This window comes from Aeromonas sp. R5-3 (assembly GCF_040908225.1).
Taxonomy (GTDB): Bacteria; Pseudomonadota; Gammaproteobacteria; order Enterobacterales; family Aeromonadaceae; genus Aeromonas; species Aeromonas dhakensis.
Genome location: NZ_JBFODH010000013.1, coordinates 1 through 57,671, shown reverse-complemented (window position 1 = coordinate 57,671; position 57,671 = coordinate 1). Strand labels below are relative to the sequence as shown.

At 61.3% G+C, this 57,671-nt stretch carries 46 protein-coding genes and 3 pseudogenes (1 of these 49 running past the window's edge); 24 read left to right on the top strand and 25 right to left on the bottom strand.

Annotated elements, in window-relative coordinates:
* The 4 genes from AB5Y95_RS06035 to fabA form a co-directional block, all read left to right on the top strand.
* Positions 1-300 carry the 3' portion of a hypothetical protein gene (locus AB5Y95_RS06035; protein ID WP_257725800.1) on the top strand. It extends 135 nt beyond the left edge of the window, so only the last 300 of its 435 coding nucleotides appear in the window; its start codon lies off the left edge, out of view; it ends in the stop codon at positions 298-300.
* A gap of 30 nt (positions 301-330) precedes the next feature.
* A complete protein-coding gene (locus AB5Y95_RS06030) occupies positions 331-723 on the top strand; it encodes a DUF2158 domain-containing protein (RefSeq protein ID WP_368160005.1) in 393 nt (130 codons plus the stop codon).
* Positions 724-899: 176 nt separating this feature from the next.
* Entirely contained in the window at positions 900-2,879 is a 1,980-nt protein-coding gene (locus AB5Y95_RS06025; protein WP_025201740.1) for a Lon protease family protein, read from the top strand.
* 78 nt (positions 2,880-2,957) lie between these two features.
* Complete coding sequence (gene fabA, locus AB5Y95_RS06020; protein WP_010634008.1) at positions 2,958-3,518, top strand: 3-hydroxyacyl-[acyl-carrier-protein] dehydratase FabA; 561 nt, start codon at positions 2,958-2,960, stop codon at positions 3,516-3,518.
* 88 nt (positions 3,519-3,606) lie between these two features.
* Here the strand turns inward: fabA and rmf are convergent, their stop codons facing one another.
* The 14 genes from rmf to AB5Y95_RS05950 all read right to left on the bottom strand — a co-directional run bounded on the left by rmf (position 3,607) and on the right by AB5Y95_RS05950 (position 24,308).
* Positions 3,607-3,783 (bottom strand): ribosome modulation factor, encoded by a 177-nt coding sequence (gene rmf, locus AB5Y95_RS06015; RefSeq protein ID WP_010674759.1) that lies wholly within the window; start codon positions 3,781-3,783, stop codon positions 3,607-3,609.
* Positions 3,784-3,946: 163 nt separating this feature from the next.
* Positions 3,947-5,584: a DUF3466 family protein gene (locus tag AB5Y95_RS06010; RefSeq protein WP_017780101.1), complete on the bottom strand. Its 1,638-nt coding sequence runs from the start codon at positions 5,582-5,584 to the stop codon at positions 3,947-3,949.
* Positions 5,585-5,592: 8 nt separating this feature from the next.
* On the bottom strand, positions 5,593-7,515 hold the full coding sequence (locus AB5Y95_RS06005) for an ABC transporter ATP-binding protein (protein ID WP_139725523.1): 1,923 nt from the start codon (positions 7,513-7,515) through the stop codon (positions 5,593-5,595).
* A gap of 73 nt (positions 7,516-7,588) precedes the next feature.
* A complete protein-coding gene (locus AB5Y95_RS06000; RefSeq protein ID WP_010634011.1) occupies positions 7,589-7,819 on the bottom strand; it encodes a glutaredoxin family protein in 231 nt (76 codons plus the stop codon).
* Complete coding sequence (gene rlmKL, locus AB5Y95_RS05995; protein WP_162513009.1) at positions 7,819-9,987, bottom strand: bifunctional 23S rRNA (guanine(2069)-N(7))-methyltransferase RlmK/23S rRNA (guanine(2445)-N(2))-methyltransferase RlmL; 2,169 nt, start codon at positions 9,985-9,987, stop codon at positions 7,819-7,821. Before rlmKL ends, AB5Y95_RS06000 begins: the two co-directional genes overlap by 1 nt.
* Before the next feature lie 677 nt (positions 9,988-10,664).
* Positions 10,665-11,201, bottom strand: a complete 537-nt coding sequence (locus tag AB5Y95_RS05990) for a cell division protein ZapC (RefSeq protein WP_368159999.1) — start codon at positions 11,199-11,201, stop codon at positions 10,665-10,667.
* A gap of 87 nt (positions 11,202-11,288) precedes the next feature.
* Positions 11,289-12,299: a quinone-dependent dihydroorotate dehydrogenase gene (gene pyrD, locus AB5Y95_RS05985; RefSeq protein WP_024941803.1), complete on the bottom strand. Its 1,011-nt coding sequence runs from the start codon at positions 12,297-12,299 to the stop codon at positions 11,289-11,291.
* 47 nt (positions 12,300-12,346) lie between these two features.
* Positions 12,347-17,188: an NAD-glutamate dehydrogenase gene (locus AB5Y95_RS05980; protein ID WP_368159997.1), complete on the bottom strand. Its 4,842-nt coding sequence runs from the start codon at positions 17,186-17,188 to the stop codon at positions 12,347-12,349.
* 278 nt (positions 17,189-17,466) lie between these two features.
* On the bottom strand, positions 17,467-17,688 hold the full coding sequence (locus AB5Y95_RS05975) for a DUF2835 domain-containing protein (RefSeq protein WP_005300804.1): 222 nt from the start codon (positions 17,686-17,688) through the stop codon (positions 17,467-17,469).
* Positions 17,689-17,759: 71 nt separating this feature from the next.
* Positions 17,760-20,384 carry an aminopeptidase N gene (pepN, locus tag AB5Y95_RS05970; RefSeq protein WP_368159995.1) on the bottom strand — a complete coding sequence of 875 codons (2,625 nt, stop codon included), beginning with the start codon at positions 20,382-20,384 and terminating at the stop codon, positions 17,760-17,762.
* A 133-nt stretch (positions 20,385-20,517) separates the two neighbouring features.
* Positions 20,518-22,533 (bottom strand): carboxy terminal-processing peptidase, encoded by a 2,016-nt coding sequence (gene prc / locus AB5Y95_RS05965; RefSeq protein WP_017780109.1) that lies wholly within the window; start codon positions 22,531-22,533, stop codon positions 20,518-20,520.
* A gap of 8 nt (positions 22,534-22,541) precedes the next feature.
* Positions 22,542-23,180: an RNA chaperone ProQ gene (gene proQ / locus AB5Y95_RS05960; protein ID WP_368159992.1), complete on the bottom strand. Its 639-nt coding sequence runs from the start codon at positions 23,178-23,180 to the stop codon at positions 22,542-22,544.
* Positions 23,181-23,281: 101 nt separating this feature from the next.
* Entirely contained in the window at positions 23,282-23,740 is a 459-nt protein-coding gene (locus tag AB5Y95_RS05955) for a GAF domain-containing protein (RefSeq protein WP_005300791.1), read from the bottom strand.
* 109 nt (positions 23,741-23,849) lie between these two features.
* Positions 23,850-24,308: a hypothetical protein gene (locus tag AB5Y95_RS05950; RefSeq protein ID WP_019838735.1), complete on the bottom strand. Its 459-nt coding sequence runs from the start codon at positions 24,306-24,308 to the stop codon at positions 23,850-23,852.
* 283 nt (positions 24,309-24,591) lie between these two features.
* Between AB5Y95_RS05950 and ccoN the strand changes: the two genes are divergently transcribed.
* The 11 genes from ccoN to ttcA all read left to right on the top strand — a co-directional run bounded on the left by ccoN (position 24,592) and on the right by ttcA (position 34,789).
* Positions 24,592-26,016, top strand: a complete 1,425-nt coding sequence (gene ccoN / locus AB5Y95_RS05945) for a cytochrome-c oxidase, cbb3-type subunit I (RefSeq protein ID WP_005300785.1) — start codon at positions 24,592-24,594, stop codon at positions 26,014-26,016.
* A 16-nt stretch (positions 26,017-26,032) separates the two neighbouring features.
* The gene (gene ccoO, locus AB5Y95_RS05940; protein WP_005300783.1) at positions 26,033-26,647 is read left to right on the top strand and encodes a cytochrome-c oxidase, cbb3-type subunit II; all 615 of its coding nucleotides are present in this window, start codon (positions 26,033-26,035) and stop codon (positions 26,645-26,647) included.
* A 12-nt stretch (positions 26,648-26,659) separates the two neighbouring features.
* Positions 26,660-26,839 carry a CcoQ/FixQ family Cbb3-type cytochrome c oxidase assembly chaperone gene (locus AB5Y95_RS05935; RefSeq protein ID WP_005300779.1) on the top strand — a complete coding sequence of 60 codons (180 nt, stop codon included), beginning with the start codon at positions 26,660-26,662 and terminating at the stop codon, positions 26,837-26,839.
* Complete coding sequence (gene ccoP, locus AB5Y95_RS05930) at positions 26,839-27,828, top strand: cytochrome-c oxidase, cbb3-type subunit III (protein WP_005300777.1); 990 nt, start codon at positions 26,839-26,841, stop codon at positions 27,826-27,828. The genes AB5Y95_RS05935 and ccoP overlap by 1 nt, the downstream gene beginning before the upstream one ends.
* 118 nt (positions 27,829-27,946) lie before the next feature.
* Positions 27,947-28,435 carry a FixH family protein gene (locus AB5Y95_RS05925; RefSeq protein WP_010634020.1) on the top strand — a complete coding sequence of 163 codons (489 nt, stop codon included), beginning with the start codon at positions 27,947-27,949 and terminating at the stop codon, positions 28,433-28,435.
* A 92-nt stretch (positions 28,436-28,527) separates the two neighbouring features.
* The gene (locus AB5Y95_RS05920) at positions 28,528-30,927 is read left to right on the top strand and encodes a heavy metal translocating P-type ATPase (protein WP_368159988.1); all 2,400 of its coding nucleotides are present in this window, start codon (positions 28,528-28,530) and stop codon (positions 30,925-30,927) included.
* 121 nt (positions 30,928-31,048) lie between these two features.
* Positions 31,049-31,240, top strand: coding sequence for a cbb3-type cytochrome oxidase assembly protein CcoS (gene ccoS / locus AB5Y95_RS05915; RefSeq protein ID WP_095592792.1), 192 nt, complete (start codon positions 31,049-31,051; stop codon positions 31,238-31,240).
* On the top strand, positions 31,224-31,910 hold the full coding sequence (locus AB5Y95_RS05910; RefSeq protein ID WP_010634023.1) for a sulfite exporter TauE/SafE family protein: 687 nt from the start codon (positions 31,224-31,226) through the stop codon (positions 31,908-31,910). The genes ccoS and AB5Y95_RS05910 overlap by 17 nt, the downstream gene beginning before the upstream one ends.
* A 68-nt stretch (positions 31,911-31,978) precedes the next feature.
* Positions 31,979-32,734 carry an FNR family transcription factor gene (locus AB5Y95_RS05905; RefSeq protein ID WP_005300768.1) on the top strand — a complete coding sequence of 252 codons (756 nt, stop codon included), beginning with the start codon at positions 31,979-31,981 and terminating at the stop codon, positions 32,732-32,734.
* Between the two features lie 134 nt (positions 32,735-32,868).
* A complete protein-coding gene (gene uspE, locus AB5Y95_RS05900) occupies positions 32,869-33,813 on the top strand; it encodes a universal stress protein UspE (protein WP_017764530.1) in 945 nt (314 codons plus the stop codon).
* Positions 33,814-33,880: 67 nt separating this feature from the next.
* The gene (gene ttcA, locus AB5Y95_RS05895; RefSeq protein ID WP_005300763.1) at positions 33,881-34,789 is read left to right on the top strand and encodes a tRNA 2-thiocytidine(32) synthetase TtcA; all 909 of its coding nucleotides are present in this window, start codon (positions 33,881-33,883) and stop codon (positions 34,787-34,789) included.
* A gap of 83 nt (positions 34,790-34,872) precedes the next feature.
* On the opposite strand, the gene AB5Y95_RS05890 is transcribed toward ttcA, so the two are convergent.
* Both AB5Y95_RS05890 and AB5Y95_RS05885 read right to left on the bottom strand, forming a co-directional pair.
* A complete protein-coding gene (locus AB5Y95_RS05890) occupies positions 34,873-35,547 on the bottom strand; it encodes a DUF2987 domain-containing protein (RefSeq protein ID WP_368159984.1) in 675 nt (224 codons plus the stop codon).
* 72 nt (positions 35,548-35,619) lie between these two features.
* Positions 35,620-36,357 carry a hypothetical protein gene (locus AB5Y95_RS05885; protein WP_026141063.1) on the bottom strand — a complete coding sequence of 246 codons (738 nt, stop codon included), beginning with the start codon at positions 36,355-36,357 and terminating at the stop codon, positions 35,620-35,622.
* A 268-nt stretch (positions 36,358-36,625) separates the two neighbouring features.
* Between AB5Y95_RS05885 and AB5Y95_RS05880 the strand changes: the two genes are divergently transcribed.
* The 7 genes from AB5Y95_RS05880 to AB5Y95_RS05850 all read left to right on the top strand — a co-directional run bounded on the left by AB5Y95_RS05880 (position 36,626) and on the right by AB5Y95_RS05850 (position 43,315).
* The gene (locus AB5Y95_RS05880) at positions 36,626-37,243 is read left to right on the top strand and encodes a glutathione S-transferase family protein (protein WP_368159982.1); all 618 of its coding nucleotides are present in this window, start codon (positions 36,626-36,628) and stop codon (positions 37,241-37,243) included.
* Positions 37,244-37,448: 205 nt separating this feature from the next.
* Entirely contained in the window at positions 37,449-37,868 is a 420-nt protein-coding gene (gene rbsD / locus AB5Y95_RS05875; protein ID WP_368159979.1) for a D-ribose pyranase, read from the top strand.
* Between the two features lie 20 nt (positions 37,869-37,888).
* Complete coding sequence (gene rbsA / locus AB5Y95_RS05870; protein WP_368159977.1) at positions 37,889-39,412, top strand: ribose ABC transporter ATP-binding protein RbsA; 1,524 nt, start codon at positions 37,889-37,891, stop codon at positions 39,410-39,412.
* Positions 39,409-40,374, top strand: coding sequence for a ribose ABC transporter permease (gene rbsC, locus AB5Y95_RS05865; RefSeq protein ID WP_368159974.1), 966 nt, complete (start codon positions 39,409-39,411; stop codon positions 40,372-40,374). Before rbsA ends, rbsC begins: the two co-directional genes overlap by 4 nt.
* A gap of 21 nt (positions 40,375-40,395) precedes the next feature.
* Positions 40,396-41,271, top strand: coding sequence for a ribose ABC transporter substrate-binding protein RbsB (gene rbsB, locus AB5Y95_RS05860; protein ID WP_010634030.1), 876 nt, complete (start codon positions 40,396-40,398; stop codon positions 41,269-41,271).
* Between the two features lie 107 nt (positions 41,272-41,378).
* A complete protein-coding gene (gene rbsK / locus AB5Y95_RS05855) occupies positions 41,379-42,311 on the top strand; it encodes a ribokinase (protein WP_368159970.1) in 933 nt (310 codons plus the stop codon).
* Positions 42,311-43,315: a substrate-binding domain-containing protein gene (locus AB5Y95_RS05850; protein ID WP_368159967.1), complete on the top strand. Its 1,005-nt coding sequence runs from the start codon at positions 42,311-42,313 to the stop codon at positions 43,313-43,315. The genes rbsK and AB5Y95_RS05850 overlap by 1 nt, the downstream gene beginning before the upstream one ends.
* Positions 43,316-43,399: 84 nt before the next feature.
* Here AB5Y95_RS05850 and AB5Y95_RS05845 read toward each other — a convergent pair whose 3' ends face one another.
* The 9 genes and pseudogenes from AB5Y95_RS05845 to pheS all read right to left on the bottom strand — a co-directional run bounded on the left by AB5Y95_RS05845 (position 43,400) and on the right by pheS (position 56,003).
* Positions 43,400-45,049, bottom strand: a complete 1,650-nt coding sequence (locus AB5Y95_RS05845; RefSeq protein ID WP_368159964.1) for a diguanylate cyclase — start codon at positions 45,047-45,049, stop codon at positions 43,400-43,402.
* Positions 45,049-45,525 (bottom strand): hypothetical protein, encoded by a 477-nt coding sequence (locus tag AB5Y95_RS05840; protein ID WP_368159961.1) that lies wholly within the window; start codon positions 45,523-45,525, stop codon positions 45,049-45,051. Before AB5Y95_RS05840 ends, AB5Y95_RS05845 begins: the two co-directional genes overlap by 1 nt.
* Positions 45,526-45,610: 85 nt before the next feature.
* A pseudogene (cobB, locus tag AB5Y95_RS05835) lies at positions 45,611-46,402 on the bottom strand (Sir2 family NAD+-dependent deacetylase); the annotation flags it as partial.
* Positions 46,403-46,468: 66 nt separating this feature from the next.
* Complete coding sequence (locus AB5Y95_RS05830; RefSeq protein WP_042006696.1) at positions 46,469-47,068, bottom strand: GNAT family N-acetyltransferase; 600 nt, start codon at positions 47,066-47,068, stop codon at positions 46,469-46,471.
* Between the two features lie 3 nt (positions 47,069-47,071).
* Entirely contained in the window at positions 47,072-48,319 is a 1,248-nt protein-coding gene (locus AB5Y95_RS05825; RefSeq protein ID WP_368159958.1) for a response regulator, read from the bottom strand.
* 1 nt (position 48,320) lies between these two features.
* The gene (locus tag AB5Y95_RS05820; RefSeq protein ID WP_368160068.1) at positions 48,321-52,265 is read right to left on the bottom strand and encodes a transporter substrate-binding domain-containing protein; all 3,945 of its coding nucleotides are present in this window, start codon (positions 52,263-52,265) and stop codon (positions 48,321-48,323) included.
* 54 nt (positions 52,266-52,319) lie between these two features.
* Positions 52,320-52,616: an integration host factor subunit alpha gene (gene ihfA / locus AB5Y95_RS05815; protein WP_005300715.1), complete on the bottom strand. Its 297-nt coding sequence runs from the start codon at positions 52,614-52,616 to the stop codon at positions 52,320-52,322.
* 3 nt (positions 52,617-52,619) lie between these two features.
* Positions 52,620-55,007: a phenylalanine--tRNA ligase subunit beta gene (pheT, locus tag AB5Y95_RS05810; RefSeq protein ID WP_368159955.1), complete on the bottom strand. Its 2,388-nt coding sequence runs from the start codon at positions 55,005-55,007 to the stop codon at positions 52,620-52,622.
* Positions 55,008-55,019: 12 nt separating this feature from the next.
* A complete protein-coding gene (pheS, locus tag AB5Y95_RS05805) occupies positions 55,020-56,003 on the bottom strand; it encodes a phenylalanine--tRNA ligase subunit alpha (RefSeq protein ID WP_005300689.1) in 984 nt (327 codons plus the stop codon).
* Between the two features lie 451 nt (positions 56,004-56,454).
* Between pheS and AB5Y95_RS05800 the strand changes: the two are divergent.
* A pseudogene (locus tag AB5Y95_RS05800) lies at positions 56,455-57,194 on the top strand (replication endonuclease); the annotation flags it as partial.
* A 64-nt stretch (positions 57,195-57,258) separates the two neighbouring features.
* A pseudogene (locus AB5Y95_RS05795) lies at positions 57,259-57,475 on the top strand (hypothetical protein); the annotation flags it as partial.
* Between the last annotated feature and the right edge of the window lie 196 nt (positions 57,476-57,671).

The following is a 57,671-nucleotide window of genomic DNA, read 5'->3' as shown; positions in this document are numbered from 1 at the left end:
GAATACCTTTATAAACAAGGAATCAATGACATCGATTACGTCAGCGGCTCAGCTGATAACCAGCAATCCCATGCTTGGTTAGAGGTCAGTGGATACATTATCGATATCACTGCAGACCAGTTTCCTGATTGTAGTGATCCGGTCATCGTGACTGATGACCACTCATGGCATCAACGCTTTGAAGAATCGGCAAGAAGACCGGCTGGTTTTCTAGATGGATTTAAATCAACCGACAATATGACCCTGAATATTACTCGAGATCTGAATATCGTCTATAAAGCAGCTCTCGCTTACCTATAAACATAGTTTTTGGCATAACATGGAATGATGATGCAAAAATACCAATACTTCTATCCTGGGCAAGTCGTTACACTGTCGGGCGGTAGTTACCCCATGACCGTTAAACCTGCCGAAGATGAAGATGACAAAGGGATTGACGCTTGCTGTGTCTGGTTCAACACCGACATGGGCGGCGAACCTATAGAATGGACTTTCCCAAGCCGCATTCTGAAGTTGCAAGAAAATCAGGAGCAATATGGCTATTTGCATACTCGTTTTGAGCCTGGTGCAGCAGTAAGGCTTCGTAGTGGCGGGCCGTCGATGACAGTGCAGAATAGCCAAAGCCTTACCGGTGTGACCTTGGTGTTTTGCATCTGGCACGATAAGAAAAGCCGAGAACCTTTGATGGCTTCATTCCCATCGGAAATGCTCGTGGCGGTATAGATCATCAAGATCTGCTGTGACTTCGTATCTAGGGGCCTCCGGCCCCTTTGTTCTATCCCCAAGCCTGACCGCGCATAATGTATATTATGTTAAATATGGTATCTTGTTTCCTGTTACCACTTATTGAACTGTGTATAATGGCAACAATTGATCCTATCTCCGACCGGATGTCTTAAGTGGCTGAATTAACATCAGAACAATTAAAACCTGCTTTTGCGATTGAACAGTTTCCTGCCCTCAGCGAGCTCGAACCCATTCCGTTTGCCGCGCTGCAACCCAGGGCCATCTCCGGCATCAAGCGTCTCGCCAGTTTTGATGGCGACTGCCCGGTCATGCTGCTCAACGGTTTCCCCGGGGTCGACTATGAAGATGTCTGCCAGACGCTGATCGCCGCCTCCAATGGCAAGGATGGCGACCTGTTCGATCTCTGCTACACCGAAAACCTGAACAATCCGTTCAAACCCATCTGGCTGCGCCTGCAACCCGGTACCGGCATCGAGTTTTGTGAAATGGTCGGTGAACTGCTCAAGCTGATGAGCCACCATCTGGATGCCGAGCGTCTGGTCACCCGCATCATGCGCAAGCAGAACAACGATCCCAAGATCGATGACTTCCTCTCAGATCTGGCCGCACATGTGGCACAAGGGCTCGAATTTCAGCACCCGGTCCTCATCAACCTGCTGATCCACCATGAAGAGCAGGAAGCCCCCGTGGTGTATGGCCGCGATCTCAACTGGGACACCCTGTTCGGCTCCATCAACTACCAGACCGAGCAAGGTTCCGTCTATGCCAACCAGCACCTGCTGGAACCTGGCCTGCTGCGTCAGGCCAACGGTGGCTATCTGATCCTGCAGCTGGATGAGCTGCTGGATCAGCCCCACCTCTGGTTCAAGCTCAAGAACGCGATGCAAAAAGGCGAGCTGGACTGGAACGCCTATCAGGAAGGCAAGACCCTCACCCCCTTCTTCACACCGGAAGCCACCCCCATCAAGCTCAAGCTGATCCTGGTCGGTGACCGGCTGGATGTGGCCGAGTTCCAGATGCTGGACAGAGACATGTCGGAACGCATCTTCCTGCGCGCGGACTTGGTCTCCGAGGTGAATATCGAAGAGGATCTGCCTGACTATCTGCAATATCTGGCCTGGCTGCGCGAGCGCTGGAACCTGCTGGACTTCACGCCGGCGGCCCTCGCCGCCCTCTGCCGCCATGCCAGCCGGCTCTGTGATCATCAGGAGTGGCTCTCCCTCTCCGAGGTGCAGCTCTCAGCCATCATGCGCATGGCCGACAGCCTGGCACGTGAGCTGGAAGCGGATGTCGTCACCGACGAGCACATCCGCGGAGCGCTGGAAGAGCAGGATTACCGGCTCAACTACCTGGTCGAGCAATCCGATCAGGGGGTCATCGACGGCCAGATCCTGCTGCAGACCGATGGTGAGGAAGTGGGTCAGATCAACGGTCTCTCCGTCATTCAGGTCTCAGGGCACCCCTATGATTTCGGCGAGCCGGTGCGCCTCACCGCCACCGTGCATCTGGGGGACGGTGACGTGGCGGACATCGAGCGCAAGGCGGAGCTGGCAGGTCATATCCACGCCAAGGCGATGATGATCATTCACGGTTATCTCTCCAACAAATTTGGTGCCGAGAACCCCTCCCCTCTCTCGGCCAACCTGGTGTTCGAGCAGTCCTACCATGAGATCGATGGTGACAGCGCGTCTCTGACCGGTCTGTGTGCCCTGCTCTCCGCCCTCGCCCGCCAGCCTATCTACCAGCACTTTGCGGTTACCGGCGCGGTCGACCAGTTCGGCAACGTGCAGGCCGTCGGCGGCGTCAACGAGAAGATCGAGGGCTTCTTCCGGGTGTGCAAGATCCACGGCCTCACCGGCAAACAGGGGATCCTGCTGCCCGGTACCAACGCCCAACAGCTCAACCTCTCTGATGAAGTGATCGCGGCAGTAGAGGCCGGCCAGTTCCATATCCACCCGGTGGATCATGTGGAAGAGGCCATCGAGCTGCTGACGGGCTGTGTTGCAGGTGAGCCGGACATGCCGGATACCCTGTTCGGCCGCATCCAGCAGCGGCTGGATGAGCTCAACGGCACCGAGGCCGTCAAGGGGGGCGTGCTGCGCCGCCTGTTTGGCAGGCTGTTCGGGGTATAAACGAAGTGATCGGAGTTGTTTAGCGAACATCTGTACGCTAAATTGGCCCGGCTTTGACCCATTTTAAGGATAACCAGCGTGACCGTAGACAATTCCATCATTGATGCCCGCCTTTCCCTGTGTGAACAAGGCAAAGACTCGTTTACCCGTGAAGAGCTGCTCGCCTGCAGCCGTGGCGAGCTATTTGGTGAGGGCAACAGCCAGCTGCCCGCCCCCAACATGTTGATGATGGATCGTATCGTCAAGATCAATGACCATGGTGGTGAGCACGGCAAAGGCGAGATCCTGGCAGAACTCGACATCACACCGGATCTCTGGTTCTTCGATTGCCACTTCCCGGGTGACCCCGTCATGCCTGGCTGTCTCGGTCTGGATGCCATGTGGCAGCTGGTTGGTTTCTTCCTTGGCTGGAAAGGCGGCCCCGGCAAGGGGCGTGCGCTGGGGGTTGGCGAGGTGAAATTCACCGGTCAGATCCTGCCGACCGCCAAGAAAGTGACCTACAAGATCACCTTCAAGCGCGTCATCAATCGCAAGTTGGTGATGGGAATTGCCGATGGCGTAGTGGAAGTGGATGGTCGCCCCATCTACAGCGCCACCGACCTGAAAGTGGGCCTGTTCAAGGACACGACCGCATTCTGATGAGCTGATTGACCACCCGGTCAAACCGCACAACGTAAAGGGGCCGCCATGGCCCCTTTCCTTTTTGCAATGTGTGATGAAGTACCGACTACTTCATGAAGAGGCCTGAGCCCCGCCCTTCCATGGCATCACGCCAACCACCAAGCCAGTGCCCACGTGCATCCAGGCATTGATACGGACACGCTTCTTTCTGTTTGCCGACCACGCCAGCCTGATAACCACGAGCACGAGCTCTTTCCAGACGGTCCCGTTTTTGTCTCTTCATCATCTACGACCCTCTTCCGTGGAACAAAAAAAGCGACCAATTTTTCATCGGTCGCTTTCATCTTTACCCCAGGGGGTTGGCAGGGTCAAACAAAAAATTTCATGCTATCCGGTCATTGTGACACAAGACACTGAACCGCATTAATTTTTAGTGACACAACTTTTTAGCGCTGGAAACGGCGCAGCCAGGCGAATGGCAGGGCCAGCAGAGTCAACCAGAACAGGCTGCCACCACCGCTGCCGCCATCCTGACCGGTTTGGTTGTTGACCGGTGCGTTGGCGACCACATAACCGGCCGGATCGTTGTTCTTGTAGTCGGTCACGACCGGTGCCAGCTTGACGCTGACCACGGTAGCGTTGGTGCGGTTGTTCAGATCGCTTTCGCTGTTGTAGCGATAGGCGGTCGCGGCCACAGTCCCATTCTCGCTGATGCCGCTGGCATAGGCGATGTGGTAGTAGTAACCGTTTTGGGCACACTGTTTGGCACCCGCATCATCCAGACCGCAGATGAGATCGTTCAGGTACCAGTTGTTGCCGGTCGCCGCGTTGAGCAGGAAGCCTTCCTGCATGCGGTTGGTGCCGTTGACCACGGGTTGGGTCTGATGACGGGAGTCACGCCAGCCAACCACCATGTTGTGGTTGTTGATGGCGGCCGCTTCCGAGCCGGAGCCGCTGAGCGGCTTGTCCTGCAGGGAGACCACGGCGTTGGTGGTCGGCGTGTTCAGGTTGAACACGAACATCTCCACCGGGCGGTTCTGGCCCTTGTTGATACGATAGAGCTGGTTGCCGACCACATAACCGTTGTCGTTGACCCCCACGGCCCAGCTGTGTTGCAGCTTGGCGTCATCTTTACCGGGCTCGCCTTCTGCCAGCGGGATGATCTGGGTGGTGCCCACCTTGCTGCCATCCAGATCCAGTGTCCAGTAGGCGGCCAGGTTGCGGCCATCCAGGTAGTTGGTGCCGATCTCGCCGGTGGAGGAGTACCCTACCCCATACAGCGTGCCGTTGAATTTGCCCACGCCGAGCGCGGAAGCGGTCTGCACCACTTCGTTGCGGCCCCGGGCATACTCGTTGGCCTGCAGCAGCTTGTTGAAGGTACCGGTACTGTTGACCAGCCAGAAGCTCGCCTGGGTGTTGAGGCCCGGGCAGTAGCGGTAGTCACCGTACTGGCCGTCGTTGCCAGCAAAGCACCAGTTGTAGGTTTCGGAGTTGACGGCGATGTTCTTGCCGGTGGCAGCGGTACCGGTCACCAGATACTGGCCATTGTCCAGCTTCTTGATGCTGGTCGGCACGCTCAGGCTGTGAGTGCCGGCGCCATCCTTCAGCTCGACGGGGTTGCCCTCCTCGACCACGGCAAAGGCGGTACGCACCTTGCCATTCATCTTGTAGCCCGCCCGGGTGCCGGGTACGTCACCCAGCGCGGTCACCAGACCGTCGGTCTCGCCCAGCTGCACGTAACCTACGTTGTTGCGCTGGTCGACACCATCGAGGAAGTCACGACGCCACTGGTAGGCGAAGTTGCTGTTGTCGTTCCAGAAGGAGTTGCAGACCGAGTTGGAGAGCATGCAGCCCTGCTCGAAGCGGAAGCGGTCAACCAGGAAGTCGGCGAAGCGCACGGTCGAGAAGTGCTCGGCCATGTTGTTCTTGGTGTTGATCCCGATGAGCCCGTTGCCGTCGCCGCTGATCCCGCTGGCGTAACCCTTGTCGGACGCATCGACAATGGTGAAAAAGGGACTTTGTGCCGCCTGGGCATTCAGGCTGGCGCTGACCAGAATGGCCAGCATGGATAATTGCTTTTTCATCTACTTCCTTAGTCCTGATGTTTCAACGCTTCCAACTCCTCCCAGCGGGAGAAGGCTTGTTCCAATGCCGCCTCTGCGGCATTCAGGGCATCCAGTTTGGTCTGGGTTTGCTCCGCAGGCAGGGAGAAGAAACCGGGGTGGTTGATCTCCGTCTGCAGGGCATCCAGCTCCGCCTCCAGCTGTTCCAGCCGGGCTGGCAGATTATCCAGCTCCAGCTGCAACTTGTAAGAGAGTTTCTTCTGTTTTGCCGCGACCGGCACCTGCGTCACGACAGGCTCTGGCGCCTTGCTCTGGGGCTGCTTCGCCGCCTGCTGTGCGGCCAGCTGAGACTGCTGCTGGGCACGGGTGGCCATCATGTCGGCATAGCCCCCCACATAATCACTGATCCGCCCATCCCCTTCAAACAACCAGCAACCGGTCACGGTATTGTCGATGAAACGACGATCGTGGCTCACCAGCAGCAGGGTACCGGGATAATCCGCCAGCAGCTCTTCCAGCAGTTCCAGCGTTTCGACATCCAGGTCGTTGGTTGGTTCATCGAGGATCAGTAAATTACTGGGCTTCAAGAACAATTTGGCCAACAGTAAACGGTTTTTTTCGCCCCCTGACAAGGCTTTCACCGGGGTGCGTGCCCGTTTTGGCTCAAACAGGAAGTCCTGCAGGTAGCCGAGGATGTGACGGGAGCGGCCGCGCACCATCACCTCCTGCTTGCCCTCGCCGACGTTGTCCACCACCGTCTTCTCGGGGTCGAGCTGTTCGCGGTACTGATCGAAGTAGGCCACTTCCAGGTTGGTGCCCTGCCGCACCGAGCCGCGGGTTGCCTCGAGCTGGCCGAGCAGCAGCTTGATCAGGGTCGACTTGCCACAGCCGTTGGGGCCGACCAGCGCAATCTTGTCGCCACGCAACACCTGCAGATCCAGCCCCTGAAACAGGGTGCGATCGCCAAAGTCGAGACCCAAGCCTTCACTTTCAAATACCAGCTTGCCGGAGCGGCCCGCTTCGTCCAGTTGCAGCTTGGCCTTGCCCTGCAGCTCACGGCGCTGGGTCCGCTCCATGCGCATCGCCTTGAGGGCACGCACTCGTCCCTCGTTGCGGGTACGGCGGGCTTTGATTCCCTGGCGCACCCACACCTCTTCCTGGGCCAGCTTGCGATCGAACTCGGCATTTTTCAGCTCCTCGACCCGCAGCCACTCCTCCTTGCCCTGCAGGTACTCGTCGTAATTGCCGGGCCAGGAGGTGATCACGCCGCGGTCCAGATCGATGATCCGGGTCGCCAGCTTGTGGATGAACTCCCGGTCGTGGGAGATGAAGACGATGGCGCCGCGAAAATCCTTGAGAAACTCTTCCAGCCAGTTGATGGCATCGATGTCCAGGTGGTTGGTCGGCTCGTCCAGCAGCAGCAGATCCGGATCGCAGGCCAGCGCGCGGGCCAGGGCCACCTTGCGCAGCCAGCCACCAGAGAGACTGTCGAGGGTCACGTCGGGATCCAGACCGAGCAGGGTCAGCACCTGGTTGATGCGGGTCTCGAACTGCCAGCCGTTCTGGTAGTCGAGCTGCTCCTGCAGCTGGCTCATCTTGCGAATGTTGGCATCGGAGGCATCGTGTGCCAGCTCCATGGAGATATGGTGATACTGCTTGAGCAGCTCCCCTACCCCGGCCAGCCCTTCGGCGGCGTAGTCAAACACGGTGAGCTCGCTCGAGGCGGGGGGATCCTGCTCGAGGCGGGTCACTTTCAAGTCTTGCTGCAGCACCAGACGGCCGTCATCCAGCGGCAGTTCGCCGGCGATCACCTTCATCAGGGTGGACTTGCCCGCCCCGTTGCGCCCCACCAGACAGAGGCGCTCGCCCCGCTCGATGGTGAGCTCGGCCTGGTCGAGCAGCGGAAAATCACTGAACGACAGGGAAGCGCCGTGCAATGTCAAAAGAGCCATTCTTGTTCCTTCTTGCTAATGAAAAAACGGGCGGCAGACTGAGTCTCCCCCCGTTTCATCGTCAAATCGCCCACTACTCCCGGGCGCCGAGCCATGCTTGCAGCTCCGCCAGGGTAAAGGGCCAACCCAGTTCACGCCCGGCCTCGTCGCGCACCACCGGAATGCGCACCCGGTAGGCCTCGAGCCAGTCGGCGTCATCCAGGATGTCGCAGCGGCGGGTCCTGCCGGCAAGGCCGGCCTGCTCCACCAGCCCCCACGCCTGTTCGCACAGGTGACAACCGTCGGTGTGAAACAGGGTCAGCATCAGCCCTGGACCTCGGCATGGGTGATGATCCAGCAGTTGTGGATATGCTGGTTGCGCTCGAAATCCTTCGGCCGGGTCTTGCCGGTGATGTTCTGGGCCTTGAGACCGATGGCCTCGAGACCGGCCAGATCCATCTTGAAGTGGCGCTTGTTGTTGGAGAAGACCAGGGTGCCACCAGCAGCCAGCAGACGCTTGAGGTGCTGCATCAGCAACAGGTGATCGCGCTGCACGTCGAAGCTCTCGTCCATCCGCTTGGAGTTGGAGAAGGTGGGCGGATCGATGAAGATGAGGTCGTACTGCTCGTCCGCCTCGGAGAGCCACTTCAGGCAGTCCGCCTGCACGAACTTGTGTTCGCGGCCCACCAGCGAGTTGAGGCGCATGTTGTCCTGTGCCCAGTTCAGGTAGGTGCGCGACATGTCCACCGTGGTGGTTTCGCTGGCACCGCCCAGACCCGCGTGCACGGTGGCACTGCCGGTGTAGGCAAAGAGATTCAGGAAGCGCTTGCCACGGGCCATCTCGCCCAGCATGCGGCGAGTCTGGCGGTGGTCGAGGAACAGGCCGGTATCCAGATAGTCATAGAGATTGACCCACAGACGGGCACCGTACTCCTGCACCTCCATCCGGTGCTGCTCTTCGGAGAGCTTCTGGTACTGCTGTTTGCCTTCCTGACGCTCGCGCACCTTCAGGATCACCTTCTCGCCATCCATGCCGGTCACCTTGATGGCGGCCTGTACCATGTCGAGCAGGCGCTGACGAGTCTTCTGGGCGGGGATATCCTTGGGCGCCGCGTACTCCTGCACCACCAGGTAGTCCTGATAGCGGTCGATGGCGGCGTTGTACTCCGGCAGATCGGCGTCGTAGAGACGGTAGCAGTCGAGGTTCTCTTTCTTCGCCCACTTCTCGAGTGCCTTCAGATTCTTGCGCAGACGGTTGGCAAAGTCCTGCGCCACCTCTTTTTGGGAGGCCACGGAGTCCAGCGCGATCTGGTAGTTGCGCAGCTGACACTCGAGCGCCCCGTTGAACAGGCGATATTGCTTGTCGGCGCGCAGGCGCAGACAGCTCAAAAGCTCGGGGGAGGCAGAAAGGATCGAGACCTTCCAGCCCTGGAAGCTGCGACGCAGGGCATCGCCCAGGGCCTGGTGCACCTCCAGCAGCGCCGGGAACTCACCGAGACGCTCGCCATAGGGCGGGTTGGAAATGAGCATGCCGACCTGACGGGTCTCCCCTTCCGCCGCCATGGGCAGCGGGTTTTCCAGGGCGGTCGCGTCGGCCTGCTTGAAGGTGATGAGATGGGCCACGCCGGCGGCTTTGGCGTTGTCACGGGCTTTGAGCAGCACGCGGGAGTCGGCATCACAACCGAACAGCTTCACCTCGCAGCGCTGCATGCCGCGTTTGGCGCGCACTTGCGCCTCCATCATCAGGCTCTGCCACAGTTCGCTGTCATGTTGCAGCCAGCGATCGAAACCGAAGCGCTCGCGGCGCAGGGCCGGCGCCATATCGGCGGCGATAAAGGCCGCTTCAATCAGCAGGGTACCGGAACCGCACATGGGGTCCATCATGGGCTCGCCGGCCCAGCCGCTACGGGCAATCATGGCCGCGGCCAGGTTCTCTTTGAGCGGTGCCTCACCGGTGCCCTGACGATAGAAGCGCTGGTGCAGCGCAGGGCCTGACAAGTCCAGCGTGATATTGGCCTTGCCCTTGCCCAGATGGGCCATGATGCGAATGTCCGGGGATTTCTTGTCCACGTCCGGGCGCACGTGGCCGCGCTTGGTGAAGCGATCGACGATGGCGTCCTTGATCTTGAGCGCGCCGTACTGGGTGTTGCGAATGGAGGCGTTGGTACCGGTAAAATCCACCGCTATGGTGGCGGTGCCGGAGAAGTGCTCTTCCCAGGGAATGGTATGGGCGCCCAGATAGAGGTCCAGATCGTCGTTCATCTGGAACTCGGAGAGCACCAGCACGATGCGGGAGGCGAAACGGCTCCACAGACAGGCCTTGTAACCGATAGCCAGCTCGCCGCAGAAATGGACGCCGGCCACGGTCTCGCGGACCTGCTCTGCACCCAGATTGGTCAGCTCGACGGCCAACAGGTTTTCCAGCCCCTTGGGGCAGGTTGCAAAAAATTCTTTCATCACGCTCACGGGGAAGCCATAAAAATAGTGCCGCATTATACCTTAAGCGACGATCCGGAGCAGCAAAAGCTTGGGCATGTCGGCATAAAGAGCGCGCAGTTGACCCTGAGGCTGTGGTTGCGCCTGTGCAAGATGAAGGCCGGTAATGGTGACATTGATGACAAGCGAGTGACTCCGTAACGACATCACACGCAACGCCAATGCGAGTGATGGCACCAAAAGCAGCATCGGCTATTTTGCGAGCAAGTCTTGATCCGTTATCCGGATATATATTATTCCTCTCGCCCTATTCTAAATTGCCACATTTGACAGGAGTCAAACAAAACTCAAATCGCTATTATTCTTCACGACAGAGCAAGTCCTTTCTGTAAACCCCGTGCTTTGCCCTCCCGTTATCGTCCGTAAACGGGAGGGCTATTTTTTTACATCCCCTACCCACTTATGCCGACATTGCCCTGCCTGTCATATCTATCAGGTTTCAAGAGAAACTACAGGTTTTAGAATAGTCCCGTGTTGTTGATACAACAGCTTATTCCTCCTGTAGTGTGTGTTTGTCGCCCTCGCCTCAAATTGACGTGAGGGCATTTTTTCATACGAGCAGATAACCGAAGGGAATAATGGGGCTGGTCAGCATGAGGCTGGATTAAAAAGGGAGATACGTGATAGCGAACCATGACAGGATAGAAAACCAGTGCACCTCGCCAAGTTAACGCTCAACCAACTTGGCGATATTGCGTCTGAGCCGCGGGTCTTGAGCTCATGCGATTGTTCATCACCTTGATGACGCCAAACCGGGGCAGTGTCTTGCTGGTGGTCAATATCAGATCGTCGGTCAGGTTCAAACAGACACTGGCCTGATCGCCGGCTTCAATCACCAGAAACTCCCCCTTGCCATGAGGCGTCCCCATGCACACCAGTGCACCGGTTTCCGGAGTGATAACCGGATGGGTTTCGCCAAAGAACCAGCTTTGTGGCATCAAGGGTTTGTAAAAGCGGCTGACGGCGATGGCATTGAGGACCAGCTGCACCTGATGGGGCACGCTCCACTCCAGTTCTGCCACTCTGTCCATCAGCTGATAATAGAGCGCGGCATCATCCACACAAAACGGCTGGGTGGTGAAGGAGCTGGGCACCAATTGCCGCCCTTTATATTCGGTGGCAAATATCATGCGATCGGATAAATCCAGCATCAGACGATCGTCATGAGCATCATAATGCCACTGCCAATTGTCATTGGGTTGGATACACATGGCGGTGCCCTTACTGGAAGTCGTTACTCGACTTTATTCCATGTCGAGAATTTCAGCAACTTTAAATAAAGGGCACCGATTTATTTCTTATATATGGGTCACAATCTCTTTGACCAGATCCGGGCCTTTATAAATAAAACCGCTATAAATCTGGACCAGACTGGCACCCGCCGCCAGCTTCTCGCGGGCCGCCATGGCGCTGTCGATGCCGCCGACCCCGATAATGGGCAGCGCACCATCCAGCGCCTTGGCCAGCTGGCGGATCACCTCGGTGCTCTTGTGCTGCAGAGGGCGGCCGCTGAGCCCCCCCGCTTCACCGGCATGGGGCATGTCATAAATCATGTCGCGCTCGAGGGTGGTATTGGTGGCAATCACGCCATCGATGCCATTTTTTATCAAGGATGCGGCTACCTGATTAATTTCATCCGGGGTCAAATCCGGCGCAATTTTAACGGCCAGCGGTACGTACTTCTTATATTGCGCGGCCAGCTCCTGCTGACGAACCTTGAGGGCGGCCAACAGTTCATCCAGTGCCTCGCCATATTGCAGTGAACGCAGCCCAGGGGTATTGGGGGAAGAGATATTGACGGCAATATAACCGGCGTGGTCATACACCTTGTCCATGCAGATCAGATAATCATCCTTGCCCTGCTCGATGGGGGTGTCCTTGTTCTTGCCGATATTGATGCCGATCACCCCCTGATATTTGGCCTGCTTGACCTGAGCGACCAGGTGATCGACCCCTTTGTTGTTGAAGCCCATCCGGTTGATGATCCCCTCGGCCGGAATGACCCGGAACAGACGGGGTTTGTCATTGCCGCTCTGGGGTCTGGGGGTGACAGTACCGACCTCGATAAAACCGAACCCCATGGCCCCGAAGGCATCGATACACTCACCGTCCTTGTCGAGCCCGGCCGCCAGACCCACCGGATTGGCAAAAGAAAGCCCCATGACGGTGACGGGGCGTTTTGGCAGGGAGTGGCGGAAGAAACAATCGAGCGGTGTACCGAGAAGGCGGGGCAAATATTTGATGGAAAGATCGTGCGCCTGTTCCGGATTGAGCTTGAACAGGAAATGCCTGGCGAGAGGGTACAGCATGTTTGCTCCTTAAAAAAAGCCCCGGCAACTGGCCGGGGCTTTTGGGGTTATGCCGAGGTTCGGCAATTCAACTGGAGCAGGTTCAACTCTCGCAAGGCCACCGAGAACTTGGCGAACTCGTGAGTGCTGGTGGTCTTAAAGTCGGCCAACATGTGGGTCCAACGGGACAAGAGTTGCTCATGCTCCGAAATCCAGTCGGCCAGTATGGTAGCGCATTCTCCCTGATCTTTGCACCCTTCCAGTACCACGGAAGTGAGACTGCGTTGCTGCCAGTCCAGATCTTCGCGGAAGGAGGCCCGCGCCATCGCCTGCCAGTGGTTGCCCACCGGTTGATGATTGATCTGGTCGAGGAACCAGTGCAGATCCAGCTTGGCGCCGAGGCGATAGTAGACGTTGGCGGCGCGCAGGATGTCGGTCTTGTGCTCCGCGGCAATCTGCGCCAGATCCAGGCTGGAGAAGAGGCTGCTCATGTGGGCTACCTGACGGGCGATCGCTTCCGGCACCTGCTTGGCCACCAGGGCGGCGACCGCCTGCTGGTGCTCGGCTACTTCGCTCTCGTCCATCACCTCGTAGAGGTGCTGACCCAGCATCTCGAAGGCCGGACGGAAGAAGGCGATGTTCTCGCTGATGCTCCAGCTGCGGTTGCGGGCGCGCAGGAACCAGCGGGTGGCACGGCGCACGATGCGACGGCTGTAGAACATCAGTTCGAGCTGGGTCTGGGCATCCACCAGGTTGTCACACCCTTCGATGTCGCGCCACAGCTGGTTGAGGCCAAACACCTCGCGCGCCATGGCGAAGCAGCAGGCCACTTCCGCCACCGAGGCACCGGTCTCGTCCTTCATCCGGCTGGCGAAGTTGAGCCCCATGTCGTTGACCAGCATGTTGGCCACCCGGGTCGCGATGATCTCGCCGCGCAGCGGATGCTGGGCAAGCGCCGCCCCGAACTGCTGCTGCAGCTTGGCCGGGAAGCTGGTCACCAACATGTTGGCGAGGAAGGGCTCGTCGGTCACTTCCGGGCAGTTGAGCTGCTCTTTCAGCACCATCTTGCCGTAGGCCACCAGCACCGCCAGTTCGGGTCGGGTCAGCCCCTGCCCTGCCGCCATCCGCTCGGAGAGCTCTTCGTCGGAGGGCAGGAACTCGAGGCCGCGGTCCAGCTTGCCTTCGCGCTCCAGCCCCTGGATGAAGCGCTGCTGCTCCTTGAGCTGCTCGGCGCCGCGGAAACTGGTCACCGAGATGGACTGGGACTGGCGATAGGCGTTGGTGATGACAATCTGCGCCACATCGTCGGTCATCTCGTAGAGCATCTGGTTGCGCTGCTTGAGGGTCAGGTCACCGGCCGCCACCAGCTGGTTCAGCAGGATCTTGATGTTCACCTCGTTGTCGGAGCAATCCACGCCGCCCACGTTGTCGGTAAAATCGGTGTTGATGCGACCGCCCTGGCTGGCGTACTCCACCCGGCCCAGCTGGGTGAAGCCCAGGTTGCCGCCCTCACCCACGATGCGGGCCCGCAGATCTCGACCGTTGACCCGCAGCACATCGTTGCTGCGATCGCCCACTTCGGCATCGCTCTCGCGGGCACTCTTCACATAGGTGCCGATGCCGCCGTTCCACAGCAGATCGACGTTCAGGCAGAGCAGCGCCTTGATCAGCTCGTTCGGGGCCATGCTGGCCTTGTCGGTGCCGAGCAGGGTCTGCATCTCGGGGCTCAGCTTGATGGACTTGGCCGAGCGCAGGAAGATGCCGCCCCCTGCCGAGATCAGTTCCCGGTTGTAGTCATCCCAGCTTGAGCCGGGCAGCTCGAACAGGCGCTTGCGCTCGACGAAGCTCTTGGCCGCATTGGGGGTCGGGTCGATGAAGATGTGCATGTGGTTGAAGGCGCCCACCAGCTGGGTGTGCTCGGAGAGCAGCATGCCGTTGCCGAACACGTCGCCGGCCATGTCGCCAATCCCCACGCAGGTGAAGTCGGTGGTCTGGCAGTTGACGCCGATCTCGCGAAAATGCCGCTTGACCGATTCCCAGGCGCCACGGGCGGTGATGCCCATCTTCTTGTGGTCATAGCCGACCGAGCCGCCGGAGGCGAACGCGTCGCCCAGCCAGTGGCCGTATTCCAGGCTTATTTCGTTGGCGATGTCGGAGAAGGTCGCGGTGCCCTTGTCGGCGGCCACTACCAGGTAGTAATCATCCTCGTCGTGACGCACCACGGATTTCGGCGGGATCACCTCGCCGCCGATGATGTTGTCGGTCACATCGAGCAGGCCGCGAATAAACAGGCGATAGCAGGCCTTGCCCTCTTCCTGGATCACGGCACGGGGGGCCCCCGCCGGCATCTGTTTGCAGTAGAAGCCGCCCTTGGCTCCCACCGGCACGATGACGGTGTTCTTCACCTGCTGGGCTTTCACCAGACCCAGCACTTCGGTACGGAAGTCCTCCTTGCGATCGGACCAGCGCAGACCGCCACGAGCTACCTTGCCCCAGCGCAGGTGCACCCCTTCCACCCGCGGCGAGTAGACGAAGATCTCGAACTTCGGCAGCGGCAACGGCATGTCGGTGATGCTGGAGGGGGCCAGCTTGAAGGAGACGTAGGGCTTGATGTTGCCCGCCTTGTCCAGCTGGTAGTAGTTGGTGCGCAGGGTGGCGTCGATCATCTCCACATAGCGGCGGATGATACGATCGTCGTCCAGGTTGGCAACCTGATCGAGCTTGGCGGCGAGCTGCTCGTGCAGCTTGGCCTGTACCTTGGCGTCCTGCTTGCCGGCCGGATCCAGGCGCTGTTCGAACAGGGTGAACAGCAGCTGGGCGATATCCGGGTAGCGGGTCAGGGTCTCTTCGATATAGGACTGGCTGAAGGAGACGCCAGTCTGACGCATGTATTTGGCATAGGCGCGCAGCACGGATACCTGACGACCGGTGAGGCCGGCGCCCAGCACCAGCCGGTTGAAGCCGTCATCTTCCAGCTGCTTGTTCCAGATGGCCGCAAAAGCCTGCTGGAAGCGCTGCTGACTCTGCTCCAGATCAAACGGCTGCTCCCCATGCAGCAGCATGGAAAAGTCGAGGATCCAGAAGATGTCGCCCGCCGGGGTGCGCACCTGATAAGGGGTCTCACCGATGACCCGCAGCCCCATGTTTTCCAGCATGGGCAAGACGTCGGAGAGGTGGATGGGTTCGGTGCGGTGGAACAGTTTGAGGCGGACCCGCCGATCGTTCTCTTCCTCCTGGGCGCGGTAGAACAGCATGCCGAGCGGGTTGGCTTCGCTCAGGTTGTCCAGCTCCATGATGTCGGCCACGGCGGAACCCGGCAGCACGTCTTCCTTGTAGGCACGGGGGAAGGCGGTGCTGAAACGGCGGCGCAGTTCGTTGCCGCGGGCTTCACCGTAGTGAGAGAGCAGCACGGAGTCCAGACGGTCATCCCAGCTGCGGGCCGCTTCAATCAGGTTGTTCTGTACTTCGTTCACATCCACATCCACGTTGTTGTTGTTGACCCGCACTATGTAGTGGGTCCGAGCCAGCACGCCCTCGGTGAAGTAGACGTTGAACTCCACCTCTTCGCTGCTGCCAAAATACTTCTGCAGGATCTGCTGGGTCTTGACCCGCAGCGCCGTGTTGTAGCGCTCCTTGGTGACATAGACCATGCAGGAGAAGAAGCGGCCGTAGACGTCGCGGCGCACGAACAGGCGCAGCATGTCGCGCTCCTGCATCTCCAGCACCCCGAGACCGGTGGCCAGCAGCTCCTCTTCGCGAGCCTGGATCAGCTCATCGCGTGGGTAGGTTTCCAGTACGTTCAGCAGCGCCTTGTATGCATGGGAACCCTTCTCGTGACCGGAGGCGGCCATGATGCGCTCGAGGCGGTGGCTGATGAGGGGGATCTGGGTCGCGCTGGTGTTGTAGATGGAGGAGGCATACAGACCGATGAAGCGATCTTCGCCGATCACTTTGCCGTGCTCGTCGAAGCGCTTGATGCCGATGTAGTCCACATAGGCCGGGCGATGTACCCGTGATTTGCTGTTGGACTTGGTGAGGATCAGCAAGGAGGAGCTCAGGGCTGCGTGACGGGCACTGGCCGGCATGGTGCCCAGGCGCTGCCCCTCATCCTTGATGGAGTTTTTCATCAGCCCCAGGCTCGAATCCGGTTGCGGCAGGATCTCGTGATCCCCCTCCACCGCCTTGACGTCGTAGCGGCGATAGCCCATCAGGGTGAAGTTGTGAGCGGCCACCCATTTGAGGAAGGCGACGCAGGAGTCTACCTCGGCCTTGCTGACCGGGTGTTTGCGTTTGGGCAGCTCGTCGATGATCTCGTTCAGGCGTGCCAGCATGGGCTGCCAGTCACCGACCGCCAGGGCCACTTCACCGGCGACGGAGTTGAGCTCGGCGGTCAGCCCTTCCATCTGCTCCTCGCTGGTGAGGTGATCGATTTCGATGAGGAAGGCAGTCTCGACAGAGGTCTGTTCGGCCGTGTTGTCCAGATCCAGAATGGCGCTGATCTTGCCTTCACTGCCGCGAATGAGGTGCAGCGGCTGGTGCAGCATCATGTGCGCCGTGATGCCCCGGCGCTTGAGCGCCATGCGGATGGAATCCACCAGGAAGGGGGAGTCCTGCAGGATGATTTCGACGATGGTATGGGGAGACTGCCAGCCGTGGCGGGTCAGCTCGGGATTGTAGACCCGGATATAGGGCTCTGTGCTGGTGCGCTGGTTGAGCGCATTCCACAGGCTGAGCGCGGCGCCATAGAGATCGCTGTCATTGCGATCGTGCAGATCGGTGCTCGCCATGTTGCCGTAGAACTTGGCGACGAAGCACTCGACCAGGGAGGCACTCTTCTTGGGCAACTTCTGATGGATCAGGCTGAGAACGTTTTCGAGCAGAACTGAGGTAGGGGCGTCTTTCAATGCCATTTCTATATTCCTTATCGGACGACATTAACCACCGACACAGAGACATCCACCCTGGATGCCCACCGGTACAGAGTTGCTGCGAAGTGTAATGTCTTGGATCAAGGAAGGCGAGCAAAGGTGATAATGAGTTGTTAAAAACAAGGGGCAGATCACGCCTTAAGCTGTGAAAAATTTTGCCGTTCTGGCAAAAAACAGAAAATCCCACTGGATGGTTACGGATTTACCGGATAGATAGTGACTGAAAGCAGTGAATTACGCGGAAATATGTTCAAGTTTTGTTAATTTATGCGTTCAAGGCTGATAAAGCGATAATCGTCCTGGGTTTTGAGGCGAAAGTAGCCATGTACCCCGCTGATGGCGACGAAGGGCCGGATTTTCTCAATGCCCAGTTCCAGGGTCAGCCCCTGCTCGCTGCGCACCACCAGCCGTTTGGCATGGCCCTGGTACATCAGCATGACCTCGTCATGACTCAATGAGAGGCGAAAGGTAAACTGCTTCACGATGACTCCTCTGGTCGTGGTTGAAGACTCACGGTAAAAGGGCGGGAGATGACTCCCCCGCCCGCTCGTGCTTACTGCTGCAGCGCCTTGCTCACCTTCTCGAACAGATCCCGCGCCAGCCCCTCGAGGTTGGCCAAACGGGTCAGCTCGGTGCGGATCAACGCCTTGCGCCCCTCATCGAGCCGCTTGAACTGGATGAGCGGAGTGATGAGGCGGGAGGCCACCTGCGGATTGACCTCGTTGAGCTCGATCAGCAGATCGGTCAGGAAGCGGTAGCCGCGACCATCGCGCGCATGGAACTGCACCTGGTTGTTCATGGCAAAGCTGCCCACCAGCGCCCGCAGCCGGTTCGGGTTGCGAATGCTGAAGGTGGGGTGCGCCATCGCCTGCTTCACCTCTTCCAGCACGTCTTCCGCCGGCTTGGCACCCACCAGCCGCAGCCAGTTGTCCAGCACCAGTCCGTCCTTGGCCCACTTACCTTCGAAATCGGCCAAGAGCTCGGCGCGGCACGGCAGCAGATGGCTGTTGGCCACCTGCAGCGCCGCCAGGGTGTCGGTCATGTTGTCGGCAGCCGCATATTGCTGGCGCACCAGCAGATCGGCGCTGCCGGCATCGAGGGCCGCCAGATAGCCCAGCACGACCCCCTTGAGCGCCCGCTTGGCCATGTCGGCGTGCACCACCTGATAAGCCGGCAGGCGCAAACTCTCGTAGCAGGCCACCAGACGGGCCCCGAAGGCCTGGGCCAGCGAGGTCTGGATCTCGTTGCGCACCTGATGGATGGCATCGATGTCGGCCACCTCGAACAGCTCGGCCAGGGTCGCCTCACCCGGCAGCGCCAGGATCTCCGCCTTGAGGGCGGGGTCGAGCCCCTCGTCGTCAAGGATGGTGACAAAGGCCGCCAGCAGAGTCCGGGAGACATCAACCCCCTGCCCTTGCTGAGTCCGGGCCACGCCGTCGATGACCGCCTTGTTGATCAGCATCTGCGCCGCATCCCAACGGGCAAACTCGTTGCGGGCATGGCGCATCAGGAAGGCCAATGCCTCGTCGCTGTAGTCAAAATGCAGTTTGACCGGCGCCGAGAAGTCCCGCAGCAGGGAGGGCACCGGCTTGACCGGCACCCGATCGAAGGTGAAGGTCTGCTGTGCTTCCAGCACGTCGAGGACGTTGCCGATGTCCTTGCCCTGGTACTGCAGCGGGATGACGGCCCCCTGCTCATCATAGAGTTCGATGTCGAGGGGGATATGCAGCGGCAGTTTCTGCGGCTGATCCTGGGTCGGCGGGGTGTGCTGGCTCACGTGCAGGCGATAGACGCCGCTGTCGGCATCGTACTCGTCGGTCACGGTGAGTTCGGGGGTACCGGACTGGCTGTACCAGCGGCGGAAGCGGCCGAGATCCACCCCGGAGGCATCCTCCATCGCCTGCACGAAGTCATCGCAGGTGACCGCCTGACCGTCAAAGCGCTCGAAATAGAGGCGCATGCCCGCCTGGAAGGCCTCCTCACCCAGCAGGGTGTGCAGCATGCGGATCACTTCCGAGCCCTTCTCGTAGACGGTCAGGGTGTAGAAGTTGTTCATCTCGATCACCACATCCGGGCGGATGGGGTGTGCCATGGGGCCGGCATCCTCAGCAAACTGCGGGCCGCGCACGGTGCGCACGTTGTTGATGCGATTGACCCCGCGCGAACCCAGATCGGAGGAGAACTCCTGATCCCGGAACACCGTCAACCCCTCTTTCAGGCTGAGCTGGAACCAGTCACGGCAAGTGACGCGGTTGCCGGTCCAGTTGTGGAAGTATTCGTGGCCGATCACCCGCTCGATGCCGTGGTAGTCGCTGTCGGTGGCAGTAGCCGGGTTGGCCAGCACGAACTTGGAGTTGAAGATGTTGAGCCCCTTGTTCTCCATGGCGCCCATGTTGAAGAAGTCCACCGCCACGATCATGTAGATGTCGAGGTCATACTCGAGGCCGAAGCGCTGCTCGTCCCAGCGCATGGAGTTGATGAGGCTCTCCATGGCGAAACCGGCTCTGTCCAGGTTGCCCTTGTCGACGAAGATCTCGAGGGCTACCTTGCGGCCGCTCTTGGTGGTGTAGTGGCTGCGCTCCACATCGAAGTCCCCGGCCACCAGCGCAAACAGGTAACTCGGTTTGGGGAAAGGATCCTGCCACTGCACGAAGTGGCGACCGTCACCCAGATCGCCGCTGTCGACCTTGTTGCCGTTGGAGAGCAGGAAAGGATACTTGGCCTTGTCGGCGGTGATGCGGGTGCTGTAGCGGGCCAGGATGTCGGGCCTGTCCATGTAATAGGTGATGCGTCGGAACCCTTCCGCCTCGCACTGGGTGCAGTAGGCATCGCCGGATTTGTAGAGCCCTTCCAGCGCGGTGTTGGCGGCCGGGTTGATGTCGGTGACTATGGTCAGCACGCATTCTGCCGGCAGGTTGAACAGGGTCAGGCTGCTCTCGCCCTGCTCATACTGGCTAAAGGCAACCCCGTCCACACTGATGGCGTGCAGGACCAGCCCTTCGCCATCCAGCACCAGCGGTTCATTGTGGTCGCCATTGCGCCGCAAGCGGGAGATGGCGGTGACCCGGGTCTGCGGCTCCTGCAGTTGAAAGTCGAGATCGATGCTGTCGCACCAGTAGAGCGGAGCCTGGTAATCCTGGCGATATTTGGCCGTCATGGCCTGGGAGTGATCGGTCATTATTGTTTGCTTCCACGCTTGTTATTGACGTGTCAGAGGCTGTCATAACCGGTTGGCAGGGTCAAATAGTTTGCATTCAGGCAAAGGAAAGGGCGACCTCAGTCGCCCTTGTTGATTAATTGGCTGTCCCTGTTCAGCCGCGTTTGCTGAGCTTGGCCAGATCCGCCGTGATGTTGGCAGCCTCGACCAGATACTCGTCGGGAGCCTCAAAATCGGCAGGCAGATCGTCCAGGCTCTTCACCGTCGGCTTGCCCAGGCGAGTCAGGCGTTCGTTGGCGCGCTTGAGCGCCTTCTCGTCCTGCTTGGCCTGATCCGCCAGACGCTCCGCCTCGTTCAAGGAGACCGACTTCTTGTCTTTCTCCTCCTTGTACTCGGCGATGTCCTGCATCACGTAGGCAAACTCCGGATCCTTGTTGATCCGCGCCTCGTGGGCCGCCTGCAGCTTGGGCAGCAAGCTGGCAAAGTTGCCGAGCTTGTCGTACTTGGCTGACGCTATCTTGTCCCACGGCAGGGCGTTGAACTCGCGGCTCTCGCCCGTCTCTTCCGGTGCCACCGCGGTGGGGAAGCTGATGTCCGGGGCGACGCCCTTGTTCTGGGTGCTGCCACCGTTGATCCGGTAGAACTTGGCAATGGTGTACTGCACGTGACCCAGCGGCTGCTCGTAGAAGTCATAGACCTTGGCGAGGCTGCGATGCTGTTGCACCGTGCCCTTGCCGAACGAGTTCTCGCCGAGGATCAGGGCACGGCCGTAATCCTGCATGGCGGCAGCGAAGATCTCGGAGGCCGAGGCGCTGTAGCGGTCGATCATCACCGACATGGGGCCGCCGTAGTAGACGTTGCCGTCGTCATCACCATTGACGGTGATGCGGCCCATGTGATCCCGGATCTGCACCACCGGTCCGCTCGCGAAGAACAGGCCGCTCAGGGCAGAGGCCTCGGTCAGCGCACCGCCGCCGTTGCCGCGCAGATCGACGATCAGACCCTCGATCTTCTGCTTGTTGAGGCTGGAGAGCTCCTTGATCACGTCGTCGTGCAGGTTGACGTAGAAGCTCGGGATCTCGAGCACGCCGATCTTCTTGCCCTCGGCTGTGATCACCTTGGACTTGGCGGCCCTGTCTTCCAGGCGCACCTTGTCACGCACCAGCTCGATCTGCTCGGTCTTGGCGCTGGCGCCCTTGCCGCGCTGGATCTCCAGCTTCACCTTGCTGCCCTTGGGTCCCTTGATGAGCTCGACCACGTCATCGAGACGCCAGCCGATCACGTCGACAATCTTGCCGTCGTCCTGCCCTACCCCGACGATCTTGTCGTCCGGTTTCAGGTGGTTGGACTTGGCGGCCGGGCCACCGGGCACCAGGGAGCGAATGACGGTGAAGTCATCTTCGGCCTGCAGCACGGCCCCAATCCCCTCCAGCGAGAGGTTCATCTCGGTGTTGAAACGATCGGCGCTACGCGGAGACAGATAGCTGGTGTGCGGCTCGATGGCGCGAGCGAAGGAGTTCATGAAGAGCTGGAATACATCCTCGCTCTCGGTCTGGGACATCCGCTTGATGGCGTTGTTGTAACGCTTGCCGAGCAGCTCCTTGATCTCAGGCCACTCCTTGCCGCTGAGCTTGAGGCTCAGGGCATCGAACTTGACCCGCTGGCGCCACAACTCGTTGAGTTCGGCCTCGTCTTTCGGCCAGGCCGCCCCTTCCCGATCAAACACGTAATTGTCGGGCTGGGTAAAATCGAAAGGAGTATCGAGCAGTTTGAGGGCGTATTCGAACCGCTCATAACGCCGCTGCTGACTCAGGTTGAACATCTCGTAGGCCGGCGCCAGCCGCCCTCTTTCGAGGTCGGTGTCAAAGCCGGTACGGTACTTTTCAAAACGGCTGATGTCAGAGGCCAGAAACAGGTTGCGGCTGTAATCCAGATTCTCCAGATACTTGTCAAAGATCACGGAGGAAAAGGCATCGTCCAGCTTGAACTGCTTGTAATGCGAGCGGGTAAACAGATTGGCAATTCGCTTGCTAGCCGTAGCATGTTGGCTCTCCTGAGCCAACACAGGCAAATCACTTTCCTTGAGCACCGGCTCGATGGCCTGTGCAAGCCCGGCAAGCGCCAGGCTACAGGCAACGAGGGAAAAACGAATTACGCCATGCTTCAACATTTGTCTCCTTAGAGAACCAGGTGCTCGAATTTGACCCGCAGCATCATGCCGGTCTGCAATTGAACCTGAACGTCATCCTTGGTCACTTCCTTGATGGTGGCCGGTACCGGCGACTTGCCCAGCACCACGCGCACGCCCTGCTCTACTTTCAGGGTAGCGGCATCCACCTTGACCAACGGGGCCTCGTCAGCAACCGGAACAGCCTTGGGAGCGGCTTTCGGCTTGCTGGACTTGGTGGCGGCATCGGCCTTGCGCGGAGCAGGACGACGCGGCTGCTTGGCCTTCTCTTCTTTATTGTTGGTACGACGACTGGCAAAGACGCGCTCTTTGCTCTCCTTCAGGGCTTGCTTGGCGTGCTCGATGTGCTCTTCGGTGAGCAGCTCGCCCGGGTTGCCGTCCAGATCGACACGGGCCTGGCCAGCCTTGAGGCCATGCAGGTAACGCCAGCTGGAGGTGTATTGACGCAGAGCGGAGCGCAGCATGGTCTTGGAGACTCTGGCGTCGTCAGCAAGACGCTCGGCCAAATCCTGGAAGATGCCAATCTTGAGCGGCTTGGCCTCTCCTTCAGCGATGAAGCAGGCCGGGAATTTCTCGACCAGGTAGGCAACGATCTCTTTACTGTTCTTCAGCTTCTCAGTGTTTTCCATGTATAACCTTGGCTTTCATATAAACGCGCGGGCACGCCCGAGCACAACAAAGGCCCCATTATAGAGAGCTTGGGGCCTTTTGCGAACCATCAAGCAATGACTTAGAGCATGCTTTCCAAAATTTGCACCGTTTCTTCGAGGCCAATCCGGTCCTGCTCGTCAAAGCGGTTAAAGATTGGACTATCGATATCCAGTACGCCAATGATCTCGCCACGCCGGCGCAGCGGGATCACGATTTCGGCATTGCTGGCACCGTCGCAGGCGATATGCCCCTCAAATTGATGCACGTCGTCGATGAGCTGGGTCTTGCCCTCGGCCACCGCCGTGCCGCATACCCCGCGCCCGACCGGAATGCGTACGCAGGCCGGCTTGCCCTGGAACGGGCCGAGCACCAGGGTCTCCCCCTGCAACAGGTAAAAGCCGACCCAGTTGATGTCGGTCAGCTCCTGATTGAGCAGGGCGGACAGGTTGGCCAGGTTGGCGATGAGATCCGGCTCTCCCTCCAGCAATGCCTGGGCCTGCTGGTTGAGCGTGCGATAAAATGCTTGTTTTTCAATCATGATTAAATGAACTTCACTCCCTGACAATCAGTGCAAGGTAACGCCCTGCCTGAAAAATTCAAATCAATTTTCACCTTGCCCCCTCCTTTTGCACCTCAGGAAGAGGCCCTCAGCGAGCGACGGAGAGCGCCAGTTGCTGGCGCTGGCCATTGCTCCACTCGATATTGAGCAGCCAGACCATCATCGGCGAGGTGCAGGATCCCACTAGGGTCGTCCCTTGCCAGCCCTGGGCTGTGGCCTCAAAAGTGACCGGAATGGTCCCCATGAACATGTCCCGCCCCTCCAGCCACGCCTTCACCGGCGTGACGGCCGGATCGCCGCCCTGAAGCTGTATCACGAAGTCACGTTCGGCCTGGACCGGCAGCGAGGCGATGCGAGCGGTCAGCGGCTTATTCCCCACCTGCAGGGGGCATGAGCTGTGGGACAGATCACAAATCTGATCTTTTTCCGAGCTTGCCATCGCCGTCTGCGCACCATCGAACCAGGTTCGATAGGCAACCAAACCGAGCAAAATAGTCAACACGATCGCCAAATGGATAATTTTGCGTGAAGTGAGTCTCTCTTTCATGAAAAAACAACCTTGTAAGATGTCTGAAAAATGACATTTTCGTGATCTCGCGCAAGGTAAATAATTGAACAGGCGAGACCCAACGGAGCCAAATATATCACTGTTTATACTGTTATTTTACCTGTCAGTTCAGTATCATTCCCATTGAATTTTCATTTAGCTACTTTTTGCTTTTCCTTTTATTAACAGTTGTTAACAAGAGAAAAGGCAGTAGCCAATGAAGTCGGTCCACCTCACTGGACACAAAATCAAACAACAGCAGCATCGGAAGCGGAATACAACGATGAGCCATACAACTAACCATCCTGAGTACAACTACACCGTTGTTCGCCAGTTCACCGTCATGACGATTGTCTGGGGAATTGTCGGCATGTCGGTTGGCGTACTGATTGCAGCCCAGTTGATCTGGCCTGCCCTCAACTTTGATACTCCCTGGCTGACTTACAGTCGCCTTCGCCCTCTGCACACCAACGCGGTCATCTTCGCATTTGGCTGTAGCGCCCTGATGGCGACCTCCTTCTATGTGGTGCAACGCACCTGTCAAACCCGACTGTTTGGTGGCCCGCTGGCGACCTTCGTGTTCTGGGGCTGGCAGGCCATCATCCTTTCTGCCGCAATTTCGCTGCCGCTGGGATACACCACCTCCAAGGAGTACGCAGAGCTGGAATGGCCGATTGATATCGCCATCACCATCGTCTGGGTCGCCTATGCCGTGGTCTTCTTCGGCACCCTGGTCAAGCGCACCACCTCCCACATCTATGTGGCGAACTGGTTCTTCGGTGCCTTCATCATCACGGTGGCCGTGCTGCACATCGTCAACAACATGGAAGTGCCGCTTTCGGGCATGAAGTCCTACTCCATGTACTCCGGCGCCATGGATGCCATGGTGCAGTGGTGGTATGGCCACAACGCGGTAGGCTTCCTGCTGACTGCCGGCTTCCTCGGCATGATGTACTACTTCGTACCGAAACAGGCGGGTCGTCCGGTCTACTCCTACCGTCTCTCCATCGTTCACTTCTGGGCGCTGATCTCCCTCTACATCTGGGCCGGTCCGCACCACCTGCACTATACCGCCCTGCCTGACTGGGCACAGTCCCTCGGCATGGTAATGTCCCTGATCCTGTTCGTCCCCTCTTGGGGCGGCATGATCAACGGCATCATGACCCTCTCCGGTGCCTGGCACAAACTGCGTTACGACCCCATCCTGCGCTTCCTGATCGTGTCCCTGTCGTTCTACGGCATGTCCACCTTCGAAGGCCCCATGATGGCGATCAAGACCGTCAACGCCCTCTCCCACTACACCGACTGGACAATCGGTCACGTCCACTCCGGCGCGCTGGGCTGGGTTGCCATGGTCTCCATCGGTGCCGTGTATCACCTGATCCCGAACCTGTTCGGCCAGGGCCGCATGTACAGCATCAAGCTCATCAACGTCCACTTCTGGCTGGCAACCGTGGGTACCGTGCTCTACATCGTCGCCATGTGGATTTCCGGTGTGATGCAGGGTCTGATGTGGCGTGCGGTCAACGACGACGGCACCCTGACCTACAGCTTCGTAGAAGCGCTGCAGGCCTCTTATCCCTTCTACTTCGTGCGCTTCCTGGGTGGCTGCTTCTTTGTCACCGGCATGTTGCTGATGGCCTACAACGCCTATCGCACCATCACTGCGCCCAAAGGTTCCCTGGAACCTGTCGCACAGCCAGCATGATTGAAGAGGTCAAAGCATGAGCAACAATAACCGTCACGAGATCTTTGAAAAGAGCGTTCCCATGCTGGTGGTCGGCATCATATTTGCCATCAGCCTGGGGGGCCTGGTGGAAATCACCCCGCTGTTCTTCCAGAAGCAGACCACTGAGCCGGTCGAGGGCCTCAAGCCCTACACCGCCCTGCAAATGGAAGGGCGCGACATCTTCATCCGCGAAGGCTGCACCGTCTGCCACAGCCAGATGATCCGTCCGTTCCGCGCCGAAACCGAGCGTTACGGCCACTACTCGGTCGCCGGTGAGAGCGTCTGGGAGCACCCCTTCCTGTGGGGCTCCAAGCGTACCGGTCCGGATCTGGCCCGGGTTGGCGGTCGTTATTCCGACGACTGGCACCGTGCCCACCTGATCAACCCGCGCGACGTAGTGCCCGAGTCCAACATGCCCGCCTTCCCCTGGCTCGACACCAACGTGTTGACCGGTGAGCTGACCGGCAAGAAGCTGGCCCTGTTCCGCGATCACTTCGGCGTACCCTACACGGATGCCGACATTCAGGGGGCCGGTGAGGCCGTGAAGGGCAAGACCGAGCTGGATGCGCTGGTAGCCTATCTGCAATCACTGGGTCATGCCCTGAAATAAAGGAGTCAGGATATGGATTACGGCACTTTTCGCGGCCTGTATACCCTGCTGTTGATGGCCATCATGATCGGCATCATCGTCTGGGCCTACAGCAAACGCCGCAAGACCTCCTTCGACGAGGCTGCCAATCTGGTATTTGCCGACGACGAGCAACCCAGTGCTGATAACAAGAACGCAGGAGCGAAACAATAATGAGCACTTTGTTTAGCATTTTTGTGACCGTCATCAGTCTGGGGACCATCCTCGGCTGCTTCTTGCTGCTGGTATGGTGCCTGCGCGACAAGATGGGCGTGGAAGAAGGCAAGTCCATGGGACACGCCTTCGACGGTATCGAAGAGATCAACAACCCGCTGCCGAAGTGGTGGACCTACATGTTCCTCTTCTTCATCGTCACCGGTCTGGTCTATCTGATTGCCTTCCCGGGCCTTGGCAACTTCAAGGGCGTACTGGGCTGGCAGAGCTCCAACCAGGACGTACGCTCGCTGGCCGAGTCCAAGGCTGCGGCGGCCTCCGCCAAGGCTGAAGGGCGCGCGGTGGAGTACGATCGCGAGCTCGTCAAGGCTGACGAGATCTACGGCGCCAAGTTCCGTGAGCTGGCCTATCAGGCCGATGGCAAGACCTATCGCGCCATCGAGGAGATCGCCGCCGATCCGGAAGCCCGCAAGGTGGGTCAGCGTCTGTTCCTGCAGAACTGCTCTCAGTGCCACGGCTCCGATGCCCGCGGCGGTCGCGGTTTCCCGAACCTGACCGACAGCGAATGGCAATGGGGCGGCGCGCCCGACCAGATCAAGACCACCATCATGGGCGGTCGTCAGGGCGTGATGGCTGCCTGGGGCGAGATCCTCGGCAAGGACGGGGTCCGCGAAGTGGCCTCCTACGTGCTGAGCCTCTCCGGTCGCAAGGTGGACATGGTGGAAGCCAAGAAGGGTGAAGCACGCTTCACCATCTGTGCCGCCTGCCACGGTCCGGACGCCAAGGGCGGCATCGCCTTCGGGGCACCGGATCTCACCAACAACACCTGGCTCTACGGCGGTTCCCGTCAGGTGGTCGAGCAGACCATCACCCACGGTCGTCACGGCGTGATGCCGGCCTGGAAGGATATTCTGGGTGAAGACAAGGTGCACCTGCTCGCCTCCTACGTTTACAGCTTGTCCCACAACGACCAGCAAAATAAGCAGTAACATGTGATAAACACGTGATTACTCAGCAAAAAGCCTCGACTCTTCGAGGCTTTTTGTTATCTTGTGTTGACTGAAATTCCTCTGTTTCGTTAACCACTGGTTTCACGGTAGTAGCACTATGTCCCAACCCTGGTATCGCCAGTTCTGGCCCTGGTTCATCATCGCCCTCCCGACCGCCGCCGTGATCGGCAGCATCAGCACGGCGATCATCGCCAGCAAGGATGGCGTCAACCTGGTGGCTGAAGACTATTACAAGCAAGGCAAAGAGATTAATCAGGATCTCAGCAAGTTTGATCGCGCCGACGCCCTCAACATCCACATCGCGCTGGAGGTCAACGGCAACGAGCTGACCCTCAAACCGCTGTCAGGGGATATCCCGGCCGGCCAGGCGCTCTACCTCTCCCTGTTTCACCCCACCCTAGCCGGCATGGACAGCGAGCACATGGTGACCGCCGACGGCAACGGCGTCTATCGCCTGCTGCTCGACAAGCCCCTCACCGGCAAGTGGCACGTGCGGGTGGATGCCTTCAACCACGAATGGCGGCTGCAAGAGACTGTCCAGCTCCCCACCAAGGCCCCCGTCGAACTCGATCCCAAAGGGCGCTGAGTCATGACTGGCCCGCTTCATCCTGACCTGCCGGCCCCGATCGGCGGTCACCGCTTTTCATCCGCAGACCCGGTGGTCTGCGACAATCTGCCATGACTGGCTGCTTTCACTGTGGTGAGCCGGTCCCCGCCGGCAGCCGCTATGCCCTCGAGATAAAAGGCATAGTCCAACCCATGTGCTGCCCCGGTTGTCAGGCGGTAGCGGAAACCATTCTCGAATGCGGCCTGGCCAGCTACTACGAGCACCGCACCGCCCCCGGCACCAAGGGCGAGCTGGTGCCCGAGGAGCTCGCCGCCCTCACCCACTACGATCTGGCCGAAGTGCAGCAGGATTTTGTCACCGACAGCGCCACCGGCAGCCACAAGGTGCGCGAGATCCAGCTGACGGTGGAAGGCTTGACCTGCGCCGCCTGTGCCTGGCTCATCGAACGCCATCTGGGCAACCTGACCGGGCTACACTACATCAACGTCAACACCACTACCCACCGGGCCCGCATCAAGTGGGATCCGGACCGGCTCTCGTTGAGCGACATCCTCAAGGGCTTTGCCAAGATTGGCTATCGCGCCTACCCCTTCCAGACTCACCAGCAGGAAGCGCTCTACGCCAAAGAGGTGCGCAGCTACATGTTCCGGCTGGCACTGGCGGGGCTCGGCTCCATGCAGGTGATGATGTGCGCGGTGGCGCTCTACATGGACCTCTTCATCAGTGTCGAAGAGGAGTTCATGGTCTACTTCAAGTGGATAAGTCTGCTGCTCTCCACCCCCATCATGATCTACTCGGCCCAGCCCTTCTACGTGGGCGCCTGGCGCAGCCTCAAACAGGGGCACCTCTCCATGGACGTGTCGGTGTCGCTGGCACTGGTCGGTGCCTTCGTCGCCTCCATGTGGGCCACCGTGTTCAACACCGGCGAGGTCTATTACGACTCCATCACCATGTTCGTCTTCTTCCTGCTGCTGGGGCGTTTCCTCGAGCTGCGGGCCAGACGCAAGGCCTCCGAGTCGAGCTCCAACCTGGCACGGCTGGTGCCCATCATGGCCACCCGGCTCGATGAGGATGGCGAACACGAGGTGGCCGCCAAGACGCTGCAGGTAGGCGATCGGGTGCGAGTGCTGGCGGGGGCCACCCTGCCGGCGGATGGCATCATCCTGCTTGGGCAGGCCAGCCTCAACGAATCCATGCTGACCGGCGAACAGCTGCCACTGCTCAAACAGACGGGGGATCCCGTCTATGCCGGCACCATCAACACCGACGCCCCCCTCGAGATCCGGGTCAGCCATCGCATCGAAGAGTCGCGCCTGGCCCAGATCATGCGGCTGCAGGATCACGCGCTGGACGACAAACCGGCCATCGCCCAGATGGCGGACGTGCTCTCCCGCCACTTCATTCTGGTGCTGCTGTTCATCGCCGCTGGCGTCTGGACCTTCTGGCACGTCCATCAGCCGGAGCAGGCCTTCTGGGTCACCCTGGCGGTGCTGGTGGCGACCTGCCCCTGCGCCCTGTCGCTGGCCACCCCCACCGCGCTCACCTCGGCCACCGCCCGCCTGACCCGTGTCGGCATCCTGCTGCGCCGCGGCCACGTGCTGGACGTGCTGACCCGGGCCACCCGCATCGTGATGGACAAGACAGGCACCCTGACCACGGGCAACATCAGCCTGACCAGCACGGAGGCCCTGGCCAATCTCGACGAGGCGCGCTGCCTTGCCATCGCCCGCTCCCTGGAGGCCTATTCCGAACACCCCATCGCCCGCGCCTTTCGCAGCAACGCCGCAGAGGACGCCGTGCTGCTGGCGGCCAGCAAGGTGACCCCCGTCATCGGACACGGTATCGAAGGGGTGATCGACGGTCGCCACTATCGCCTCGGCAGTGCCCGCTGGCTCGGCATCAGCGATGCCCACGAAACGCAGACGGACGGGCTGGTCATCTACCTGGCCGACGAGGATCGGACGCTCGCCCGTTTCCTGCTGACCGACACCCTGCGCCCCGATGCGAAGACGCTGATCCAGGCCTTCAAGGCGGCCGGCCTCAAGACCACCATCCTCACCGGCGACAGCTCGGCCCAGGCCGACGAGGTGGCCCGCGAGCTGGGGGTCGACGAGCTGGTCAAGGGCGTCACGCCGGATGGCAAGCTGGCCTACCTCAAGGAGCACGAGGTCCGCGGGGACATCAGCATCATGGTGGGAGATGGCATCAACGACGCCCCTGTGCTGGCCGGCGCCCACGCCTCCTTCGCCATGGCCGGCGGCACCGATCTGGCCAAGAACAGCGCCGATGCCATCTTGCTGGCCGACGATCTCTCCCGCCTGCTGGATGCCCGCGCCCTGGCGCTGCGCACCCGCAAGATCATCAAGGAGAACTTCGCCTGGTCCATCGGCTACAACCTGCTGGTGCTGCCGCTGGCGGCGAGCGGCTGGCTGCCCCCCTATGTGGCGGCGGCGGGCATGTCGCTCAGCTCCCTCATCGTGGTCACCAACTCCATGCGGCTCAACCGCTGAGCCGTGACCACAGGGACAGACAGGGTGAAGGGAGCGAGCCTTGCTCCCTTCACCATCAAATCGACGGGTCTGCGGCCACCAACGGGTGTACCATGACCCCTCTTATTGCAAGGTTTGCTGCATGAACATCATCTTCGTCCTCATCCCCATCGCCATCCTCTTCGTCATCATCGCCGGCGCCGTCTTCTTCTGGGCCATTCGCTCCGAGCAGTTTGAAGATCTCGACCGCCAGGGCTCCAACATCCTGTTCGATGAAGAGCAACCCGCCCCCAAACACACCGAGCACGAGCACAAAGATGACGGCCACCCTTGATCTGCTGGGCGCCCTGCTGGTGGGACTGGCTGGCGCCGGCCACTGCATCGGCATGTGCGGCGGCGTCTCCGCCGCCCTCTCCATGGCCATTCCTGCCGAGAAGCAGCACTTCTGGGGCCGGCTCGGTTACCTGCTCAACTACAACCTCGGTCGGATCCTGAGCTATGTGATTGCCGGCGCCCTGGTCGGGGGCTTGCTCGCCACCACCAGCGAGCTCGGCGCGGGCAAGCACGCCATCGCCGGCCTGCGGCTGGTGGCGGCCTTCCTGATGATTGCCCTCGGGCTCTATCTCGCCGGCTGGTGGCAGGGGGTGTTGCTGCTCGAGCGCATGGGCGCCAGGTTGTGGCCCCGCCTCAAGCCGCTGGCGGGCAGGTTCATCCCCTTCACCTCGGCCTGGCAGGCACTGCCGTTTGGCATGGTGTGGGGCTGGCTCCCCTGCGGGCTGGTCTACTCCATGCTGACCTGGAGCGCGGCGGCGGGATCGGCCGCTGGCGGCGCGCTGATCATGCTCTTTTTCGGCCTCGGCACCCTGCCGACCCTGTTTGCGCTGGGGGGGCTGGCGGATCGGCTGCGCTACTGGCTGACCCTGCGCAGTTTGCGCCTTGGCGGGGCCCTGCTGCTCATCGCATACGGGCTGCATACCCTCTGGATCGGGATTGCATCCTTTTGAAACCCTATCCAAAACGGATGAGTTGATGGTAAACTTGTTTGATATAAATCAATTATTCGTATGAGCCTATGATCCCGGAAAAGAAACCTGGCAGACGTATTCAGAGCGGTGGCTGTGCAATTCATTGCCAGGATTGCAGCATCAGCCAGCTCTGCATTCCCTTCACTCTGAACGACAACGAGCTCGATCAGCTGGACAGCATCATCGAGCGCAAGAAGCCAATCCAGAAGGGTGAAGAGTTGTTCAAGGCCGGCGACGAGCTCAAATCGCTCTATGCCATCCGCTCCGGGACCATCAAGTCATACACCATCACCGAACAGGGTGACGAGCAGATCACCGCCTTCCACCTGGCTGGCGATCTGGTCGGCTTTGACGCCATCCACAAACAGGCGCACCCCTCCTTCGCCCAGGCGCTGGAAACAGCCATGGTGTGCGAGATCCCGTTCGACGTGCTTGACGATCTCTCCGGCAAGATGCCGAAGCTCCGCCAGCAGATCATGCGGCTGATGAGCAACGAGATCATGGGCGACCAGGAAATGATCCTGCTGCTCTCCAAGAAGAATGCCGAAGAGCGCCTTGCCGCCTTCCTGCACAACCTGTCGGTGCGCTTCTCCGAGCGCGGTTTCTCCGCCAAGGAGTTCCGCCTCTCCATGACCCGCGGCGACATCGGCAACTACCTCGGCCTCACCGTCGAGACCATCAGCCGTCTGCTGGGCCGCTTCCAGAAGTCCGGCCTCATCAGCGTCAAGGGCAAGTACATTACCGTGCTGGATCACGTCGCCCTCGGCGTCATGGCCGGTGCAACCCGTCCCCCCTGCGGTTAAGCTTCCTCTATCCGGTGCCGGATCGGTTTACCCCGAAATTTGATCCGGCACACGTCCCCCCTTCTCCTCCTGAGCTAAGCTGTAATGGCTAAAGGTCTGCCATCATTGGTATTTTTGCCAAGGAGGAGGAGAACATGGTCAAGTACCGAAAAATCCTGGTGGTCATCAACCCGGAAGAAGAGCGGCAAATCGCCCTCGAACGTGCGGTCAAGGTCGCCGAGCTGGATGAAGGGGCGCAGCTGACCCTGTTACTCACCATTTACGACTTCTCGTATGAAATGACCGCCATGCTGTCGGTGGACGAGCGGGAAGAGATGCGCCACGGAGTCATTTCCCAGCGCCGTGAGTGGCTCGACGACATACTCAAACCCTACCGTGCCCGTGGGCTGGACTGCGAGATCAAGGTGGTCTGGCACAACCGTCCCTTCGAATGCATCATTCAGGAAGTGCTGGAACAGCGCCACGATCTGGTGGTCAAGGCGACTCACCACCACTCCTTCCTGCAAACCTTCATCTTCACCCCCACCGACTGGCATCTGCTGCGCAAATGCCCCTGCCCCGTGCTGCTGGTGAAAGAAGGTCATTGGCAACGGGGTGGCAACATCATCGCCGCCATCAATTGCTCCAGCGACGATCAGGATCAGAAACTGCTCAACGAGCGGATCACCGAAGAGGGGATCGCCATCGCCGAGCTGCTCGGCTCCAACCTCTATCTGGTCAACACCTACCCGGGCACCCCGGTCAACGTGGCCATCGAGCTGCCGGAGTTTGACCCCAACGCCTACAACGACGCCATTCGCAAACACCACGAGAGCCTGCTGCTGAGCCACGCCGACAAATACGGCATCGGCCATCTCTGGACCCGGGTGGCGGAAGGCCTGCCCGAAGAGGTGCTGCCCGATCTCGCCGGCGAGCTGCAGGCTACCCTGATGATCATGGGGTGCGTCGGTCGCACCGGGCTCTCCGCCGCCCTGCTTGGCAACACCGCCGAACACGTGGTGGATCGCCTCGCCTGCGACATGCTGATCCTCAAGCCCGCCGACTACAGCTGCCCGGTCGATAGCCGCCGTCCAGCATAAGCCTTTCTTGCCCTCCCCCGGGACATGGCTATAATAAGCCGCTTATTTTTGTCCCGGGTTTCAGGTCATGCTAGAAGAGCTTAACGCCAAAGAAAAATACAGTTTCAACAAACTGCAGAAGCGCCTGCGGCGCAACGTAGGTCAGGCCATCGCCGACTTCAACATGATTGAAGAGGGTGACAAGGTCATGGTGTGCCTGTCCGGCGGCAAGGACAGCTTCGCCATGCTCGACATTCTGATGAGCCTGAAGGCCAGCGCCCCCATCCACTTCGATCTGGTGGCGGTCAACCTGGATCAGAAGCAGCCCGGTTTCCCCGAGCACGTGCTGCCCGAATACCTGAGCACCCTTGGCATCGACTTCAAGATCGTCGAAGAAGATACCTACGCCATCGTCAAGGAGAAGGTACCGGAGGGCAAGACCACCTGTGCCCTCTGCTCCCGCCTGCGCCGCGGTATTCTCTACCGCACCGCTCAGGAGCTGGGTTGCACCAAGATTGCCCTGGGCCACCACCGCGACGACATCCTCGAGACCCTGTTCCTCAACATGTTCTACGGCGGCAAGCTCAAGTCCATGCCGCCCAAGCTGGTGAGCGACGACGGCAAGAACGTGGTGATCCGCCCGCTCGCCTACTGCAAGGAGAAGGACCTGGTGCGCTATGCCGAGGTCAAGGCCTTCCCCATCATCCCGTGCAACCTGTGCGGCTCCCAGGAGAACCTGCAGCGCCAGGCCATCAAGCAGATGATGCAGGAGTGGGATCGCCGCTTCCCGGGTCGTCTCGAGACCATGTTCACCGCCATTCAGGACGTGATCCCGAGCCACCTGCTCGATCACAAGCTGTTTGACTTCAAGAGCATCAACCGCGACTCCGGCATCATCGACGGCGGCGACAAGGCGTTTGATCCGCCCGAACTGCCCAAGGCACCGCTGCTGGACATCGACGAGATGGACATGCTGGACGTGATTGAGGTGCGCTAAGCCCTCACCATCACCAATGAAAAAAGGAGCGCTAGGCGCTCCTTTTTTATTTTTATGCCGGCCAGCTGGCAGCCCGGAATCAATCAGCCCTTGTGCAGCCAGGGGGTCAGTCGCAGGATCTCTCCCTGCAGCTGCAGCTTGCCCTCGGCAAACTCCGCCAGCTGGGCATTGCTCAACAGCAGTTGTCCCTCCTGCCAGGGCAGCGGCAGCTGGCGGGCACCATCGATGAGGTAAGCGGTGCCGTTTGGCTGCACCAAACTGACCCTCACCCCCGTCATCTCGGGCAGGAAATATTTGCCGACCACGCCGGCCAGCTTCTCCAGCAGGCTCTGCATGTCGTGCTGGCGCCCTGTCAGCTCGCTCACCTTGAGCTCCCACCGACTGTCTGCCGGCGGCGGCACGTCAGCCATCACCTGCACCGACAGATCGCAGGCTGCATGAGGCTCGGTGAGCCCCACCACCACGCTTGCCTTGTCGAGATTCAGGTCGTCGTCATAGGGCAATCGCAATTCGCTGTCGATGGTCACCTCAGCCATCACGTCCCGATCCAGGGTCGAGACCCTGGCCGAAGTGAGCTGGCAGCGCCGGCCATTTTGCGGATCGGTCAGATAAAAGCCCAGCCTGGCGTGGCCAAACTCCCCCTTGGCGAAGGTCTTCATCTGGCTGTAGAAGGTGCCGTACTGCAGTTCGAGGGAGGGCTGCGCCACTGCCAGCATGGGCGCCATCAGCAGCGCGGCCATCCCGTATCGATTGTTCATATGCCATCCTTTTGCATCACGCATCTGCACGCGCCGCTATCTGTTGCTGTTGTCTGACGCCCTGCATACCCGTCAGGCGTTGAAATGATCGGGGCCCTGGCTCACCTCGGTCACTTCGACCGCCACCCCGCACAGATCCCGGTAGAGGATCCCCTTGCAGTTGAAATAGAGCGGCGCCACCCAGATAAGCCCCAGCCCCATGGGGATCAGCGCCAGGAAGAAGAGCGCCATCATCACCCCGTGCAGCAACACTATGCTGGGCCAGCCGCGGGCAAACAGCTTGAGGGAGACCAGGATGGCCTGCGCCGGCGACAGGCCGCGCTCGAGCACCAGCGGTACGGTAAACACCAGCCCCATGCCGATCAGGGCCGACGGAATGAAGGCCAGCATCACCGGCAGCCCCACCAGCTCGAACAGCGGGCCGAACAGGCTGGTGATGAGGCTGCCGAGCAGGCTCAGGCTGCCAAGGCGCAGGAAGTGGCGAAAGAAGTCGAACACCTGGCTCGGCCGGGCACGCACCCCCACCGACTGCTGCAACCCCAGCATGTCGAGGGAAGAGGTCATCGGCGACATGATGACGGTGATGAGCAGGCTCAGCACCAGGGCCACGTCCATTCCCCCTTCCTGATTGACATAGGGGGCGAGCAGGGTGTTGCTCAACAGTATCCAGATAGCCGTTACCCCGACGATGGCCAGCAGCAGGCCGAACCCGGTGCGCCGTGTCTGTTGCCAGCTCTCCTGTAATACCCCCTTGAGGTCGAGACGATATCCCTGGCTCAGGGACTGTTCGAGGGAACCACCTATCCGCATTTTGTTACTCAATTGACTATCCAACATCCGAAAGACCGCTATTCAGGGAGCACATTATAGCGATTTGACCCGGTATGCGTAGCCGTTTTTCCCGCGCGGCTGTGCTCAAAAAGCCTTTGATTTCATCAGCCCCCATAGTCCAGGCCAGGATCCCCTCCTTGGCCGACGGCCACCAGGGGCGTAGGATGCCAGGCGACAGTGCGGATTTTTTTGCGCGCCCCGCCCCACCCGGGATCACAGGGGACACGCGCTTCACAAGGAGATGTTCATGTCTGATTTGACCCTCTATCTCGCGCCCGGCACCTGCGCCATGGCCGTGCGTATCGCCCTCACCGAAGCCGGTGCCCCTCACGTTGTCAAACGGCTGGATCTGGCGGCCGGCGAGCAGCACTCCCCCGCCTATCTGGCCATCAACCCCAAGGGCCGAGTGCCGGCTCTTGTCACCGAGCACGGTGTGCTCACCGAAACCCCGGCCTTGCTGCTCTATGTGGCGCAGCGTTTTCCCAATGCCGGGCTGGCACCGCTGGACGACCCCTTCCTGCTGGCCCGCATGCAGGAGGTGCACGGTTTTCTCGCCGCCACCGTGCACGTCGCCCACGCCCACGGCCGGCGTGGTAGCCGCTGGGCCGATGACCCGCAGGCCATCGCCGCCATGCAGGCCAAGGTGCCGCACAACATGCGTGAGGGCTTTGCCGAGATAGAGCGCCACTATCTGGCCGGCCCCTGGGTACTGGGGGAGCGGTTCAGCCTGGCCGATATCTACCTGTTCGTGGTGGCGAGCTGGCTCGAGGGCGACGGGGTGGCCATCAGCGACTTTTCCAAGGTCACGGATCACTATCGGCGCATGCTGGCACGCCCCGGCGTGCAACAAGGGCTCGCCCTCTAATTCCTCTCGTTGCGGGTGCCAGTGCTCTTCTGGCACCTTTTTTCCCCGCTTTCCCCTCGCCATTGAGATCGTTTTCACATTTCTGCCATCTCCTGGTGGATCCAGAACGCCTGAACGCCTATCTTCCACTTCATGACGCAACCGGTTGCGTAACCGGTTGCCTAGCTAACATCAGATACGCGGGCATAGCCTGCCGAGGTGCTGTATGAAACGAGGCGTACTGCTCAATGCTCCCCTGAGTGCCCTGGTGGCAAGGATGGGCCACACCGACGAGATCACCGTCTGCGATGCGGGCCTGCCCATTCCGGCGGGCCCCGAGCGCATCGATCTGGCGCTGATGGCGGGGACGCCGAGACTTGGCACCGTGCTGACCGCCCTGCTCACCGACCTGGTGGTGGAGAAGGTGATCATGGCTAGCGAGATCAAGCAGATCAGCCCCGCCGCCCATCAGGCGCTGGTGGATCAGCTGGAGGCGCACGCCGCCGCCCAGGGCAAGCCCATCACCATCGAGTACTGCCTGCACGAAGAATTCAAGGCTCGCTCCCACCAGAGCAAGGCCATCGTGCGCAGCGGCGAAGTGACCCCCTACGCCAACCTCATTCTCTGCGCCGGCGTGGCGTTTTAAGCCTTTTCAAGGAATCAGCCATGAGTACAACCCCCTCGCCCATTCTGTCGCTCACCGGGATCGTCAAGACCTTCCCCGGCGTGCGGGCGCTCGATGAGGCAGGCCTCAAGGTCTACCCGGGTCAGGTAATGGCCCTGCTCGGCGAAAACGGCGCTGGTAAATCCACCCTGATGAAGGTACTGACCGGCATCTATCAGGCCGATGCCGGCAGCATCAGCTATCGCGGTGAGCCGGTTCACTTTAAAGGGCCCCGCGACTCCCAGGATCAGGGGATCAGCATCATCCACCAGGAGCTGAACCTGCTGCCGGAGCTCTCCATTGCCGCCAACATCTTCCTCGGCCGCGAACCGCGTACCCGCTTTGGCAGCATCGACCACAAGCAGCTGCGCGAACGGGCAAGCACCCTGCTGGCACGACTTGGCGTCAAACACGGCCCGGATACCCGGCTCGGGAGTCTCTCCATCGGTGAACAGCAGATGGTGGAGATCGCCAAGGCGCTGTCGTTCGATGCCAGCGTCATCATCATGGACGAACCCACCGATGCGCTGACCGACACCGAGACCGAGCAGCTGTTCAAGGTTATCCGCGAGCTGCGTGAGCAGGGCTGCGGCATCGTCTACATCTCCCATCGCCTGAAAGAGATCTTCGAGATCTGCGATCGGGTCACTGTGCTGCGCGACGGCAAGTGGATCGGCGAGCAGGCGGTGAGCGAGCTCGACGAAGACAGGATCATCGAGATGATGGTGGGCCGCCGACTGGAAGAGCAGTACCCGCGTCTGGTGCGCGAGCTCGGCCCGGTCAGCCTGCAGGTCAAGGATCTGGCCGGCCCCGGCGTGCGCGGGGTGAGCTTCTCCCTGCGTCAGGGTGAAATTCTGGGCTTCAGCGGCCTGATGGGATCCGGCCGCACCGAGCTGATGAAGCTTATCTACGGCGCCAGCCCCATCAGCGCCGGCCAGGTGTCGGTGGATGGTCACGCGCTGGTCCCCAGAAGCCCGGCCGATGGCCTGACCGCCGGCATCGCCTACATCTCCGAGGATCGCAAGGGCGATGGCCTGGTGCTGGAGCTGTCGGTGCGCGAAAACATGAGCCTGTGCGCCCTCGGCGAGTTCATCCGCGGCGGCAAGATTGACGGCCAGGCCGAGCGCCAGGCGGTGGGCGACTATGTGCGCCTGTTCAACATCAAGACCCCGAGCCAGGACCAGCTCATCAAGCTGCTCTCCGGTGGCAACCAGCAGAAGGTGGCCATCGCCAAGGGGCTGCTGACCCGGCCCAAGGTCCTCATCCTGGACGAACCGACCCGCGGCGTGGACGTGGGGGCCAAGAAGGAGATCTACCAGCTCATCAACCAGTTCAAGAAGGAGGGGATGAGCATCATCCTGGTCTCCTCCGAGATGCCGGAAGTGCTCGGCATGAGTGACCGCATCCTGGTGATGCACGAAGGGCGCATCAGCGCAGAGTTCAATACCCGGGACGCCAATCAGGAGAAACTGATGGCGGCCGCCGTCGGTAAACAGTGGCAAGCAGAGCAAGAGGCAGCACAATGACAACCCAAACCCTTCCCCGCCGCGGCATCATGAGCAAGGCCTGGTGGATCGAGAATAAATCGCTGGTGGCCCTGCTGGTGCTGATCGGCGTGGTCTCCTTCCTGAGCCCGAACTTCTTCACCGCCGACAACCTGCTCAACATCCTGCGCCAGACCTCGGTCAACGCCATCATGGCGGTCGGCATGACCCTGGTCATCCTCACCGCCGGCATCGATCTCTCGGTCGGCTCGGTACTGGCCCTGTGCGGCGCCCTGGCCGCCACCATGGTGGCCATGGAGCTGCCCATCATGCTGGTGATCCCCCTCACCCTGGGGGCCGGCGCCCTGCTTGGCGGCATCAGCGGCCTCATCATTGCCAAGGGCAAGGTGCAGGCCTTCATCGCCACCCTGGTCACCATGACCGCCCTGCGCGGCGTCACCATGGTCTATACCGAGGGGCGCCCCATCTCCACCGGTTTCAGTGACGGCGCCGATCACTTCGCCTGGCTGGGTACCGGTTACCTGTTCGGTCTGCCGGTGCCCATCTGGTTGATGGCCATCGTCTTCCTGCTGGCCTGGTTCATGCTCAACCACACTCGCCTGGGTCGCTACATCTATGCCCTGGGCGGCAACGAATCGGCCACCCGCCTCTCCGGCATCAATGTGGACCGGGTGAAGCTCGCGGTGTATGGTCTGTGCGGCATGCTGTCGGCACTGGCCGGGCTCATCGTCACTTCCCGCCTCTCCTCCGCCCAGCCGACCGCCGGCATGGGGTACGAGCTGGATGCCATCGCCGCCGTGGTGCTGGGTGGCACCAGCCTGATGGGGGGCAAGGGCCGCATCATGGGTACCCTGATCGGGGCGCTCATCATCGGCTTCCTCAACAATGCCCTCAACCTGCTCGACGTCTCGTCCTATTACCAGATGATCGCCAAGGCCAGCGTGATTTTGCTCGCCGTGATGATCGATAACAAAAGCAAGTAAGCACACACAAGGAATGAAATGATGAAAAAGCTCAATACCCTGCTCGCTGCCGCCATCATGTCCGTGCTGGGCACCGCCCAGGCCGCCGATCACACCCTGGCCATGGTGGTCTCCACCCTCAACAACCCCTTCTTCGTCACCATGAAGGAAGGGGCCGAAGCCAAGGCCAAGGAGCTTGGCTACGAGCTGGTGGTGCTGGACTCCCAGAATGACCCGGCCAAGGAGCTCTCCAACATGGAAGATCTCACCGTGCGCAAGGTCAACGCCATCCTGATCAACCCGACCGACTCCGAAGCGGTGGGCAACGCCATTCGCCTCGCCAACAAGGCCAACATCCCGGTGCTGACCCTGGACCGCGGCGCGGCGCAGGGTGACGTCAAGGCCCACATCGCCTCCGACAACGTGGCGGGTGGCAAACTGGCCGGCGATTTCATCACCCAGAAGCTGGGTGCCGGTGCCAAGGTGATCCAGCTGGAAGGGATCGCCGGCACCTCCGCCGCCCGTGACCGCGGCGAAGGCTTTGCCCTGGCCGTGGCCGCCAACAAGCTGGAAGTGCTGGCCTCCCAGCCCGCCGACTTTGACCGCACCAAGGGTCTGAACGTCATGGAGAACCTGCTGGCCGCTCACCCGAGCGTGCAGGCGGTGTTCGCCCAGAACGACGAGATGGCGCTGGGTGCCATCCGCGCCGTGCAGGCCGCCGGCAAAGAGGTGATGATCGTCGGCTTCGACGGCACCGACGATGGCAAGGCCGCCGTGGCCAAGGGTAAACTGGCCGCCACCGTGGCCCAGCAGCCCGCCCTGATTGGCGCCATCGGCGTGGAAACCGCCGACAAGGTGCTCAAGGGCCAGCCGGTGGAAAAATCCATCCCAGTTCCGCTGCAAGTGGTCAGCAAGTAAGTTGATGGGGGGAGGTTCGCCTCCCCCTTTTCACTCAAGGTTTACGGTGCCTCCCGGCCTGGATCCGGCTTTCGTGTCCATGCCAAGATGCATCAGGAGTACTCAACATGAATCGTCTCGTCGTTCTGGGCAGTGTCAATGCAGACCACGTGCTGCGCGTTCCCCACTTTCCTCGCCCAGGTGAAACCCTGACCGGCCACAGCTATCAAGTGGTGCCCGGTGGCAAGGGCGCCAACCAGGCGGTGGCCGCCGCCCGGTTAGGTGCACAAGTCTCCTTTATCGCCCGCATCGGCGATGACGCCATTGGCCACCAGATGAAGACCGGCTTTGCTAAAGACGGCATCGACGTGAGCGCCGTCGAGCTCGACCCCAAGCTCCCCACCGGGATCGCCATCATCTATGTGAGCGATGAGGGGGAGAACAGCATCGGCATCTCAGCCGAAGCCAACGGCGCCCTCACCCCATCCGTGGTGAAAGGCCATGAAGCGATGATCGCCGATGCCCACACCCTGCTGCTGCAGCTGGAAGTCCCGCTGGAGAGTGTGCTGGAAGCCGCCCGCCTGGCCCGTGCCCACGGCACCCGGGTGGTGCTCAACCCCGCCCCCGCTCGCCCGCTCTCGAGCGAACTGCTGGCACTGGTGGATCTCATCACCCCCAACCAGACCGAAGCCGAGCTGCTGACCGGCGTCAAGGTCACCGACGAGGCGAGCGCGGCAAAGGCTGCCGCCCGTTTCCACCAGATGGGCATCGAAGAGGTGATGATCACCCTGGGATCGCAAGGGGTCTATTGCAGCAAGGGGCAGCAACAAGCGCTCATCCCGGGTTTTCGGGTGAAAGCAGTGGACACCACGGCGGCCGGCGATACCTTCAACGGCGCCCTGCTGGCGGCCGAGCTCGCCGGCGCCGACTTTAACGCGGCCGTGCGCTTTGCCCACGGCGCCGCGGCGCTCTCCGTCACCCGGTTTGGTGCCCAGAGCTCCATCCCGAGCAAGCAGGAGGTCGACGCCTTCCTGCTTGAGCAGACTGCGCAGGGGCACTGATGGCCAATATCAAGGATGTGGCGGCGCTGGCGGGGGTGTCGACCACCACTGTCTCCCACGTCATCAACGAGACCCGTTTCGTCGCCGAGGAGACCCGCGAGCGGGTCTTCGCCGCCATGCGCGATCTCAACTATGCCCCGAGCCTGGTGGCCCGCAGCCTCAAGGTGAAGGAAACCAACAGTATCGGCATGCTGGTCACCACCTCCAGCAACCCCTTCTTCGCCGAGGTGGTACGCGGGGTGGAGCGCTACTGCTTCGAGCAGGGCTACAACCTGATGCTGGGCAACACCGAGGGGCAGGCCGAGACCGCCCTCTCCTACCTCAAGATGATGCTGCGCAAGCGGGTCGACGGTCTGCTCATCATGTGCAGCGAGGGACAGCAGGAGGTGTTCAACCAGCTCGACTGGCTCAAAAGCCTGCCGGTAGTGGTGATGGACTGGGGGATGGAGAGTGCCGACGTGGACCTCATCGCCGACAACTCCCATCGCGGCGGCTATCTGGCGACCCGCCACCTGCTGGGGCTGGGTCACACCGCCATCGGCTGCATCACCGGCCCTCACAGCCGCGCCCCCGCCAACCAGCGGCAGGCGGGCTTCGAGCAGGCGATGCAGGAGGCCGGGCTCACCGTCAATCCGCACTGGGTTCAGGAGGGGGACTTTGACTGCGCCAGCGGCCATCAAGCGATGCGCCGTCTGCTGGCGCTGCCCGAGCGTCCCAGCGCGCTGTTCGTCTGCAACGACATGATGGCGATGGGGGCCATCAGCGCCGCGCATCAGGCGGGACTGGTGATCCCGCGGGATCTCTCCATCGTCGGCTATGACAACGTGGCGCTGGCCGAATTCATGTCGCCGCCGCTCACCACGGTCAACCAGCCGAAAGAGGAGCTGGGCCGCCTCGCCGTCACCCGGCTGCTGGCACGCATCAACGGTGAGGTGCTGGCGGACCACCTGATCACCGTCGACCCAGATCTGGTGATCAGAGATTCCTGCGCCCCCCGCTCCTGACATACACGTACAATAAAAAAACAAGGCGACCCTAGGGTCGCCTTGTTTCGTTTCATCTTTGCTCAGCTCAATCCTTGCTGGCTCTCAGGCCAGCTGCCTTGCCTCACCGCCCGCCAGCACCTGCAGTTGCACCAGCCCCAGTCGCCGGGCCAGCGGCTGCAACAACTCGCCATGTTCATCATCCTGCGGCAACCAGTAGCGCACAGGCCAACCGGCCGCCAGCTGCGCCGGGGTGGCGCTGCCAATGTCTCTGAGCGCCAGGGTGCAACCCTGCTGCCGCAATCCCGCCAGCAAGGCAGTATCCGGTTGCAGTGCCGGCACCAGCAGCACCAGCGGCGTGCGAGATGTGCCCGGCAGACAGGCCAGCACCTGGGCCAGCTGAGCCTGGTTGTCGAGCGGGACCAACAAGGCACGACCATCGCCACGCAGCGTCTCGTGCGCCTGCAGCAGCCGGGCCAGCACGGGGCCCAGCACGCCGCACTCCTGCAGCCAGCGCATAGGACAGGGCGTGCCCTGCTCTTGCCAGTAGAGCGCCAGTTGCCACAGGCCGTTGCCCTGTTCATCCGTCATCGCCTGCAGTGCCACCCGCAGCGGCGCCGGCTCGCGCCCGGCCAGCCAGTCGCGCAGCTGATGCAGCTGGTGCTGGGTCAACTGCAACTGCTGCAGCATGGCCGGCGCAAACCAGCTGATATCCCCCTCCTGGCTGCGCTTGGCCTGATTGAGAGCCAGGATGGCCTGATCCAGCAGCCGGCCGGCATCTTGCTGCTGCGCTCTGGCCACCCCGAGCCGGCAGGCCAGCTCGAAGCTGCACTCCCGGGTCACGAACTCGAAGTGGAGCAGGTTCATCAGCTGGTGGATGCGCGCTTCCAGCGTCCCGTCCGCCGTGGTCAGCACCACGGCGAACTCGTCACCACCGAGCCGGTAGGCGTGACTGCCGTGGGCCTGCTGCAGCTTGTCGGCCACCGTCTGCAACAGCCGATCACCGACCTGATAGCCGAGCAGATCATTGACCTGCTTGAAGCGTTTGAGATCGAGCACCACCAGGGCGCTCACCTCGCCGGCATACAGGGCGCGGGAGAGCTGCTCCTGCAGGGCCCGGCGGTTGCCAAGCCGGGTCAGGGGGTCGAGCAGGGCGAGCCGGCGATTCGCCAGGTTGGCACGAATGAGGGCGGCCACCAGGGCGCCGCCGGTCAGCAGCAGGATCAGCTGCCAGATCTGCAGCCAGAACAGGCTGCTGCGGATCTGGCTCACCGAACGTTCCCGCTCCTGACCGGAGAGGATTTGGTTGCCTATCTGCTCGATGAGCCGGGTCTGGCTGGCGATCGCCTCCTGCAGGCGGGCGAGTTGGGCCCCTTCCCGCAGCTCCCCTGCCGCCATCTGGGGCTCGAGCCGCTTGATCTGCTCGAACAGTCCGGCCAGCGCCCTGCCAAGCCCGTGCCGCTCACGCGCCTCGGCGGTTTCACTGCTGATGAGAAAGATGTCGAGCCGGTTCCACAGCAGATCGTAATCGAGGCTCAGGGTCTCCATCTCCACTTGGCCGACCCGATAGAGCCGCAGATCGGCGAGAAAACGCTGGGATTCGAGCATCACCTGGCTGATGTTCCAGTGGATGTTGCGGTAGAAGGTATCGACCAGCTGCTCCTGGCGATGCTGCAGATAGAGGCTGCTGCCCGACGAGAGCAGAAACAGCAGCGAGACCGCCACCAGCAGCAGTTTGTGGCGGGATAGCCCCATCAATCGACGATCTCGATGCGGGTCACCTGCCACACCATGCAGTTGTGGATGGCGGGCACGTCCAGTTTGGGATAGCTGGTAAACGGGATGAGCAACCAGAGCGGCCCCTTGTTGCGCCGGATCAGCGGCTTGCCGTCCTCCGCACGCACCAGGGTCAGCGGCACGCCGTCGAACAGGGCCAGATCCACCACCTGTTGATAACCGTTGAGGGCCGAGACGGCGATCTTGCGGGCATCCTGGATCCCTTGCGCCGCCAGCACGGTTGCCAGGGTCGGCCCGCGATAGTGGTGGGCGCCCTGGGTCCAGGGGGTGGTGGTGGTAAACTCGGTCTGTGGCAAGGCGGAGAGGGTCGCCTCATCGAGGGCCACTGGCTGGCCGTCTGGCAACACCAGGGTCATCAGGGAGGCCTGTGCCGATGCGCCAGCACAGGCCAGCATCAGGAGGGAAAAAGCGATCCATTGCTTGAGAGTGATCATGTAAGTTGCGCCAACTGCGTCCCATTTTTTGGCTGCCAGTGTGGCGATTTCACCGGTTCATTGCAACTGTGCTGATGCACAATAGCTAGGGGCCGCGCATCTCCATCCAGTTGTGCCCCTCGATCTGCGCCGGCTGGTGCACGCCGCAGCGTTGCAGCAGCTCATCCACATAGGCCGGCACCAGCAACGAGGCCGGACCGTAGCGTTTCTCGTCAAACTGGCTGCCCACTTCGCTCGGCTCCAGGTTGAGCTCTATGGTATGGGCTCCGTTCAATCCCGCTTCGTGCACGAAACCGGCCGCCGGATAGACGGCGCCAGAGGTGCCGATGGAGATGAAGAGATCGCACTGGGCCAGCGCGCCGTAGATGCGATCCAGCCCGAGCGGCATCTCGCCGAACCAGACCACGTGCGGGCGCAGCGGCTGGGGAAACTGGCAGCAGGTGCACAGCTCCTCCTGATGGAGATCGCCGCGCCACTCGATCACCTGGCCCGAGCCTGGGCAGCGCGCCTTGAGCAGCTCACCGTGCATATGAATGAGGTTCTTGCTGCCGGCGCTCTCGTGCAGGTTGTCGATGTTCTGGGTCACCAGGGTGACGCAGCCCGGCAGCAGGCGCTCGAGCCGGGCCAGCGCATAGTGGGCCGGATTGGGGTGAATGTGGGGTTGCTGCAGCTGATGACGGCGAGAGTTGTAAAAGCCCTGCACCAGCTCCGGATCCCGGGCATAGCCCTCCGGCGTCGCCACGTCCTCCACCCTGTGCTCCTCCCACAGACCGTCACAGGCGCGAAAGGTCTTGATGCCCGACTCGGCCGAGATCCCGGCACCGGTAAGAATGACGATGTGTTTCGCTGACTGCACCATGACTGACTCCCTCTGGCTAGCTCTCTGGCTGACCTTAGCACAGGGTGAAAAACCGGCCTATTCGCCCTTGGTCTTATGATGCGGTTACAGGGTGTCGAGCACGCTCAAATCGAGTCGCACGAACACCAGCTCCCGCCCCGTCACCAGGGTGAGCGGCAGGCCCAGCCCGCGCAGCAGCGCCAGCATGGGGCGATTCTGGGGCAGCACCTCCGCCGTCCATTCGCGGATCCCCTCGCCTCGCGCCAGCAAGGCCAGCGCCAGCAGGATGCGCCGCCCCGCCCCTCTGTGCTGGAAGTGATCGGCGACGATGCAGGAGAACTCGGCCCGATCCGGGTGCAACCGCCGCCGGATGGACTGGGCCTGGGCCAGCGGCCGCCCCTGGCCGTCGGTCAGCAGCAGGCCGATCTGGTGTTCCCTGGGGTAATCGAGGAAGAAGGCGAGCTGCTCGTCGCTCAACCTCTGTTTGGCGCGCATGAAACGCAGGTAGACGCTCTGCTCGCCGAGTTCGTCATAAGCCGTCCGGATGCGGGCGGGATCGGCCCCCGCCAGCTCCTGCAAACGGCAGGGAACGCCCCCGACCTCCATCATCAGCGGCAGGTCGGCGCGGGTACGGGGATGAAGCCAGCCGGCCAGGGAACGCCGCAGCCGGGCTTCGTCCGGCGGCCAGCAGAGGTAGCGGGCCACCCTCTACCAGCGCCCCGCCATGCCGCGATCGCGCCACAGACTGTGGTCGAGCAGATTGAAGGGATCGTCCAGATAGAGGGCGATGCCAAGCTCTCTGGCTCGGTTGATGAAACGCCCCAGCAGGGAGTCCGGGGTCATGGCCTCCAGGCTCGGCAGCAGGCTCTGCCCCAACAGCAGGTGCTGCAGCGGCATCCGCTCCAGCAAGTCGAACGGAATGTGCTGATCGTTGTCCAGCAGCAGGGCGAGCCGTGCCCCCGCCAGACTGGCCTGCAGCACCAGGGCAAAACGCTCCGCCTGGCTCAGCAGGTGGTCGCGCCGGTGGATCAGCAGGGTGAGCTCGCCAGGCTCCCTGCCCCGCTGGACGAGCCATTCGCGCACCAGCTCCCAGCGCGGCGGCAAACCGGTCACCGCCAGCCAGATGGGCAAGGGAGACGGGGGATCGGACAAGAGTCCGAGCAACCCCTTCTCCTCCCCCTGCCAGGTGCGGATGGTACGGCGCAGTCCGCTCAGGCGGCGCTGACGCTGCGGCCACAGATAAAGCCCCTTGAGCAGGCTCAGCAGATCGTCGGCCAGCAGCGGCTTGGCCAGGGCCGCCAGCACGTTGAACCCGGCATCGTGCAGCAGGCGGCGGGCGCCGTCGATCAGGGTCTGGTCGTGGGCGGAGAGCAGCACGATGGGCAGGCCGCTGTGCTGGTATTGGGGCTGGCTCATCAGCAGGCTGATGGCATCCTGATCCACCAGGCTGAGATCGCTCACCAGTAGCTTGATCTCGCCACCGGCCAGCGCCTTGATGCAGGCATTGCCATCCTGCACCCACTGACAGGGCAATCCCAGTCCCCTGATCTCCTGCTGAATGTGGGCCCCCTGAAACGGGTGATCCTCCAGCAACAACACCTGGGTCTGGGCCAGCCACTCCTGCCACGCCAGATAGCGGCCATTGACCCCCGCCAGCCAGTCATCAGTGAGGCGATAGATCCCCTCCGCCTGCGCTGTCAATTGCGGCAGGTAGTCGGCACCAGCGTGGGAGTCGGGATCGAACAGGGCGATGGCACCGGCGGCAAACAGCCCTTCCCACTGCCAGCAGGCATCGGGCCGGGTGCGGCGCAGGGTGGCAAATTCCGGCAGTTCGACGGCTTTTGCCGCCCGATAGGCAACCCCGTCCAGGGCATAGATGGTCACGGGGTGGAACAGGCGCTCATCCGTCTCTTCCGAGTTCAGCAAGGCCAGTAACTCTTCATCTGTGATGATCATGTCAGAGCCTCTCACGTAGTCGCCGGCACACCTCGTCCAGAGCTTGCCGCAGCGGGGGTAGCAGGGGTTGCCGTGGATCCCGTTTCCACTGTTCAATCACCTGGACGAGCGGGGTCGCGCCCACCATTTTGGCGGCCCCCTTCATCTTGTGTAAAGCGGCTTCCAGTGCCATCTCGTCTGCTTGTGTGACACAGCGCTCAATGTCGGCCAGATCCTGGCCGGTCGCCTCCAGATAGAGGGAGATGAGCTCGGGGGTGAGCAGCGGCATCTGGGCTTCTGACCAAGAAGCAGGCGCTGCCGCCTTCTGCTCCGGGTTCGGCTCGGGTGCGGGGTCCCCCAGGGTGCGCAGCAGATTGGCGAGATCCTTGAGCAGCAGCGGCTTGTCCAGATGACCACGACAACCGCAGCTGGCCAGCTGCGCCGCCGCCGGCTCGCTGAGATCGGCGGTGATCACGTAGGTGGGCAGATGTTGCCAGCGCGGGGTGTCTCGCAGTCGGCGGCAGAGCTCGGCTCCGTCCATCACCGGCATCTGCAGATCGGTCAGCACCAGATCGACCGTCTCGTGCTGCAGCATGTCGAGCGCCAGCTGGCCGTTGGCCGCGCTGATCACCTGGGCCCCCAGCTGGGTCAGCTGCATGCTGATCAATACCCGGTTCACCTCGTGATCTTCAACCAGCAGCACCCGCATCCCCTGCCCCGGCTGCGTGATCACGCCCTGGGCGGAGGGCACCAGCCGCGGCTGCATCAAGCTGACCACCGAGCCCGGCACCCAGGGTTCGCCCTGCCAGTCCCAGTAGCGCAGCCCCTGTTCATCCTGGCGGGCGCTCAGCACCGGGCCGGCCGGATCGTCCGGCAGATCGAGCTCGCCGAGCCAGGGCAGCAGATAGTCCCGCTCCGCCCCGTCGAGTGCCACATGGACGCTGCTCACCCGCGGGCGCCAGCGCGGCATCTCCTGCAGCAACACCAGCGGCAATGCACAGGTGAAGCGGCTGCCGCCAGTTGTGCGCGGCTCGACCCGGATCTCTCCCCCCATCTGCTCCATCAGCTGGCGACAGATGGCAAGCCCGAGCCCGGTCCCCTGGGCCCGCGGCTGCCCCTCCTCCCCACCCTGTTCAAAGGGCAGGAACAGGCGCGGCAGCAGCTCGGCACTGATGCCGGGCCCCTCGTCATCCACCCCGCACAACAGCTGGGTGCCGTCCCGGTGGGCCCACAGCACCACCTCGCCACGGCTGCTGAACTTGATGGCATTGGCCAGCAGGTTGTGCAGTACCTGCTGCACCCGATGGGGATCCAGCTCCACCTGAGCGGGCAGTCGGTGATCCAGATCCAGCCGCAGTTGCAGCCGCTTGGAGCGGGCCTTGGACCAGTGCACGGCAGCCACATGCTCGCACAAGTCCACCAGATCGGTGGGCTGGGGCGAGAGCGCCAGCTGCCGGTTCTCGTTGCGGCTGAAATCGAGCACGTCGTTGAGCAGGCCCAGCAGCTCGTCCCCCGCCTGCCTGACATGGGAGAGCGCAGAGTGCTGTTCGGCATTGAGGGGGGTGTGGCTGATCCACTCCAGCAGCCCCAGGATGGCGTTCATGGGGGTGCGAATTTCGTGGCTCACCGCCGCGAGGAAACGCCCCTTGGCCAGCACGGCCTGCTCGGCCCGCTCATGAGAGGCCTGCAGCGCCTGCTCCTGCTCGACCCGCGCCGTCACATCCTGCACCACCCCGTATACCCGCCACCCCTGCTCGGGCAGGCTGCGCCCCCGGCCGTAGAACTGCAGCCAGCGGGTACCCTTGAGCGGATGCTGGTAGCGCAGGGCATAGGAGAAGGGCTGGCCGGCCTGCAGCATCTCGCGCATGGGCTGCTGCATCTCGACCTTGTCCTGCGGTGCCAGCCGTCCCAGCGCCTCGCCCGGATTGCGGCGGATCTGCTGGCTGGCCAGCCCCAGCAGCTCATAGCTGCCGCGGCTGATGAACTCCACCTGACGGATCCCCTCCTCGTGCAGCAGGAACTGGATCACCACGCCGGGCACCGTGTTGGTCAGCGCCCGCAGGCGCCGCTCGGCCTGGCGCAACAAGCGGGTGCGCTCGCGCAGGGCACTGATGTTGGAGAGCGCGATGAGATCCCCCGCCGGCGACTGCTTGCCGAGCTGGAGCGGGATCTGGGCGTAGGAGTAGACCTGATCACCCAGCGCCATCTCCCCCTCGCTCTCTTGCAACTGGGCCTGCGGCAAGTGCAACTCCGCCAGGTAGCGGGCCTCCAGCCGCTTGGCCTGCTTGTTGCGCTTGATGATCTCGCCCTGATTGTCCCGCAGGAACACGGGCACCGGCAGCGCCTGGAACAGGGACTCCCGGAACTGGCTCTCCAGTGCCAGAGTCTGCTCCATCTCCTGGCGCTGACTCACCTCCCGTGCCAGCTGCTGGCGCGAGCGCCAGATCAGCCAGATGACACCGGCACTGATCAGCAGCGCCAGCAACACCGAACCCAGCCAGATCCCGTAGCTGACCCCGGCCTGCTGGGTCAGTACCAGCCGGTGCCAGCGCAGTTTGAGATCGTCATTCTGCTTGCCGGTGAGGGTCATCAGACTCTGCTCCATCACCCCGGCAAGCCTGGGGCTGTGCCGACTGATGGCAAACCCCAACCCGAAACGCTGCGGCAGCTCCCGCACCTCCAACCCATCCAGCTGGTTGTTGCGAAGCGGGTATTGCAGCTGATAGAGCTCGGCAAGCATGGCGTCGGCCGCTCCGCTCTGTACCGCCGCAATCCCCGCTGCCAGGGTGTCGCTCTTGCGCCAACGATGTTCGCCCTCCAGGCGGGTCAGCATCTCTTCGTCATAGAGGGTGGCGGGCACCACTATCCTGCCCTTCACCGCCGCCAGCGTCTCGAACGGCTGGGTCTTGCGGCTCACCAGGGCATAACGGCTGACCGCCATGATCCGGGTGAAGTCGAAGGCATCGGTCAGGGCCGGCGTCTCCAGCAGGCCGACCATCATGTCCGCCTCGCCGCTTTGCAGCTTGGCCAGCGCCTCTTCCCGGCTGGCGGTGGGGATCACGTGGAAGTTGAGCCCGGTCTGCTGGCTCACCAGTTTCAGCACGTCCGCGCTCCACCCCTTGAGATCGCCCTGCTCGTCGAGGCCGCTGTAGGGCATCAGATCCGGGTTGACCACCAGCTTGATGGCGCTGGAGGTGCCGACCAGCCAGGCCTGCTCCTTGTCGGTGAAGTGGAGCGGGTTGATGTCCTGCTCCCCCTGCGCCAGGTAGCGGTCGAGATCCTGATAGAGGGAGCCCGGCGGCAGGTAGCGGATGGCGGTGTCGATCAGTTCGCGCAGTGCCGGTTTGTCCCGCATCATCAGCCGGTAGCTCACCACCAGCTCGTCGCTGCGCAGGCGCCTCAGCCGCAGCCCGGTGTCCGGGTATTCGCGCATCAGGTAACGCAGCTGCAGGTAGTCGCCGAGGTAGGCCGTCCCCTTGCCCGCCGCCAGCGCCGCGTACCAGTTGTCCGCCTCGGTCAGGGGCTGCTGGGTTGAATGGGGATAGAGGGCCCGCAGCACCTCGTTCGCCTGCCAGATGGGCGAGACCAGAAACCTGGCCTGCCCCAGCTCGCCGCGATAGAGGATGGCGGACTCGGCCTCCAGCATGGCACGACTGAGCGCCATCCCGGGCAGGGCCTCCAGGGAGGGGCCCACGTTGGGAATGAGATCGCAGCGCCCCTCCAGCAATCCGCTGCGCACGGCAGACCAGTTGGGCAGCTTCTGATAGATGAGCGGAAAGGGGAGCTGTTCGGCCAGTCGCTCCATCTGATCGACCAGCAGCCCTCCCGACTCATCGAGATAAGGCGGCCTGATGAGCGCCGGATAACAGATGGTCAGCGACTGGGTGGCATCGGCAAATGCCTTGGCGGTCGTGGAGAGAGGCAGATCCATCGCCTGCAGTGGCGCGGCCAGCAGCAGACCTAGCAAAAGACTGGTTTTTATCATGAAAAAGTAAAAGCCAGGCGGTTGCCTGGCTTTTTGTCACTCGTTGGGTTCAACATTTTCGACCCTGGCCTTGAGTTTCTGACCAGGGCGGAAGGTGACCACCCGCCGGGCGCTGATGGGAATATCTTCGCCGGTTTTCGGGTTACGTCCTGGACGCTGGTTCTTCTCACGAAGATCAAAGTTACCGAAGCCTGAAATCTTGACTTGTTCACCACGCTCAAGCGCTTGTCTGATCTCTTCAAAGAAGGCTTCCACCATATCTTTGGCTTCACGCTTGCTCATCCCGAGCTGGGTGAACAGGTGCTCTGCAATGTCGGCTTTGGTAAGCGCCATAGATCAATCCCTCAAGGATGCATTCAACTCTTCACCAAGGGCCCGCACGACATTGTCTACGGTCTCGGCAATCTCTTTCTCCTCCAGAGTGCGCTGGGTGTCTTGCAGAACAAGACTAATGGCCAGGCTCTTCTTGTCCTCGGCCATACCAGCACCCTGGTATACGTCAAACAAGTTTATTCCAACTACCTGATTTCCGCCAACTTTTTTAATTACTGCCAGCACATCGCCGGCCAGAACCGCAACATCAACCACCACGGCGATGTCGCGACGGTTGGCCGGGAAGCGGGAAACTTCGGCTGCAACCGGCACCTTGGCCGGGGTCAGCTTGTCCAGCTCCAGCTCGAACATCACGGCGCGGCTCTTGAGGCCCAGCTTCTTCTCGAGGCTCGGGTGGATCACGCCGATGTGGCCGATGACCTCGCCATTGCGCAGGATCGACGCGCTCTGGCCCGGGTGCAGGGCACTGTGCTCGGCACGCTCGAAGGTGAAGGTAGCCCCTTCGGCGGTCAAATCCAGCACAGCTTCCAGATCCCCTTTCAGATCAAAGAAGTCGGCAGCGCGGCTCTTGATGTCCCAGTGTTCGTCGCTCTGGTTGCCGGTGATGATGCCGGCCAGCATGGGCTCCTGACGGATGCCGTTCTCGGCATTTTCGTCCTTGATGAAGCGCAGGCCCTGCTCGAACAGGCGCACCCGCGGCTGCTGACGGTTCTGGTTGTAGACCACCGCCTGCACCAGACCCGGGAACAGAGAGACGCGCATGGCGGACATCTCGACCGAGATCGGGTTCGGCAGCACGATGGCATCGCTCTGCGGGAACAGGGTCTGCTGAGCCTTGGGATCGACGAAGCTGTAGGTGATCGCTTCCTGGAAGCCGCGATCGACCAGCAGGTCGCGCACCCGCTTCAGGGTCACCTGCCCTTCTGCCTGCTCCACCATCGCCAGAGATGCGGCGGGTTTCAGATTCGGGATGTTGTTGTAGCCGTAGATGCGGGCCACTTCCTCGATGAGATCTTCCTCGATGGCGATATCGAAACGCCAGGAGGGAGCCAGCGCGGTCCAGCCGTCGGCATCCACGGTCACCTGCATGCCCAGGCGAGTCAGGATCTCGACCACCTGCGCATCCGCCACGCTGATGCCGATCACCTTGTCGAGCTTGGCACGGCGCAGCTTGATGGGGGCAGCCTTGGGCAGATGATCATCGGATTTGACCTCGATGACCGGACCCGCTTCACCACCGCAGATATCCAGCAGCAGACGGGTGGCACGATCCATCACCTTGGCCTGCAGCTCAGGGTCGACGCCGCGCTCGAAGCGGTGGGAGGAGTCGGTGTGCAGACCGTAGGCACGGGCACGGCCGGTGATGGAGAGCGGCGCGAAGAAGGCGCACTCCAGCAGGATGTCGGTGGTGTTCTCGGAGACACCGGTGCGATCGCCGCCGAAGATGCCGGCCATGCAGGCAGGGCCCTGGGCGTCTGCGATAACAAGCGTGGTCTCTTTGAGCTTCACCTCGTTGCCATCGAGCAGAGTCATCGGCTCGTCGGCCTTGGCGCGGCGCACCACCAGTTCCCCTTCAAGCGTCGCCAGGTCGAAGGCGTGCATCGGCTGACCGTATTCCAGCAGCAGATAGTTGGTGATGTCGACGATGGCGTCGATGGAGCGGATGCCGCCACGGCGCAGCTTCTCCTGCATCCAGAGTGGGCTCTGGGCGTGCAGGTTCAGCCCCTTGATGACGCGGCCGAGATAACGGGGGCAATCTGCCGGCGCTTCAACCCGGATCGGGAAGGTAGCGTCGATGGTGGCAGCAGCAGGGGTCCAGGTCGGCTCGACCACGTCCACACTGTTGAGCACGCCGATTTCACGGGCCAGACCCGCGATGCCGAGGCAGTCGGCACGGTTCGGGGTCAGATCCACGTCGATGCTGACGTCGTTGAGCGCGAGGTAGTCGCGGATATCGGTGCCGATGGGGGCGTCAAGCGGCAGCTCGATGATGCCATCGGCCTCGACGTCGATACCCAGCTCGCTGAAGGAGCAGAGCATGCCGTGAGACGGCTGGCCGCGCAGCTTGGCTTTCTTGATGGTGAAATCACCCGGCAGGGTCGCCCCGACCTTGGCCACGCACACTTTGAGGCCCTGGCGGCAGTTTGGCGCTCCGCAGACGATGTCCAGCAGCTCTTCTTCGCCCACGTTGACCTTGGTCACCCGCAGCTTGTCGGCGTCCGGATGCTGGGCGCACTCGACCACTTCACCCACCACCACGTTGTTGAACTGGCCAGCCACCGCTTCCACGGCGTCCACTTCCAGACCGGCCATGGTGATCTGCTCGGCCAGTGCGTTGTCACTCAACTCGGTGCGGACCCACTCCATCACCCAGGATTTACTGAATTTCATGTTCTCTCGCCCTTACTTGAACTGCTTGAGGAAGCGCAGGTCGTTTTCAAAGAAGGCACGCAGGTCGTTGACCCCGTAACGCAGCATGGTCAGGCGCTCAACGCCCATGCCGAAGGCAAAGCCGGAGTATTTTTCCGGATCGATGCCGACCGAACGCAGCACGTTCGGGTGCACCATGCCGCAACCCAGCACTTCCAGCCACTTGCCGTTCTTGCCCATCACGTCCACTTCGGCGCTCGGCTCGGTGAACGGGAAATAGGAAGGACGGAAGCGAATGGTCAAGTCTTCCTCGAAGTAGTTGCGCAGGAAGTCGTGCAGGATGCCCTTGAGCTCGGTGAAGCTGGCATGCTCGTCAACCAGCAGGCCTTCGACCTGGTGGAACATCGGGGTGTGGGTCATGTCGTAGTCGTTACGATAGACGCGGCCCGGCGCTATGATGCGGATCGGCGGCTGCTGATGCTCCATGGTGCGGATCTGCACGCCCGAGGTGTGGGTACGCAGCATCAGATCAGGATTGAAGTAGAAGGTATCGTGATCGGTACGCGCCGGGTGGTGCGCCGGGATATTCAGCGCATCGAAGTTGTGGAAGCCATCTTCAATCTCGGGACCACGGGCAACCTTGAAGCCCATCTCGCCAAACAGGCGCTCGATGCGCTCGATGGTGCGGGTCACCGGGTGCAGACCGCCATTCTCGATGCGGCGGCCCGGCAGGCTGACGTCGATAGTCTCGGCGGCCAGCTTCTGGTTCAACACGGCAACTTCGAGGGCTTCACGACGCCCGTTCAGGGCATCCTGCACTTGCTGTTTGGCCTGGTTGATCACGGCGCCCGCGGCGGGACGCTCTTCAGCGGACAGGGCGCCCAGGCCCTTCATCTGCTCGGTAAAAAAGCCCTTTTTACCCAGATATTTGACCCGGATTTCGTCAAGGGCGGCGATGTCGCTTACGCCCTCAATTTCGGCCCTGGCTTGGCCGACTACTTCTTCAAGCTGTTGCATGTCTTCCTCGTCACCACTCCCGGTACAGGAGCCTTTAGGCTAAATAAGGTCAAGAGGGGAATAATACAAAAAAAGCCCCTTCACTGACCATAGTTAAGGTGCCCTTTTCTCCCTACAAATCATTTTGTTATCAAGGATGATTTCAACCAGAGCCCGTTACTTGCTCGATTGGTGATCAATATCTCTTGTTTGTTGGCATATGAAATGCTTGAAATATCGCCACCCCCGCGACATTCATTCGTTTGTCCATCGAGGCCGGACAGCACAGATTGAGCGCGGATGCCGCTTACATCGCGTGCAAAGGAAAGGCGTTGACAAACCATCGATTCTGCCCGGCTCGATACCGGCAAGCGCCGAGACAACCCGAGCTGGAACCTGGCCCCACCCCTTGATTGGCTTGTGAAATGCGCCCTTCTTGCTTACTCAAAGCAGATAAGTACCCTCCCCCTCTCGGATCTGAGAGCGCCACCACGACGGCACCCCGCACTGGCACCTGCTGCTGTTTATGTGCCCGCAATATTGGGCCTGGGTGATCGGCATTCTGTAACGCTATGCCCTGACCGATGACCACGACGAGCGGGTACGGAATATCAAGGGCGCCCCACCCTTTACCGACTTCACACCCCGCTTTGACTGGAAAGAGATAGCCCCGGCCAAGGGGGATGCCGCGGGCTATATCGCCAAATACATTGCCAAGAACATCGACGGCGCCTACCTGGACGATGACGAAGAAGCCGGCACCGCTGCTGATGAAGGCGCCCTGCATGCCGTGGCCTGGGCCAGTTGGTGGGGCATTCGCACCTTCCAGCAGATCGGAGGCGCCCCGGTCGGTGTATGGCGCGAGCTGCGCCGCATCAGCAACGCCAAGAAGAATGCCGTTCTGGTGGCCCCCCCAAGCCAGTGCTGCAAGACCCGCGTTTTGAGGCAGCTCGCTTTGCCGCAGATAACGGCATCTTTCGCTGCTACCTGCACACCATGGGCGGTGCACTGGCCACCCGTGCCGAGCATCCCATCAAGCTGGCCCGCCTCATCGAGGAGCAGGCCAACAGCTATGGCGAAGACATTAAGCGCCTGATGGGCATTACCTCCGCTCGCCTGGGCATCAAGACCCGCCTGCAAGGGTGGGAAATTGTGCCCGCCGGCATCCATGAAGCCAGGAAAGCAGCGAGGGGGGTTGGGGTTAAGACGGGCGGACGACTACAGCGAGGAGTGGGTATCAACATGAACAGCAAACAGACCGTCAACCGGGAAGAGTACTATTGGTAGCCGCCATATCGTGGACGGGCTTACCCCTGTGGCCATCGACCAGAGCGGCACCATCCGGTGCGCCGTCACTGGCCGCACCCTCTGGATTGCCCCAGGCAGCATAACTGATCGCGCCAACCCAGGCGCCGCCGAACAGCTCAATCCTACATACCGGCCAGCACTGCACGGTAGTGGCTGACCACCTTCAAGTCCGCGCAGAAGTTTAATAAGAAGCCATAGCCACCGTGGAAGCACGAAGGCACAGACCTGAGTTCCCGAGGATGGACCTCTTGTTTGCTTCCAAGTATCGAAGGTTTAGACCATAACTTGTATGGAGATGGTATTCACCTGACAGTTGCCCACAAAAGGGAGTGGTCATACGGCTTCAAACCGGATAACAAAACGGTACCCCTACCGTGTTAT

Excerpts from the sequence above, each read along its gene's own strand:
- AB5Y95_RS06030 (WP_368160005.1), top strand. The coding sequence starts at position 331 with ATGCAAAAATACCAATACTTCTATCCTGGGCAAGTCGTTACACTGTCG.
- rmf (WP_010674759.1), bottom strand. The coding sequence starts at position 3,783 with ATGAAGAGACAAAAACGGGACCGTCTGGAAAGAGCTCGTGCTCGTGGT.
- AB5Y95_RS06010 (WP_017780101.1), bottom strand. The coding sequence starts at position 5,584 with ATGAAAAAGCAATTATCCATGCTGGCCATTCTGGTCAGCGCCAGCCTG.
- AB5Y95_RS06005 (WP_139725523.1), bottom strand. The coding sequence starts at position 7,515 with ATGGCTCTTTTGACATTGCACGGCGCTTCCCTGTCGTTCAGTGATTTT.
- AB5Y95_RS06000 (WP_010634011.1), bottom strand. The coding sequence starts at position 7,819 with ATGCTGACCCTGTTTCACACCGACGGTTGTCACCTGTGCGAACAGGCG.
- rlmKL (WP_162513009.1), bottom strand. The coding sequence starts at position 9,987 with ATGCGGCACTATTTTTATGGCTTCCCCGTGAGCGTGATGAAAGAATTT.
- AB5Y95_RS05990 (WP_368159999.1), bottom strand. The coding sequence starts at position 11,201 with ATGTGTATCCAACCCAATGACAATTGGCAGTGGCATTATGATGCTCAT.
- pyrD (WP_024941803.1), bottom strand. The coding sequence starts at position 12,299 with ATGCTGTACCCTCTCGCCAGGCATTTCCTGTTCAAGCTCAATCCGGAA.
- AB5Y95_RS05980 (WP_368159997.1), bottom strand. The coding sequence starts at position 17,188 with ATGGCATTGAAAGACGCCCCTACCTCAGTTCTGCTCGAAAACGTTCTC.
- pepN (WP_368159995.1), bottom strand. The coding sequence starts at position 20,384 with ATGACCGATCACTCCCAGGCCATGACGGCCAAATATCGCCAGGATTAC.
- prc (WP_017780109.1), bottom strand. The coding sequence starts at position 22,533 with ATGTTGAAGCATGGCGTAATTCGTTTTTCCCTCGTTGCCTGTAGCCTG.
- proQ (WP_368159992.1), bottom strand. The coding sequence starts at position 23,180 with ATGGAAAACACTGAGAAGCTGAAGAACAGTAAAGAGATCGTTGCCTAC.
- AB5Y95_RS05955 (WP_005300791.1), bottom strand. The coding sequence starts at position 23,740 with ATGATTGAAAAACAAGCATTTTATCGCACGCTCAACCAGCAGGCCCAG.
- AB5Y95_RS05950 (WP_019838735.1), bottom strand. The coding sequence starts at position 24,308 with ATGAAAGAGAGACTCACTTCACGCAAAATTATCCATTTGGCGATCGTG.
- ccoN (WP_005300785.1), top strand. The coding sequence starts at position 24,592 with ATGAGCCATACAACTAACCATCCTGAGTACAACTACACCGTTGTTCGC.
- ccoO (WP_005300783.1), top strand. The coding sequence starts at position 26,033 with ATGAGCAACAATAACCGTCACGAGATCTTTGAAAAGAGCGTTCCCATG.
- AB5Y95_RS05935 (WP_005300779.1), top strand. The coding sequence starts at position 26,660 with ATGGATTACGGCACTTTTCGCGGCCTGTATACCCTGCTGTTGATGGCC.
- ccoP (WP_005300777.1), top strand. The coding sequence starts at position 26,839 with ATGAGCACTTTGTTTAGCATTTTTGTGACCGTCATCAGTCTGGGGACC.
- AB5Y95_RS05925 (WP_010634020.1), top strand. The coding sequence starts at position 27,947 with ATGTCCCAACCCTGGTATCGCCAGTTCTGGCCCTGGTTCATCATCGCC.
- AB5Y95_RS05920 (WP_368159988.1), top strand. The coding sequence starts at position 28,528 with ATGACTGGCTGCTTTCACTGTGGTGAGCCGGTCCCCGCCGGCAGCCGC.
- ccoS (WP_095592792.1), top strand. The coding sequence starts at position 31,049 with ATGAACATCATCTTCGTCCTCATCCCCATCGCCATCCTCTTCGTCATC.
- AB5Y95_RS05910 (WP_010634023.1), top strand. The coding sequence starts at position 31,224 with ATGACGGCCACCCTTGATCTGCTGGGCGCCCTGCTGGTGGGACTGGCT.
- AB5Y95_RS05905 (WP_005300768.1), top strand. The coding sequence starts at position 31,979 with ATGATCCCGGAAAAGAAACCTGGCAGACGTATTCAGAGCGGTGGCTGT.
- uspE (WP_017764530.1), top strand. The coding sequence starts at position 32,869 with ATGGTCAAGTACCGAAAAATCCTGGTGGTCATCAACCCGGAAGAAGAG.
- ttcA (WP_005300763.1), top strand. The coding sequence starts at position 33,881 with ATGCTAGAAGAGCTTAACGCCAAAGAAAAATACAGTTTCAACAAACTG.
- AB5Y95_RS05890 (WP_368159984.1), bottom strand. The coding sequence starts at position 35,547 with ATGAACAATCGATACGGGATGGCCGCGCTGCTGATGGCGCCCATGCTG.
- AB5Y95_RS05885 (WP_026141063.1), bottom strand. The coding sequence starts at position 36,357 with ATGCGGATAGGTGGTTCCCTCGAACAGTCCCTGAGCCAGGGATATCGT.
- AB5Y95_RS05880 (WP_368159982.1), top strand. The coding sequence starts at position 36,626 with ATGTCTGATTTGACCCTCTATCTCGCGCCCGGCACCTGCGCCATGGCC.
- rbsD (WP_368159979.1), top strand. The coding sequence starts at position 37,449 with ATGAAACGAGGCGTACTGCTCAATGCTCCCCTGAGTGCCCTGGTGGCA.
- rbsA (WP_368159977.1), top strand. The coding sequence starts at position 37,889 with ATGAGTACAACCCCCTCGCCCATTCTGTCGCTCACCGGGATCGTCAAG.
- rbsC (WP_368159974.1), top strand. The coding sequence starts at position 39,409 with ATGACAACCCAAACCCTTCCCCGCCGCGGCATCATGAGCAAGGCCTGG.
- rbsB (WP_010634030.1), top strand. The coding sequence starts at position 40,396 with ATGAAAAAGCTCAATACCCTGCTCGCTGCCGCCATCATGTCCGTGCTG.
- rbsK (WP_368159970.1), top strand. The coding sequence starts at position 41,379 with ATGAATCGTCTCGTCGTTCTGGGCAGTGTCAATGCAGACCACGTGCTG.
- AB5Y95_RS05850 (WP_368159967.1), top strand. The coding sequence starts at position 42,311 with ATGGCCAATATCAAGGATGTGGCGGCGCTGGCGGGGGTGTCGACCACC.
- AB5Y95_RS05845 (WP_368159964.1), bottom strand. The coding sequence starts at position 45,049 with ATGGGGCTATCCCGCCACAAACTGCTGCTGGTGGCGGTCTCGCTGCTG.
- AB5Y95_RS05840 (WP_368159961.1), bottom strand. The coding sequence starts at position 45,525 with ATGATCACTCTCAAGCAATGGATCGCTTTTTCCCTCCTGATGCTGGCC.
- AB5Y95_RS05825 (WP_368159958.1), bottom strand. The coding sequence starts at position 48,319 with ATGATCATCACAGATGAAGAGTTACTGGCCTTGCTGAACTCGGAAGAG.
- ihfA (WP_005300715.1), bottom strand. The coding sequence starts at position 52,616 with ATGGCGCTTACCAAAGCCGACATTGCAGAGCACCTGTTCACCCAGCTC.
- pheT (WP_368159955.1), bottom strand. The coding sequence starts at position 55,007 with ATGAAATTCAGTAAATCCTGGGTGATGGAGTGGGTCCGCACCGAGTTG.
- pheS (WP_005300689.1), bottom strand. The coding sequence starts at position 56,003 with ATGCAACAGCTTGAAGAAGTAGTCGGCCAAGCCAGGGCCGAAATTGAG.